This window comes from Oricola indica, assembly GCF_019966595.1.
GTDB lineage: Bacteria > Pseudomonadota > Alphaproteobacteria > Rhizobiales > Rhizobiaceae > Oricola > Oricola indica.
Map to the genome: position 1 here is coordinate 57,672 of NZ_JAINFJ010000012.1, position 46,046 is coordinate 103,717.

Annotated in this window: 39 protein-coding genes, 1 tRNA gene and 1 pseudogene (1 of these 41 only partly in view); 14 read left to right on the forward strand and 27 right to left on the reverse strand. The window is 63.4% G+C overall.

The window, feature by feature from the left end; genetic code table 11:
* The 6 genes from LC343_RS21365 to LC343_RS21390 all read right to left on the reverse strand — a co-directional run.
* A protein-coding gene (locus LC343_RS21365) for a polysaccharide pyruvyl transferase family protein (protein ID WP_223479210.1) crosses the window boundary here: on the reverse strand, positions 1-610 show its 5' portion. The gene continues 548 nt to the left of window position 1, outside the view; only the first 610 of its 1,158 coding nucleotides appear in the window; the start codon lies at positions 608-610; the stop codon falls past the left edge of the window.
* A gap of 184 nt (positions 611-794) precedes the next feature.
* A complete protein-coding gene (locus LC343_RS21370; RefSeq protein ID WP_223479211.1) occupies positions 795-2,258 on the reverse strand; it encodes a mannitol dehydrogenase family protein in 1,464 nt (487 codons plus the stop codon).
* Positions 2,255-3,661, reverse strand: coding sequence for a glucuronate isomerase (gene uxaC / locus LC343_RS21375; RefSeq protein ID WP_223479212.1), 1,407 nt, complete (start codon positions 3,659-3,661; stop codon positions 2,255-2,257). Before uxaC ends, LC343_RS21370 begins: the two co-directional genes overlap by 4 nt.
* A gap of 28 nt (positions 3,662-3,689) precedes the next feature.
* Positions 3,690-4,970, reverse strand: coding sequence for a TRAP transporter large permease (locus LC343_RS21380; RefSeq protein ID WP_223479213.1), 1,281 nt, complete (start codon positions 4,968-4,970; stop codon positions 3,690-3,692).
* 2 nt (positions 4,971-4,972) lie between these two features.
* Positions 4,973-5,488, reverse strand: a complete 516-nt coding sequence (locus tag LC343_RS21385; RefSeq protein ID WP_223479214.1) for a TRAP transporter small permease — start codon at positions 5,486-5,488, stop codon at positions 4,973-4,975.
* Between the two features lie 74 nt (positions 5,489-5,562).
* Positions 5,563-6,540 (reverse strand): C4-dicarboxylate TRAP transporter substrate-binding protein, encoded by a 978-nt coding sequence (locus tag LC343_RS21390; protein ID WP_223479215.1) that lies wholly within the window; start codon positions 6,538-6,540, stop codon positions 5,563-5,565.
* 83 nt (positions 6,541-6,623) lie between these two features.
* On the opposite strand from LC343_RS21390, the gene LC343_RS21395 reads away from it, so the two are divergent.
* Together LC343_RS21395 and uxuA are read left to right on the forward strand one after the other, a co-directional pair.
* A complete protein-coding gene (locus tag LC343_RS21395) occupies positions 6,624-7,334 on the forward strand; it encodes a GntR family transcriptional regulator (RefSeq protein WP_223479216.1) in 711 nt (236 codons plus the stop codon).
* Between the two features lie 61 nt (positions 7,335-7,395).
* Positions 7,396-8,625, forward strand: coding sequence for a mannonate dehydratase (gene uxuA, locus LC343_RS21400; RefSeq protein ID WP_223479217.1), 1,230 nt, complete (start codon positions 7,396-7,398; stop codon positions 8,623-8,625).
* 3 nt (positions 8,626-8,628) lie between these two features.
* Here the strand turns inward: uxuA and gghA are convergent, their stop codons facing one another.
* The 8 genes from gghA to LC343_RS21440 are packed head-to-tail and all read right to left on the reverse strand — an operon-like array spanning position 8,629 to position 24,031.
* Positions 8,629-10,998 (reverse strand): glucosylglycerol hydrolase, encoded by a 2,370-nt coding sequence (gene gghA / locus LC343_RS21405; protein ID WP_223479218.1) that lies wholly within the window; start codon positions 10,996-10,998, stop codon positions 8,629-8,631.
* A 43-nt stretch (positions 10,999-11,041) separates the two neighbouring features.
* Positions 11,042-12,673: an alpha-D-glucose phosphate-specific phosphoglucomutase gene (locus tag LC343_RS21410; protein ID WP_223479219.1), complete on the reverse strand. Its 1,632-nt coding sequence runs from the start codon at positions 12,671-12,673 to the stop codon at positions 11,042-11,044.
* 10 nt (positions 12,674-12,683) lie between these two features.
* Positions 12,684-14,600, reverse strand: a complete 1,917-nt coding sequence (malQ, locus tag LC343_RS21415; protein ID WP_223479220.1) for a 4-alpha-glucanotransferase — start codon at positions 14,598-14,600, stop codon at positions 12,684-12,686.
* Positions 14,597-16,687, reverse strand: coding sequence for a glycogen debranching protein GlgX (gene glgX, locus LC343_RS21420; protein WP_223479221.1), 2,091 nt, complete (start codon positions 16,685-16,687; stop codon positions 14,597-14,599). Before glgX ends, malQ begins: the two co-directional genes overlap by 4 nt.
* The gene (gene glgA, locus LC343_RS21425; protein WP_223479222.1) at positions 16,684-18,117 is read right to left on the reverse strand and encodes a glycogen synthase GlgA; all 1,434 of its coding nucleotides are present in this window, start codon (positions 18,115-18,117) and stop codon (positions 16,684-16,686) included. Before glgA ends, glgX begins: the two co-directional genes overlap by 4 nt.
* On the reverse strand, positions 18,114-19,370 hold the full coding sequence (gene glgC, locus LC343_RS21430) for a glucose-1-phosphate adenylyltransferase (protein WP_223479223.1): 1,257 nt from the start codon (positions 19,368-19,370) through the stop codon (positions 18,114-18,116). The genes glgA and glgC overlap by 4 nt, the downstream gene beginning before the upstream one ends.
* 20 nt (positions 19,371-19,390) lie before the next feature.
* Positions 19,391-21,595, reverse strand: a complete 2,205-nt coding sequence (glgB, locus tag LC343_RS21435; RefSeq protein ID WP_223479224.1) for a 1,4-alpha-glucan branching protein GlgB — start codon at positions 21,593-21,595, stop codon at positions 19,391-19,393.
* Positions 21,596-21,649: 54 nt separating this feature from the next.
* The gene (locus LC343_RS21440; RefSeq protein ID WP_223479225.1) at positions 21,650-24,031 is read right to left on the reverse strand and encodes a glycogen/starch/alpha-glucan phosphorylase; all 2,382 of its coding nucleotides are present in this window, start codon (positions 24,029-24,031) and stop codon (positions 21,650-21,652) included.
* A gap of 265 nt (positions 24,032-24,296) precedes the next feature.
* Between LC343_RS21440 and LC343_RS21445 the strand changes: the two genes are divergently transcribed.
* Both LC343_RS21445 and LC343_RS21450 read left to right on the forward strand, forming a co-directional pair.
* The gene (locus LC343_RS21445) at positions 24,297-24,926 is read left to right on the forward strand and encodes a ribonuclease D (protein WP_223479226.1); all 630 of its coding nucleotides are present in this window, start codon (positions 24,297-24,299) and stop codon (positions 24,924-24,926) included.
* 7 nt (positions 24,927-24,933) lie between these two features.
* Complete coding sequence (locus LC343_RS21450; RefSeq protein WP_223479227.1) at positions 24,934-25,617, forward strand: HAD family hydrolase; 684 nt, start codon at positions 24,934-24,936, stop codon at positions 25,615-25,617.
* Between the two features lie 2 nt (positions 25,618-25,619).
* Here LC343_RS21450 and LC343_RS21455 read toward each other — a convergent pair whose 3' ends face one another.
* The 5 genes from LC343_RS21455 to aroA form a co-directional block, all read right to left on the reverse strand.
* Positions 25,620-26,588, reverse strand: coding sequence for a ketopantoate reductase family protein (locus LC343_RS21455; RefSeq protein WP_223479228.1), 969 nt, complete (start codon positions 26,586-26,588; stop codon positions 25,620-25,622).
* A gap of 20 nt (positions 26,589-26,608) precedes the next feature.
* Entirely contained in the window at positions 26,609-26,950 is a 342-nt protein-coding gene (locus LC343_RS21460; RefSeq protein WP_223479229.1) for a DUF6665 family protein, read from the reverse strand.
* 130 nt (positions 26,951-27,080) lie between these two features.
* On the reverse strand, positions 27,081-28,781 hold the full coding sequence (gene rpsA / locus LC343_RS21465; RefSeq protein ID WP_223479230.1) for a 30S ribosomal protein S1: 1,701 nt from the start codon (positions 28,779-28,781) through the stop codon (positions 27,081-27,083).
* 135 nt (positions 28,782-28,916) lie between these two features.
* The gene (gene cmk, locus LC343_RS21470; protein ID WP_223479231.1) at positions 28,917-29,555 is read right to left on the reverse strand and encodes a (d)CMP kinase; all 639 of its coding nucleotides are present in this window, start codon (positions 29,553-29,555) and stop codon (positions 28,917-28,919) included.
* Positions 29,552-30,910 carry a 3-phosphoshikimate 1-carboxyvinyltransferase gene (gene aroA / locus LC343_RS21475; protein ID WP_223479232.1) on the reverse strand — a complete coding sequence of 453 codons (1,359 nt, stop codon included), beginning with the start codon at positions 30,908-30,910 and terminating at the stop codon, positions 29,552-29,554. Before aroA ends, cmk begins: the two co-directional genes overlap by 4 nt.
* Before the next feature lie 224 nt (positions 30,911-31,134).
* Between aroA and LC343_RS21480 the strand changes: the two genes are divergently transcribed.
* The 3 genes from LC343_RS21480 to LC343_RS21490 all read left to right on the forward strand — a co-directional run bounded on the left by LC343_RS21480 (position 31,135) and on the right by LC343_RS21490 (position 32,509).
* Positions 31,135-31,560: a TIGR02300 family protein gene (locus LC343_RS21480; RefSeq protein WP_223479233.1), complete on the forward strand. Its 426-nt coding sequence runs from the start codon at positions 31,135-31,137 to the stop codon at positions 31,558-31,560.
* 91 nt (positions 31,561-31,651) lie between these two features.
* A tRNA-Ala gene (locus tag LC343_RS21485) sits at positions 31,652-31,727 on the forward strand.
* 266 nt (positions 31,728-31,993) lie between these two features.
* On the forward strand, positions 31,994-32,509 hold the full coding sequence (locus LC343_RS21490) for a hypothetical protein (protein ID WP_223479234.1): 516 nt from the start codon (positions 31,994-31,996) through the stop codon (positions 32,507-32,509).
* 18 nt (positions 32,510-32,527) lie between these two features.
* On the opposite strand, the gene LC343_RS21495 is transcribed toward LC343_RS21490, so the two are convergent.
* Both LC343_RS21495 and LC343_RS21500 read right to left on the reverse strand, forming a co-directional pair.
* Positions 32,528-32,779, reverse strand: a complete 252-nt coding sequence (locus tag LC343_RS21495) for a hypothetical protein (RefSeq protein ID WP_223479235.1) — start codon at positions 32,777-32,779, stop codon at positions 32,528-32,530.
* 22 nt (positions 32,780-32,801) lie between these two features.
* A complete protein-coding gene (locus LC343_RS21500) occupies positions 32,802-33,125 on the reverse strand; it encodes a hypothetical protein (protein WP_223479236.1) in 324 nt (107 codons plus the stop codon).
* A 2-nt stretch (positions 33,126-33,127) separates the two neighbouring features.
* On the opposite strand from LC343_RS21500, the gene LC343_RS21505 reads away from it, so the two are divergent.
* On the forward strand, positions 33,128-33,904 hold the full coding sequence (locus tag LC343_RS21505) for a DeoR/GlpR family DNA-binding transcription regulator (RefSeq protein ID WP_223479237.1): 777 nt from the start codon (positions 33,128-33,130) through the stop codon (positions 33,902-33,904).
* Positions 33,897-35,411: a glycerol-3-phosphate dehydrogenase gene (gene glpD, locus LC343_RS21510; protein WP_223479238.1), complete on the forward strand. Its 1,515-nt coding sequence runs from the start codon at positions 33,897-33,899 to the stop codon at positions 35,409-35,411. Before LC343_RS21505 ends, glpD begins: the two co-directional genes overlap by 8 nt.
* Here glpD and LC343_RS21515 read toward each other — a convergent pair.
* From LC343_RS21515 to LC343_RS21530, 4 genes are read right to left on the reverse strand one after another with little or no spacing between them, the layout of a single operon-like run.
* Positions 35,408-36,175 carry an SDR family NAD(P)-dependent oxidoreductase gene (locus LC343_RS21515; RefSeq protein WP_223479239.1) on the reverse strand — a complete coding sequence of 256 codons (768 nt, stop codon included), beginning with the start codon at positions 36,173-36,175 and terminating at the stop codon, positions 35,408-35,410. The two genes, glpD and LC343_RS21515, sit on opposite strands and share 4 nt — an antisense overlap.
* Complete coding sequence (locus tag LC343_RS21520) at positions 36,172-37,107, reverse strand: SDR family oxidoreductase (RefSeq protein ID WP_223479240.1); 936 nt, start codon at positions 37,105-37,107, stop codon at positions 36,172-36,174. The genes LC343_RS21515 and LC343_RS21520 overlap by 4 nt, the downstream gene beginning before the upstream one ends.
* On the reverse strand, positions 37,104-38,009 hold the full coding sequence (locus tag LC343_RS21525; RefSeq protein ID WP_223479241.1) for a bile acid:sodium symporter family protein: 906 nt from the start codon (positions 38,007-38,009) through the stop codon (positions 37,104-37,106). The genes LC343_RS21520 and LC343_RS21525 overlap by 4 nt, the downstream gene beginning before the upstream one ends.
* Positions 38,009-39,358, reverse strand: coding sequence for a flavin-containing monooxygenase (locus LC343_RS21530; protein WP_223479242.1), 1,350 nt, complete (start codon positions 39,356-39,358; stop codon positions 38,009-38,011). Before LC343_RS21530 ends, LC343_RS21525 begins: the two co-directional genes overlap by 1 nt.
* A gap of 77 nt (positions 39,359-39,435) precedes the next feature.
* On the opposite strand from LC343_RS21530, the gene LC343_RS21535 reads away from it, so the two are divergent.
* Positions 39,436-40,110, forward strand: coding sequence for a TetR/AcrR family transcriptional regulator (locus tag LC343_RS21535; protein ID WP_223479243.1), 675 nt, complete (start codon positions 39,436-39,438; stop codon positions 40,108-40,110).
* A gap of 9 nt (positions 40,111-40,119) precedes the next feature.
* On the opposite strand, the gene LC343_RS21540 is transcribed toward LC343_RS21535, so the two are convergent.
* Positions 40,120-40,899: an IclR family transcriptional regulator gene (locus LC343_RS21540; protein WP_223479244.1), complete on the reverse strand. Its 780-nt coding sequence runs from the start codon at positions 40,897-40,899 to the stop codon at positions 40,120-40,122.
* Positions 40,900-41,001: 102 nt separating this feature from the next.
* Complete coding sequence (locus LC343_RS21545) at positions 41,002-42,045, reverse strand: LacI family DNA-binding transcriptional regulator (RefSeq protein WP_223479245.1); 1,044 nt, start codon at positions 42,043-42,045, stop codon at positions 41,002-41,004.
* A 179-nt stretch (positions 42,046-42,224) separates the two neighbouring features.
* Between LC343_RS21545 and LC343_RS21550 the strand changes: the two genes are divergently transcribed.
* The 4 genes and pseudogenes from LC343_RS21550 to LC343_RS21565 form a co-directional block, all read left to right on the forward strand.
* Positions 42,225-43,751: a sugar ABC transporter ATP-binding protein gene (locus LC343_RS21550; protein ID WP_223479246.1), complete on the forward strand. Its 1,527-nt coding sequence runs from the start codon at positions 42,225-42,227 to the stop codon at positions 43,749-43,751.
* A gap of 31 nt (positions 43,752-43,782) precedes the next feature.
* Positions 43,783-44,763, forward strand: coding sequence for an ABC transporter permease (locus LC343_RS21555; RefSeq protein ID WP_223479253.1), 981 nt, complete (start codon positions 43,783-43,785; stop codon positions 44,761-44,763).
* Positions 44,764-44,867: 104 nt separating this feature from the next.
* Positions 44,868-45,824 (forward strand): substrate-binding domain-containing protein, encoded by a 957-nt coding sequence (locus LC343_RS21560; RefSeq protein ID WP_223479247.1) that lies wholly within the window; start codon positions 44,868-44,870, stop codon positions 45,822-45,824.
* A 76-nt stretch (positions 45,825-45,900) separates the two neighbouring features.
* Positions 45,901-46,046: pseudogene (locus LC343_RS21565) on the forward strand (sugar phosphate isomerase/epimerase); the annotation flags it as partial.

The following is a 46,046-nucleotide window of genomic DNA, read 5'->3' on the forward strand; positions in this document are numbered from 1 at the left end:
TTTCCATGAGGAAGACCGGATCGAGTACGAGGGTGGTGTCCTCCCGTCCCGCCCTCCGGCAAACATCGACACCCGCGGCCTCTCGCACCGAAACCTGATCGAAGCGAGCGAGTTTTTCGCGTGCCGCCAACAGCCATTCATCTGTCAGTCCGTCCCACCTCGCGCTGGCTGCATAGGCAATGCGTCTCGACGACGTTGGAACGAAGTCCAGAAAGAAGTGCGGCACCATTTTCGTCCAGATCTGGTCGCTTCCCGCAATATAGATGTCTGCCGCCGGAGGATCGTTCAGGAGATCGTTGCGCGTATAAACTCGCGCCGTGTGATCGACGTGCCTCTCGAAGAAGGTTTCGTAGGGGCGAGCACTGTCTCCTGAGGGCTTGCGCGTCTTGTGGGCGCCCTTTGCAAGCGCGATGGTCGAGTCGAGCGCGTAGAGGTAGAGATTATAGATGCTCTTAATGTATCGAATGTCGCTCAGGCTTTTGGTTCTCACCCAAAAGGGTTCGTGACCAATGTTTTTCAGATAAGCCTGAAGTGCGTAATTCTGGAAAAGGGTGCCATAATTTCCCCCGCGGTAAAGCGCCGAATAAAGAGAAATGATGGCGATTTTCATTGTCAGAACCGGCTTGAAAAGGTGCTTTTCGCAAAGTTGACGACAGAATCAAGGTGTTTGGTACGTTTCCCTGTGATCAGCCGCACCTGACGTTACGTCAGACCGGCCTCTGCCAAATCGGCAAGCACTCCATCCACAGTCGATGGACGCGTGGCCCTATGAACGATGCGATTGTCGGAAGCGGTCACGGCGTTCCAGAGAACCGGCCGGCGGCCGTTTCGGCGCCGTTCTCCATCAGGTCGGCGAGGGCCTCGGCCAGGCCGCTTTGCATGGCAGGATCGCGCGCAAGCGACGGCAGGAAGACCTCTTCGATGTCGAGATAGCCGGAGACGGTGTCTTCAAGGCTTCCGCTACGGTCCCAGATAGAGCGCAGGCGGTCGGCCATTGGGTCGCGCACGTCGATCGGCTGGCCGTCCTCGCAGGTCCCCGAGGTGTAGCGCATCCAGGCGGCGACGACGAGGAGCAGCCCCTTCGGCACGCGCCCCGCGGCAAGGTTTTCGGCGATCGAGCCCAGCAGGCGCTGCGGCAGTTTCAGCGAGCCGTCCATGGCGATCTGCCAGGTCCGATGGCGAATGCCGGGATTGGCATAGCGCTCCATCAGCTTGTCTGTGTAGGCATGCAGATCGACGCCCGGCGGCGGCGTCAGGACGGGAATGATCTCGTTTGCCCAGAGATGGCGGATGAAGCCGGCCAGCGCCGGTCGCGCCACCGCATCGGAGACGGTTTCCGCGCCTGCGAGGTAGCCAAGATAGGCAAGCGCCGAGTGGGTGCCGTTGAGGCACCGCAGTTTCATGTGCTCGTAAGGCCGGACATCGTCCGTCAGTTCGACACCGACCGCGCCGAGATCGGGTCTCGCTCCATCGACGAAGCGATCCTCGATCACCCATTGGCGAAACGGTTCATGGAAAACGGGCGCGGCGTCGTAGACCCCGGTCTGTTGGGCAAGGCGAGCGATGTCGGCATCGGTGGTGGCGGGCACGATGCGGTCCACCATCGTGCACGGAAAGCTGCATTCGGCCTCGATCCAGCCGGCCAGATCTGCATCGATGCGCCCGGCGAGTTCCAGAACGAGGCCGCGCAGCATAGCCCCGTTTTCCGGAAGGTTGTCGCAGGTCATCACCGTGAAGGGGCGCAGCCCCGCCCTTCGCCGGCGGTCGAGCGCGCGGCACAGGAAACCGATGGCGGATACCGGCTTCGCCGGATCCGCGAGGTCCGCGACAATATCGGGATGAGCGAAATCGAGCCGGCCCGTCGATGGCGCGTGACAATAACCCTTCTCGGTCACCGTGAGCGATACGATGTGCGTTTGCGGCCGCGCCATGGCGTCGAGAACCGCTTCGGGATCCTCCGGCGCGACGAGGACCGATTGCACGGCGGTGCCGACGTGAAGCGTTTCGCCTTCGGGGCCCAGTTCGCACGCGGTGTAAGCGCAGTCCTGCGGTATGAGGCGGTCGCGCAGATCCGCATGGCGCAGGCTGACGCCGACAACGCCCCAATCGCCCCCGGACTTCGCCATCGCCTCTTCGAGGTAAATCGCGCCATGGGCGCGGAAGAATGCGCCGAGGCCAAGATGGACGATACCGATTCCCAGCTGCGGCGCGTCGCCCGGTCGGTTCAGGCGCGGCAGATCATCCGGTTTCCCGCTCACAGACGATACGCCTCCTTCGCGAGGGTTGAGGTCATCTCGTGTGCCATGATTTCCGCCTCGTCCATGTCGAGCCGGCCGTCTCCGACGAGATTGGCGAGCCAGGCGCAGTCGATACGCCGCGCGACATCGTGGCGGGCGGGGATGGAACAGAAGGCGCGCGTGTCGTCGTTGAAGCCGACCGTGTTGTAGATGCCGGCGGTCTCGGTGACGATCTGGCGGAACCGCATCATGCCTTCGGCGCTGTCGTAGAACCACCAGGGTGGGCCGAGTTTAAGCGCCGGGTACACGCCGGCAAGCGGCGCCAGTTCGCGCGCGAAGACCGTCTCGTCAAGCGTAAAGAGGATGATCGTCAGGTCAGGGCGCAGGCCAACGGCGTCGAGCAGCGGCTTGAGCGCGCCGACGAAATCGGTGCGTACCGGAATGTCGAACCCCTTGTCGCGGCCGAATTTCGCCAGCACGCCCGGCGAGTGATTGCGCCAGGAGCCGGCATGGATCTGCATGACGAGCCCGTCGTCCAAGCTCATACGCGCCATTTCGGTCAGCATGTGACCGCGGAACGCATCCGCCTCGTCCGCCGAGAGATCGCCCCCGAGCGCGCGGGCGAAGAGGGCCGCCGCCTCGGCCTTCGGCAAATCCTCGGTGCGTGCCGTAGGGTGGCCATGGTCGCTTGCCGTCGCGCCATGCTCCTTAAAGAAGGCGCGGCGGACCCGGTGAGCTTCCAGATAGCCGGCCCATGTCGTCGTATCGCATCCGGTCAATTCGCCGAACTTTTCGATATTGGCGGCGAAACCGTCTGCCTCGGGGTCGATCACCGTATCCGGCCGATAGGTGGTGATGACGCGGCCGGACCAGCCGGATTCGGCGATCTTTCGGTGCCATTCGAGGTCGTCGAGCGCGCCTTCGGTGGTCGACAGCGCCTCTATGCGGAACCGTTCGAACAGCGCGCGCGGGCGGAATTCGTCCGATGTCAGGCGCTCCGAAATCGCATCGTAATAGGCATCGGCGGTCTCCGCTGAAAGGCGCTCGGTCATGCCGAACAGGGTTTCGAAGGAGTGATCGAGCCACAGCCGCGTCGGCGTGCCCCTGAACAGGTGATAGTGGCCGGCAAAGAGGCGCCAGATCGTGCGACCGTCGGTCTCCACCGGTCCGCCGTCGGCACGGGCCACACCGAGATCGGCGAGGTCGATGCCCTGCGAGCACAGCATGCGAAACACGTAGTGGTCCGGCGTGACGAAAAGCTGGGCGGGATCGGGAAAGGGTTCGTTCTCCGCAAACCAGCGCGGATCGGTATGGCCGTGCGGGCTGACGATTGGCAGGTCGGCAATGCCTTCGTAAAGGCGCCGCGCGGTCGCGCGGGTCGCCGGATCGTTCGGGAACAGCCTGTCGGGATCAAGCAGTGGCATGTCGTCTCCAATAGTGAATGATCATGACCTAACCGAAAGCGAGGTTGGGAAGCCAGAGCACGATGGACGGGAAGAACAGAAGCGTCAGCACGAGCACAAGGATCGCGGCCAGGAACGGGACCGACTCGCGGACGTAATCCTCGATGCGGCAATCGAGCAGGCTGCACACCGTGTACATCGCCACGCCGACCGGCGGCGTCATCGAACCGAGCGTGACGATGGTCATCATCAGGATGCCGAAATGCACGGGATCGACCCCGACCTTCTGAACGATGGGGACGAAAATGGGCGTCAGGAGCAGGACAAGGATCGTGCTCTCGACAAAAAGTCCCGCGACGAACAGGCTGACCAGGATAACCGCGACGATTGCGACCGGATTGGTCAGGCCCTGCAGCATGGCGCCCGCGATGGACTGCGGGACCTGCAGAAAAATGATCGCGAAACCGATCATTCCGGACATCAGGATGATCAGCATGATCAGGCCGATATCGGATATGGCGTGCCCGAAGGCGCGACCCATCTTTTCGAGTGTCAGTTCACGGTGCGCGAGCGTGCCGACCAGAACGGCATAGACCACGGCAAAGGCGCCGACCTCGGAGGGCGTGAACAGGCCGCCGCGAATGGAGACGATCAACAGGACGGGAAACAGCAAGGCCCATTTCGCCTGCCAGGTCGCGGTCCCAAGCGCGGCGGCTGTCGGCTTGGCGCTGCCCTCGACGCGATAGGACCGCTTGCGGGCAACGAGCCATGCCGTCGTCATCAGGAAGAGCATCATCAGGATGCCCGGCACAATACCGGCGAGAAACAGCCGTCCGATCGAGACCTGCCCGACATAGCCGTAGAGGATCAGGCCGATGGAGGGCGGGATGGTCGCCGTGATCAACGAGGAGAGCGCGATGACCGCCGCCGAATAGCCTTTGGAATAGCCCTGCGAAATCATTTGCGGGCCTAGGACGCGGGCTTCCATCGCGGCGTCGGCAACGGCGGACCCCGAGACGCCACCCATCAGCGTCGACAGGATGATCGAGACCTGCGCCAGACCGCCGGCCATCCAGGCGACGGCGATATGGGAGAATCTGAACAGCCGGTCGGTGATGCCGCTTTCGTTCATCAGGTGACCCGCCAGCACGAAGAAGGGCACGGCCAGAAGCGGGAAGCTCTGAGAGACCGTCGCGATCTTCTGAACGCCGATCGACATCGGCATGATGTCGGAGGTGGCGAAGAACACGAAACCGGACAGACCGATGGCAAACGCCACCGGCGCGCCGACAACCAGCAGGACGATGAAGACGAGACCGATCGCCAGCATGGTCAAAGTTCTCCCGGTGCGGCGTCCTGCCCCTGCGGGCGGGAAAGGATCAGCATCTGGCCGCCGGCGCGGTTGCGCCACGCCTCGCGCGCATTAGCGAGGATCGCCAGCGTGAGGAAAATGCAGCCCACCGGGACGGCGATCGTGACATAGGCGTAGGACAGGCCGCTATCTCCGAACTGGCGTTCGCGATTGAGCATGGTCAGCTGGTAGCCCTCCCAGGCCAGCACGCCCATGAAGGCGATGAAGATCGCCGCCAGAACAGTCTCGACGATAAGCCGGTTGCGATGGCCAGCATAGCGGATGAGCAGATCGACGCCGAGATGGGCGCGTTCGCGCATGGCGCGGGTTGCGCCGACGAAACAGAGCCAGATGAACAGGAGTTGGGCGAGGTCGACGGACCAGATCAGCGGGTGGCCGAAGAACCGCATCACCGATGCGATGAAGACGAGCACCACGATCACCGCCAGAAGGCCCGCTCCGGCCGCGAATTCGATGCGCGCGAAGAGGCGCCCCATTGTCTGTCTCCTCCCGTAAAAAGACAGGGACGGCGTGCCGCCCCTGTCCATTCGCTTCCCTGCGGATGCGGGTTCTACTCGGCAGCCATCGCGCGCAGCGTATCACGCAAATCGCCATAGCCCAGCATGTCGTAAACCCCGGCCGTCGCTTCCCGATAGGGCGTGACATCGGGAGCAGATATCTTGATGCCCTTGGCGGTCAGGTCGGCCTCGATCTGCTCAAGCGAATCGCGCGTTCCGTAGGAGGCGATATCGCCGGCTTTCAGCGCCTCGTCGCGCAGGATCGTCTGCAGATCGTCCGGCAGGGAATCGAACCATTGCGCCGAGGTCACCATGCCGGTGATCAGGTTGATGTGCCCCGTCTTGGTGATGTGGGTGATCACCTCGTCCAGCTTGGCGCCGGTGATGGCGGGGAACTGGGCCTCTGCGGCGTCGATGACATTCTGCTGCAGGGCCGAATAGACCTCGCCCCAGGGCATCGGCGTCGGTGTCGCGCCCATCGCCTTGATCGTCTCCACCCAGACGGGCGCGCCCGGCGTGCGCATGCGGACGCCTGCGAGATCTTCGGGACCGTTGATTTCCTTGTTGGTCAGAAGGTGGCGCTCACCCTGCCACCAGTTGAAGCTCAGCACCTGGTGTCCGGACGCGTCATGCAGCTTGGAAACCCAGTCTTCGAACATGTCGGACGTGACGACCTTGCGGATACCGTCATAGCCGGATGCGAGAAAAGGCGCGCCGAGGACACCGAACTCCTCCTGGAAAACGGCGAGGCGTCCGCCATCGACAATGACCGCGACCGGCGCGCCAGCGCGCGCCTGTTCGAGGACGTCCTCATCCGGGCCGAGTTGCGAGTTGGGGAACAGCTTGACTTCCAGGCGGCCGCCCGAAGCCTCGGCGACGTTGGACTGGAAAGCCTCGAGGCCCTTGTAAAGCGGGTCCGACTGCGCGAGCGCCGTGTTGACGCTGAGCGTGTAGTCGGCGGCCAGCGCGCCGCCGGCCGCAAAGGCCATCGCCGCAGCGGCAATGACGGACTTGATCTTGAAGTGTTTCATCGGTCTTCTCCTCCCTGACAACGCCGGATGCGGCGCATCTTCGTTTGACGGGAGACTAGTATGGTAGTATATCTTGAGTCAAGATGACAGTTAAACCAGACCTAGAATACAGCCTCGAATTGGGGGCGCCTCCACGCCAGGCGACCATGGGAAGCCACGTCTTCGACGTGTTGCGCCAGGCGATCGTGCAATTGAAGCTGAAGCCGGGCAACGCCGTTTCGGAAACGGAAATCGCCCGCCAACTCGGCGTTTCGCGCCAACCCGTGCGCGAGGCGATCATCAAGCTCGCCGATGCCGGACTGGTGGAGGTTCGCCCGCAGCGCGGCACCTATGTGCTGCTGATTTCGAAACGCGAGGTCGAGACCGCACGCTTCCTGCGCGAGGCGATCGAGGTGGCGATCGCGCGCAAGGCATCGGAACGGATCGACGCCAAGGCCGCGTCCGACCTCAGAGCCTGTCTCGAACACCAGAAAATCGCCGAGCAGAGCGGCGTCTACACCGAATTCCTGCGCCTCGACGAGCAGTTTCACCAGACCATCGCGCGCGCCGCGGATTGCGAAAGCGCCTGGAAAGTGCTTGAGGGACTGAAAGCCCAGATGGACCGGGTCCGGTTCCTGTCTATTCCGATGGCGACTCCGGTCGCCACGCTGATCGCCCAGCACGGCGCCATCGCCGAGGCCATCATCGCCGGCGATCCGGACAAGGCGGAAGCCGCGATGCGCGTTCATCTGCGCGAGATCTTGAAGTCGCTGCCGAAGCTTTCGGCGGAACATCCCGACCTGTTCGTGGAGTAACTGCCGGGCCACCGGCCAAGAAAGACCGCGGGGGACAAGCCGCGAGGGGAGAGGTACGGGAATGCGACGCACTTGGCGCTGGTTCGGGCCGCAGGACAGAGTGTCGGTGGACGACATGCTTCAGGCGAGCGTCGAGGGAGTCGTATCCGCCCTCCACCACGTGCCGACCGGAACGGTCTGGTCCGCCGAAGAGATTTCCAAACGCCAGGCCGAGATCGGCCGGAAGACCGATGGCAGTCCGTCCGGGCTCGCCTGGGAGGTGGTGGAAAGCCTTCCCGTATCCGAAGACATCAAGAAGCAGAGCGGCGACTGGCGCGCCCATATCGAGACCTACAAGGAAAGCCTCGCAAACCTGGCGGCGGCCGGCATCTCGACCGTCTGCTACAATTTCATGCCGGTTCTCGACTGGACCCGCACCGATCTCGCATGGCGATTGCCGACAGGCGGGACATGCATGCGGTTCGACTACGCGGATTTCGCGGCCTTCGACATCCACATCCTCAAGCGCGACGGTGCGCGCGACGACTTCCCTTCCGAGATCGCCTGTGAGGCCGACGAGCGCTTCGCCGCGATGAGCGAAGAGCGCAAGACGCAACTGGCGACGAATGTGGTTTTCGGCCTGCCCGGCGCGGCGGAACACATGACGCTGGACCAGGTGAAGACGCATCTCGGCGAATATAGCGACGTCACGCCGGAGCGGCTGCGCGCACATTTGATCGACTTCCTGTCGGAGGTCGTGCCGGTCGCGGAAAAGCTCGATATCCGTATGTGCTGCCATCCGGACGATCCGCCCTTCGGCCTCCTCGGCCTGCCGCGCGTGATGTCGACCGAGGCCGATTACCGAACGGTCCTCGAAGCCGTGCCGAGCCTGTCCAACGGCATCACGCTCTGTTCCGGTTCGCTTGGCGCACGCCCGGACAACGACCTGCCGGGGATGATGGAACGGCTCGGCGACCGGGTGCACTTCCTGCATCTGCGCAACGTGAAACGCGAGACCGAAGCGATGCGCGGCTCGTTCCACGAAGCCGAGCATCTCGGTGGAGACACGGACATGGTTGCGCTGATCGCGGCGGTGCTCGCCGAGGAATCAAAACGCCGCGCGGCGGGGCGCGCCGACCAGTCGATCCCGTTTCGCCCCGACCATGGCCAGGACATCATGGACGATCTCGGCCGCCGCGCGCAGCCCGGCTATCCGGCGATCGGCCGCATGAAGGGGCTCGCCGAATTGCGAGGCATCGTCACAGCGCTGTCGCATGACCGTTTCGGCGCCGCGCGAACGGACCGAAGCTGACGGTCAGGCCACGCGTTCGTAGACAAGCCCGGCGCTGTCGTGGAGGACGATGGGCCCACCGACATAGGCGTCGTCGATGGAGGGCGTCTTGAGAACGAGACGCCATCCCATGCCCTGAATGCCTGGAACCGGCAGCGTGAGCGGATCGAACTCGCCGGTTTCGCCACCTTCCATATGCGTTACGGTGAAGACCTGTTTGCCTTGGGGACCATGCCGAAGGCAGGAGAAAACGGTGCGCCCGTCCACCGGTCGCAGATAGTCGAACGTGTCGTTTGTTCCCAGATTGTCACGCAGCCATGAATTGGATCGCCGAAATTTGCGCAGCGCCAGCATGAAGCCTGTCTGGCTCGGATCGAGCAGCGGCAGCGAGTGGGCGACATTGCAGTATTCGTGCATGTCGTCCATCCACGCCCGCGCGATCGCCTTCAACTCGTCGGGCGTAAAGGTTTCCGGTCCCGCGAGTTTCGGTTCGACCGCATTCAGGAGACTCGAAATCTTGTCGAGGTCGTATTCGGTGACCTCCACCAGCGCCGGCAATATCTCGAAGAAGCGCACGAGTTCCTCGCGCGTCGTGAAGCCGATCTCCTTCAGGCGGCGAAAGTTGGACGGCACCGAATAGGAATACTCGTCCACCTGCCATTTCAGCGAGATCGCCTCTTCGGCGACGACCTTGACGCCATAGCGGTCATCCTGGTTGCGGATGAAACCCCAACTGGCCCGCGCCGCCGCGTTCAGGAAATCCATCGGCACGCCGGGCAAGGCCGCATAGGTGAGCATCGAGACGGCCGGATTGTCATAGGCCGTGTCGAGGATTTCCATGCGTGTCCGTCCGAGGCGGGTGTTGATGTTGAGCTTCGGATTGACCTGCGTTCCGCGGCGCAGCGTGTCATGGTTGGCAGTTCCCGAAATCCAGTTCGCCCCATATTGCGCGATCTCGCGGATTCGCCAGTATTTCGACAGCCAGAAGCCGTAGATGAACGGCGTGTTGTGGGCGAAAGTGAGCGGGCCCCACTGGAAGATGTCGTCGTCACCGAGATTCTCGATCACGGCGCGATAGGTGGAGGACAGTTCCCAGTCCTCCTGCGGCCAGGGCCGGCCATCCTCGAAAATGAACCAGGGCCGGAACCACGTGCCAGCGACTTCCTGCTCCACCTCCGTCATCTGGCGAAGATAGTCGTCGTCATGCTTGAGGGACTGGGTGTGCGGATCCCACCATTTGAAGTCCTGCGCCCCGTCGATACGCACGCCGTCTGCGCCGAAATCGACCTTGCGGCGCTGCATCTCCAGCAGGATCGCGCGAACCGCCGGATTCTTGTATTCGAGATTCTGGCCGTACATGTTCGGGCCGGCGAAGAAATGCGGATTGAGCGCGTCGAGGCCCTGATTGTCGGCATGGCCGAAGACCACGTCGAGAACCAGCATCTTCGGCTTTCCCGGGAAATTGTGCAGCACGGCGGCAAGATCGGCCAGTTCATCCGGCCGGCCGCTTTCCAGCAGCACCGGATTGACCGCGCCCATCCCCGAAATGACGACGTCATATCCCCAATTGGTCGTGTCCGGCCGTGTCAGGCCAACGGTTACGGACTGGTCCGTTCCGTCGGCCTCCTGCCAGAAATCGGGTCCGGTCTCGTAGACCGTCGTCGGCTCGACCGGCAGAAGCTGGACCGCGTCATAGCCGAGATAGAGCGCATCGCCCTGTTCCAGCGGCAGTTCCGCACGCAGGCGGTCGGACAGGCGTTCGAAATGCCGCGCGAGGCTGGCCAGCGTTCCACCCGCCGTAGCGGTGGGAACATGGATCTGCAGGATGTTGGTCGGTGGGCCGAAACGATGCGGTTCGTCGCCGGCGAGCGCCTCGTAATAGGCCCGGTCCGCGCGCGCCGCCTGCATGGTCCCCAGGTCGTAAAGCTCGGCGGGCGCCATCGTCCCGAATGGCAGCGACGCGGCCAGCGGATCGAGGATACGGTGCCAGTCGCCCGCGGCATCACGCCATGCGAGCGCATAGAAATCCCCGATTTCGTCACGCGTGCCCGCCTTGAGACCGGCGACGCTGGCGAAGGTATGGGCCTCGTAGCGCATTACCGGGAGATAGATGCGCTCGAAGGTGACGGTCTGGTGTGCGCGCGTGAGATCGATATCGCCGACCGGCGACAGGATTTCGAGAAACACGTCTCCATCGGGAACCCGATGATCGAGCAGTTCCGGTGTCCAGAATCCGAACTCGACGCGGTCACCGACCTTCTGCGCTCCGAGCCGGCGCGCGATGAGCGCTTCGGCGTCGAAGGCGGTCGGCTGCGTCGTCAGTTGCTCCCGGCACCATGCGACAAGTCGTTCTGTAGCCTCCGTATCGAGGCTGGCGCGGTCCTTCAGGGACATGGTTGTCTCCCGTGCTTTTCGGGCCGTGGAGACCCCTTTTTCCTCAGGTCTTCACATCCGGCGCGGTACGGCCGGTGTGACGTGTGATGCCGGCGATCGTATCGGCGGCGGCGATGACGTCTGCCAGGGCCTCCTGCGCGTCACGATGCATGCGCGAAGGGTCGGATTCGACGTCCTCGAGATACACACGCAACGTCGCACCAACGGTTCCCGTTCCCGACAGGCGCAAAACGATGCGCGCGCCGCCCTTAAAACCGATGCGTATGCCCTGTTTATCAGCGCGCGAGCCGTCGACGGGATCATCATAGGCGAATTCGTCCGCCGTCTCGACCGTGAGCCTCGCAAAATCCTGGCCGGGCAGATCGGCGAGTTTGCCGCGCAGTTCATCGACCAGCGCATTCGCCTTGTCGGCGTCGACGCCCTCGTAATCGTGACGCGAGTAATAGTTGCGTCCGAATTCGCGCCAGTGTTCGTCCATGATCTCGGCGACGGACTGGCGTTTGACGGCGAGGATGTTGAGCCAGAGCAGCACCGCCCATAGCCCGTCCTTCTCGCGCACATGGTCGGAGCCCGTTCCGGCGCTTTCCTCGCCGCAGATCGACACGCGACCGGCGTCGAGCAGATTGCCGAAGAACTTCCAGCCGGTCGGCGTCTCGTAGCAGTCGAGACCCTTCGCCTCGGCCACCCGATCGAGCGCGCGGCTTGTCGGCATCGAACGGGCCACGCCTTTCAATCCCTCGGAATAGCCGGGCGCAAGATGGGCATTGGCAGCCAGAACCGCGACGCTGTCGGACGGAGTCACATAGATGCCGCGCCCGACGATCATGTTGCGGTCGCCGTCGCCATCCGAGGCCGCACCGAAATCCGGCGCATCGTCGGCGAACATCACGTCCATCAGCTCCTTCGCCCAGATCGGGTTCGGATCCGGATGTCCGCCGCCGAAATCCGGCAGTGGTTCGGCATTGACGACACTGCCGGCCGGCGCGCCGAGCTTTTCCTGAAGAATCGCTGTCGCGTAGGGACCGGTCACGGCGTGCATCGAGTCGAAACGCAGGCGGAATCCCGACGCCAGCAAGGCGCGGATCGCATCGAAGTCGAACAGCGTCTCCATCAGAGCCGCATAATCGGCCACCGGATCTACGATCTCGATTTCCATACCGGCGAGGTTCGTCGTGCCAATGCGCGACAGGTCGATATCCTGCGTCTCGACGATATCGTAGGCGGTGAGCGTGCCGGTCGCGGCGAAGATGCGGTCGGTGACCTCCTCGGGCGCCGGACCGCCATTCGACATGTTGAACTTGACGCCGAAATCCTCATCCGGGCCGCCGGGATTGTGGCTGGCCGACATGATGATGCCGCCATCGGTGCCGCGCAGCCGGATCAGGTTGGAGGCGGCGGGTGTCGACAGGAGCGCGTTGCGCCCGACTATCATTTTCCTGGCGCCGGAAGCGGCCGCCATGCGCAGGATCACCTGGGCGGCGCGGTCGTTGAAGTATCGGCCGTCGCCGCCGAGGACAAGCGTCTTGCCCTCGACGCCACCGATGCCGATCCAGATCGACTGGATGAAATTCTCGAGAAAATGCGGCCCCATGAAGACATGCGTCTTCTTGCGCAAGCCGGAGGTGCCGGGTTTCTGGCCCTCGATGGGCGTCGTCTGAACAGTGATGCGTTGCATGGCTTGCCTCCTATCGGCCGGATTGTCGCATGATGTCGGCCGCGCGCGCAAAGCGCTCGTCCGACGAGAATGCCGAGGCGGGAACTGGCAGGCGCCGTCGCCAGTTCGGATGCTCGAAAACGGTGCCCGGAAGATTGGCCTGTTCCTCCAGCCCCAGAATATCCTCGGCCTGCAGCGCGACAAGCCGGGAAGCCGAACGTCCGAGGAAAGCGTGAAGCGCGTCCACGCAGCCCTCGTGATTTTCGATCGTCCGGCCAAATGCCTCAACATCGTCGTGGCGGGCGTGCCGTTCCCGCTCCGCAGCCTCACCATCCATGTGCCCGATCCTCGCGCGCCAATCGATATCGAGCCCCTTGCGCCAACCACGCCAGGTTGGAAGGTCGTGCGAGGCGAAGGATGCCAGCGTCTGGGGATCGTAGGTCGAGGAGTTCCGGAAACCACGGTCGCCCTGCCATTCGCGCTCGAAGACGGCGACGCGGCATCCGAGAATGCCGGAAGCGTCCAGATCGGCGCGCAGCCCGTCGGGAATATTGCCGAGATCCTCGCCGACGATCGATGCGCCGGCGCGCGCCGCCTCGATACGCGCGACGGCGAGCATCGCCCGTTTCGGCATCATTACATAGAGACCAGGCAGGCCTTCCGGACACCAGAAGGCGCGGTCGAATCCCAATATATGATCGATCCGCAAGAGGCCTGAAAAGCGGAATTGCTCGCGCAGCGTGTCGGCAAGAACCGCGAAGCCGCTTTGGGCGAGCGCCAGCGGCGAGAGAGGCGCGACGCCCCAGACCTGACCATCGGCGGAAAACGCGTCGGGCGGCGCACCGAGCGACACGCCGCGCGCGAAATGCTCCGGATCGGCCCAGGTTTCGGCACCCGAGGGATGAGCGCCGACCGCCAGGTCGAGATAGAGCCCGTAATGCATGCCCGCGCCATGCGCGGCGCGCTGCGCGTCGGCAAGCTGGGTTTCGGCACGCCATTGCAGCCAGGCATGAAAGCGCACGCGCTCGTCATTGGCGGCGGCGAATTCGCGAACGGCGGCCGCGTCGCGATCGCGGTACTCCTGCGGCCAGTCCGTCCAGTATGCCCCATGCACATCAGACAGCGCCTGGTGGATCGCGAAGCGTTCGAGTTCCTCGCCGCGCGCCGAGCGCCAGGCGTCGAAGGCCGGATCAGCCGGGCTGGCGAGATAGAGCGCATACGCGTCATTCAGCGCCTTGCCGCGCCGCGCGAAAGCCTCGGGATATTCGATCAGTTCGCTTTCGTCGGAAGCGCCTTCCTGACCCGTCTCGATATGCATGACGTTCAGATGGCGGCGGCTCGACGGCGCGTAGGGGCTGTAATTCAGCGGATCGTTCGGAAATCCGGCATGGACCGGATTGATGCCGAGAAAGCCCGCGCCAAGCCCGCCCAATGCGCCAGCCGCGCGCCCAAGGTCGCGATAGGTGCCGAGCCCGCCTCCGGCCTCAGGGCGCAAGCCGTAAAGCGGCAGCGTGACGCCCCAACCGCGCGGCGGCTCCGGCAGGCGGTCCGGCGCGGCCAACAAGGTAGTGACATTGTCGCCGACAAAAAGCCGGTGTCGCCCCAGGGGAAGATACCCCGGTTCAAGCCGGCCTTCCGCCCTGCCCTCGCGCAATGAACCGTCAGCGCATTCAAGCCGCCATTCGACCGCGCCATGCGTGGCAATTTCGAGGGCGGGCGCTTCGTCAGCGCGGACAACCATCCATTCGGGCAGGATGCGGCGTTGCCGCGCCTCGGAGAGTGACCGGAGTGTATCGGCGGCATCGCTATCGGTTTCGGCGGCGAGACCGAGCGCCGCAAGCACGGCGCGAATGCTGTCATCCGGCGCTTCCCGCCACTGCCCCGCGCCGTCGTGAAAACGCCAGACAAGGCCCGCGGTCTCCGCCAACGCCTCCAGCGCATCACTCATCCGGTCTTCTCCAAAACGAGAACCACGACCGACGCCGCCGACACGGAGACCTTGCCGCCATGCACCGTTTTCGGTTCAGTTTCGGGATGGGCCGTGTCGATCTGGAGGCTCCAGGTTTGTCCGGCGGGATCATCGGGAACCGTGACCTCGACATCCGGCCCTGCATTGAACACGGCAAAAACCGCCGCCTCGAGCGCCGCATAGGGCGGCGTGCCGGACGCAGTGCGCAACTCGGCGCAGACGAGGCGCAGATCCGGATCATCCCAGTCCTCGCTCGTCATCGGCGTACCGTCGGCGCGGCTCCAGAAAAGGTCTTCCTTGCCGTCCATGGCGCGTTCGCGGGCGTGCAGGAAACGCTTCTGGCGCAGAATCGGGTGCGCCTTGCGGAAGGCGATCATGCGCTTCGTGAAATCGAGAAAGGCGTCGTCGCCGTTCTCCCAGTCAATCCAGCTGATCTCGCTGTCCTGGCAATAGGCGTTGTTGTTGCCGCCCTGGCTGTGGCCGATCTCGTCGCCGGCGAGGATCATCGGCGTGCCCTGGGCGAGCAGCAGCGTCGCCATCATGTTGCGGCGGCGGCGCTCCCGCGCCGCGAGGATGCCGATGTCGTCGGTCTCCCCCTCGGCGCCGAGATTGAAGGAATAATTCTCGGAATGGCCGTCGCGATTGTCCTCGCCATTCGCCTCGTTGTGCTTGGAATTGTAGGCGACCACATCGGCGAGCGTGAAGCCGTCATGGGCCGAGACGAAATTGACCGAAGATGTCGCCGGACGTCCGGAGTGATCGAATTGCAGCGCCGACCCGGTCAGGCGATCGGCAAGGTCGGGCGCACGGCCGGGATCGCCGCGCCAGAACCGGCGAACGCCGTCCCGGAAACGGTCGTTCCATTCCATGAAGGGTGGCGGAAAAGCCCCGAGCTGATAACCGCCGGGGCCGATATCCCACGGTTCGGCGATCAGCTTGACCTTTGTCAGGACCGGGTCCTGCCGCACCGCGTCGAAGAAGGCCGCGCCGCGATCGAACCCGGAGGGCGTACGCCCGAGCGTGGAGCAGAGATCGAAGCGGAAGCCGTCGACATGCATCACCTCGACCCAGTAGCGCAGCGAATCCATGACCATGCGCAGCACCATGGGATGGTCGAGATTGAGCGTGTTTCCCGTGCCGGTGTCGTTCACGTAGTAACGCGGGTTCTGTTCCAGCCGGTAATAAGACCGGTTGTCGAGACCACGGAAGCTGAGCGTCGGTCCGAGCTCGTTGCCCTCGCCGGTGTGGTTGTAGACCACATCCATCAGCACCTCGATGCCCGCCGCGTGGAAGCGGGCGACCATGGTCTGGAACTCGGCGATGTCGCCCTCGTGCAGATAGCGCGGCTCCGGCGCGAAGAAGCCGATCGTCTGGTAGCCCCAGTAGTTGGTGAGGTTGCGCTCGACGAGGAAGCGGTCGTTGAGGAAGGCTTGCGAGGGCAGAAGCTCGATCGTCGTGATGCCGAGATCGACGAGGTAATCGAGCATCGGTTCCGAGGCGAGACCCAGGAACTTGCCGCGCGGCTGCGCATGGGGATGCAGCTGCGTCATGCCCTTCACATGCGCCTCATAGACGATCGTCTCGGCGACCGGCGTGTCCGGCGGCGCGTCGTCACCCCAGGAAAAGGCCGGATCGACGACGACGCATCGGGGCATGAATGGCGCGCTGTCGGTCTTGTCGTAGCTCAGATCGTCACGCTTGCGGCTGCTCTCGTATCCCATCAGCGCGTCCGACCATTCCGGATGGCCGGTCAGGCGCTTGGCGTAGGGATCGATCAGCAGCTTGTTGGGATTGAAACGATGCCCCTCGTCGGGGCGATACGGACCGTATGCGCGGTAGCCGTAGAGCTGTCCCGGGCGCAGGCCCGGAATGTAGCCATGCCAGACATCGCCGTCGCGTTCGGGCAGATCGAGGCGCGCAATTTCCTTCTTGCCGTCTTCCGAGAAGAGGCACAGCGTCATGCGGCTGGCGTGTTCGGAAAACACCGCGAAATTGACACCGTCGCCGTCAAAGGTCGCGCCAACGGGCGCCGGCCGGCCGGCGCAGATCGAGAAGTCTTGCGTCATGGATGCTGTCCGAGGCTTTCATAGAGCGCCGCATAGCGCGGCGCGGAGGCGGACCAGCCGACGGGGTGGCGCATCGCGCGGCGCTGCATGCGCTCCCAGGCGGGCTTGTCCGCAAAGAGGTCACATAGCCGCCCGAGCGCGTCGGCAAGCGAATCCGCTGTTACGGGGAAGAACTGGAATCCGGTCGCGACATCGGCAACCAGCGCCGCGTCATTGGCGCGGATAACCGTGTCGGCCAGCCCGCCTGTCATCGCGACGACCGGGATCGCGCCGTAGCGAAGCCCGTAAAGCTGGGTCAGGCCGCAGGGCTCGAAGCGGGACGGCACGATGACAGCGTCGCCGCCCGCCATCATGCGGTGCGACAGCGCCTCGTCATATCCGATGCGGACCGAAACCTGCGGCATGCCGTCGGCCGCGTTTCGCCACGCGGCCTCGAGCGCAGCGTCGCCCGATCCGAGCAGTGCGACCTGGCCGCCGCGCGCGACAAACGCCGGCAGCGCGTCTAGCAGCAGGTCGAGGCCCTTCTGTTCGGTCAACCGCGAGATCACGACCGCAAGCGGACCGTCGGTATGGGCGAGGCCGAACTCCTCGATGAGCATGGCGCGGTTGACCGCCTTCTTTTTCGGCGATTTGAAGGGGGAGATTTCGGGATCGGTCTGCGGGTCCCAGAAGGACTCGTCGATGCCGTTGAGAATGCCGACCAGATCGGCGCGACGACTGCGCAGGACGCCGTCGAGCCCCATGCCGAATTCCGGCAGCATCAACTCGCGCGCATAGGTCGGGCTCACCGTCGAGAGCTTGTCGGCATAGACCAGCCCCGCCTTGAGCGCATTGATCGCGCCGTAATATTCAAACCCGTCCGGCTGGAACCCCGACGGCGGCAGGCGCAGCCCTTCCAGCCGGGACGCGGGCGCCATGCCATGAAACGCGATGTTGTGAATGGTCAGCAGACTGGGAACGTGGGCCGGCGCATCCATTTCGCGCAGATAGACCGGCGCGAGCGATGCCTGCCAGTCATGCAGGTGCATGACGTCCGGCCGCCAGTCGCCGACACCCTCGGCCGCGATGGCGGCGGCGATCCAGCTCAGCGCGGCGAAGCGTTCGGGATTGTCCGGCCAGTCTTTCCCGTCGGGTCCGAGATAGATCGCGCCCTTTCGGTCATAGAGATGGGGCGCATCGAGGACCAGCAGGTCCAGCCCGGCGACCGTCGCTTCGAGCAGACGCGCCGGACCGCCCATGAGGTCGGCATCCTCGCGAACCACACGTTTTCGTTTCAGAGCGGCTATGACGGAAGGATATCCCGGCAAAAGCGTCCGAAGCTTCCACCCGGTCTCCAGCATGGCAGCGGGTAGCGCGCCCGCGACGTCGGCCAGTCCGCCAGTCTTGATCAGCGGCGCGCATTCCGACGCCACGGACAGCGCTTGCCTCATCCGGCGGCTCTCCGATCGAGCATCTGCTGGGTGATCAGGGTGATGCCGTTTTCGCTGACGCGGAACCACTTGGCGTCTTCCTCCGGATCCTCGCCGACGACGAGGCCGGTCGGGACCACGACGCCGCGGTCGATGACCACATTGCGCAACCGCGCATTTCGCTCGATGACCGCGTATGGCAGCACAACCGCATGTTCGAGGACCGAGAAGGAATTCGAATGAACTCCGGTGAACAGCAACGAGTTGCGCACTTCCGTCCCGGAGATGATACAGCCGCCGGAAACGAGGCTCGAGACGGCCGTACCGCGCCGCGCCTCCTCATCATGGACGAATTTCGCGGGGGGGACGCTCTCCGAATAGGTCCAAATCGGCCAGTTGCGGTCCCACAGGTCGAGATCGGGCGTGAAATCGGTCAGGTCGATATTCGCTTTCCAGAACGCATCGACCGTGCCGACATCGCGCCAATAGGCCGGCGCCTCGGGCGTGTGCTTGACGCAGCTTTCGGAGAAGCGGTGCGCCATGGCCTTGCCGTTCTTGACGATGTCGGGGATCAGGTCGCCACCGAAATCATGCCGCGAATTCGGATCGGCGGCATCGGCGAGCAGCAGTTCGCGCAGAAAGGGCCAGGAAAAGACATAGATGCCCATGGAGGCGAGCGCGACATCGGGATCCTCCGGCGTGCCCGGCGGGTCGGCCGGCTTTTCCAGGAAATCCGTGATGCGATCATTCGTGTCGATGGCCATCACGCCGAAGGCCGTCGCCTCCTCGCGCGGCACCGTCAGGCAGCCGACCGTGACGTCGGCGCCCGTTTCGACATGCTGGCGGATCATCACCTCGTAATCCATCTTGTAGACGTGATCGCCGGCCAGGATCAGCACATAATCCACATCGTAGCTGTCAACGATGTCGATGTTCTGCGTCACCGCGTCGGCGGTTCCCATGTACCACATGTTCTCATCGACGCGTTGTGAAGCCGGCAAAATATCGAGGTACTCATTGCGTTCCGGTCGGAAGAAGTTCCAGCCCCTCTGGCAATGCCGGATGAGCGAATGCGCCTTGTACTGGGTGGCGATCGCCATCTTGCGAATCCCGGAATTCAAGGCGTTCGAGAGGGCGAAGTCGATAATTCGGGTCTTGCCGCCAAAGTAAACGGCGGGCTTGGCGCGGCGGTCGGTCAATTCCTTTAGCCGACTACCTCTTCCGCCCGCGAGCACAAAAGCCATGCTCCTGTTCGTTAACCGGGAAATTGCCATGGTTGCGTCTCCTCCCTTGGTCACGCCTCGAATGCCAGAATAACGGTCGACAGCGGAGGCAGTGTGACACGCGCCGAGGCCGGCTGGCCGTGGTGCCCCTCGCCTGTCGCGGTCACGCCGCCCATATTGCCGCGATTTCCGCCGCCATAGATATCCGCATCGGTGTTGAGCGCCTCGCGCCACCGCCCGGCGGCGGGCAAGCCGCACAGCCAGTCCCGGCGCTCGACCGGCGTGAAATTGCAGATCGCGACAACCGGCGGATCATCGGGTCCGCCGAGGCGGATCCACGCATATATGGAATCCTCGCTCGCATTGGCTTCGATCCACTGGAAGCCGTCGCTTTCGCAATCCTTGACGTGCAGTGCGGGCGTTGCCCGGTAGAGCGTATTGAGATCGCGCACAAGGCGCTGCACACCCTGATGATTGGGATACTGCGTCAGCTCCCAGGCGACCTCGCCTTCGTGGTTCCACTCCGTCGGCTGTGCGATCTCGCAGCCCATGAAAAGAAGCTTCTTTCCCGGATGGGCCCACATGAAGCCGTAATAGGCCCGCAGATTGGCGAAGCGCTCCCACTCATCGCCCGGCATGCGCCCGAGCATCGAGCCCTTGCCGTGCACGACCTCGTCATGGCTGATCGGCAGGATGAAGTTCTCCGAAAAGGCGTAATGCAGACCGAAGGTCATCTGATGGTGATGAAACTTCCGGTGAATCGGCTCGCGCCCGATATAATCGAGCGTGTCGTTCATCCAGCCCATGTTCCACTTGTAGCCGAAACCGAGGCCGCCACTATCGACCGGGCGCGACACGCCGGGAAAGCTGGTGCTTTCCTCGGCCACGGTCATGATGCCTCCGACTTCGCCATAGACGGTGGTGTTCATGCGCTGAAGCATGGCGATGGCCTCGAGATTCTCGCGTCCGCCGTGCTTGTTGGGAACCCATTCGCCTTCCTTGCGCGAATAGTCGCGGTAGAGCATAGAGGCGACCGCATCCACGCGCAGCCCATCGACGTGATATTCCTCCAGCCAATAGAGCGCGTTGGACACCAGATAGTTGGCCACTTCGACGCGGCCGTAGTTGAAGATCAATGTGTTCCAGTCTTGATGGAACCCCTCGCGCGGGTCGGCGTGCTCGTAAAGCGCTGTGCCGTCGAAACGGCCGAGACCGTGCGGATCGGTCGGGAAATGCCCCGGCACCCAGTCGAGGATAATTCCAATATCCTTTTCATGCGCCGCCTCGACGAGGTCGCGAAATTCGTGCGGCGGACCATGGCGGATGGTCGGTGCATAGAGCCCGACGGGCTGATAGCCCCATGAACCGTCGAAAGGATACTCGCTGAGCGGCAGGAACTCGATATGGGTGAACCCCATATCATGCACATAGTCGACCAGTTCGACCGCCGCTTCCTTGTAGGAAATCATCCGGTTGTCTTCGTCGTGACGGCGTTTCCACGACCCAAGATGCACTTCGTAGACGGATATCGGCGCGGTCCGGGCGTCGCGGCCGGCGCGGTCCTCCATCCAGTTATCGTCTTTCCAGCCATAGCCCCCGATGTCGCGGACGATGGAGGCATTTTCCGGCGGGTGCTGGGACCCGAAGCCGACCGGGTCGGCCTTGAGCGGCTGTACCGTGCCGTCGGGTCCGACGATGCGATATTTGTAATGGGTCCCTTCGCCGACGCCCGGAATGAAAATCTCCCAGACACCGGTGGAGCCGCGTCGCCGCATGATATGGCGGCGGCCATCCCACCAGTTGAACTCACCCACCACGGAAACGCGTTGAGCGCTTGGCGCCCAGACCGCGAAATGCGTGCCGTTCGTGCCCTCATGCGTGATCACATGCGCGCCGAGCACCTTCCAGAGACGGCGATGGGTTCCCTCGCCGATCAGGTATTCGTCCATCTCGCCGATTACCGGTCCGAAGCGGTAGGGATCGCCGAACTCCCAGCTTTTTCCATCGGCCGAGCCGCGCAGGCGATAGGGCTCGCCGGACGGGATCTCGCCGTAGAAGACCGTCGGCGCGCCGGGAAGGGGCGAAAGTTCGACGGTGGCGGATGGTGTTTCGGCAGCCAGGGACTGCGCGCCGGGATCGTGCGCGATCAGCCAGGTCTTGCCGTCTGTTTCATGTGGCCCAAGCACGGAGAACGGATCATCATGCGTGCCGTCGGCAATGCGACGCGCCGTCTCCTCTGTGATCAGGCTTGCGATCGGTTCGGGTCTGGATTTCATGGCCTAAGGCTATCTGGCTCGCACCGAATAGCAATAGCCAAGAACGCTTAGCCGCTATGATCCGATCGGGACGGAGTGCGCCGACCAGACGTCTTGCATGTAGCCGCGGATGGTTCGGTCGGAGGAAAACCAACCGGTACGCGCCGTGTTGAGCGCCGCCATCCGCATCCAGCGTTCCTGGTCCAGATACACGCCATCGACCTCGCGCTGCTTGTCGTAATAGGACGCGAAATCGGAGCAGACGAGGAAGTAATCCGACCAGCGCAGGTTCTCCACCACGTCCGCGTAGCGGTCGGGTTCGCCGGGCGAGAAGACGCCGCTCTCGATATCGGCGATGGCGCCTGCGAGTTCCGGGCTCGCCTCGATGGCCTTGCGCGCGTGTTCATCGACCGCACGACGCTCGATGACTTCCGGTGCGGTCATGCCGAACAGGAAGAAATTGTCTGCGCCGACATGGTCGCGGATTTCGACATTGGCGCCGTCCAGCGTGCCGATGGTCAGAGCGCCGTTGAGCGCGAATTTCATGTTGCCGGTGCCCGACGCTTCCTTGCCGGCGGTCGAAATCTGTTCCGACAGGTCCGCGGCCGGAATCAGCCGCTCGGCAAGCGTGACGTTGTAGTTCGGAAGATAGGCGACCTTGAGGAGATCGGATGTCGCCGGATCGGCGTTGACGGTGCGGGCGACGTCGTTGATCAGGTGAATGATCTTCTTGGCGAAGATGTAGCCCGGCGCGGCCTTGCCGGCGAAAATCTTGACGCGCGGCGTCCAGCCGGCGTTCGGATTCTCGCGCATCGCGCGCCACAGCGCGATGGTCTCGAGGATGTTGAGATGCTGGCGCTTGTATTCGTGGATGCGCTTGATCTGGATGTCGAACATGGCATCCGGATCGAGCATGATGCCCTCGGTCTCGCGTACGAAATGCGCCAGCGCAACCTTGTTCTTCTTCTTGGCCTCGGCGTATTCGTGGCGGAAACCGGCATCCTCGACATGCGGCTCCAGCTCCGACAGCCGGTCGAGATGGCCGACCCAGTCATTGCCGATCGACTTGTCGATCAGGCCGGAAAGCGCCGGGTTGCACGACAGCAGCCAGCGCCGCGGCGTCACGCCATTGGTCTCGTTGACGATGCGGTCCGGATGCAGACGGTTCAGTTCGGAGAAGACCGTCTGCTTCATCAGGTCGGTATGCAGCGCCGACACGCCGTTGATACGGTGCGCCATGATGAAGGACAGTTCGCCCATCTTGACGTGACCATGCTCGATGGCGGTGACCTTGCGGGTCGGATTGCGGCGCGCATGCAGATCGTCGATCCGCTCGATCAGGCGAAGATGGCGCGGCAGGAGCGATCCCATCAGCCCTTCCGACCAGCGTTCCAGCGCCTCGGGCAACAGCGTGTGGTTCGTGTAGGACAGGCAGCCGCGCGCGATATCGACCGATTCCTCGAAATCGAGCCCCTTGTCGTCATGCAGCAGCCGAACGAGTTCCGGGCCGGCGATCGCCGGATGAGTGTCGTTGAGCTGGATGGCGACCTTGTGCGGCAGTTTGCGCAGGTCATCATACTCGGTCAGGAAGCGGCGAAGGATGTCGCGCAGCGAAGCGGCGGTGAAGAAGTATTCCTGCTTGAGCCGAAGCGCCTTGCCCTGCTCGGTGGTGTCGTCTGGATAAAGAACGCGCGAGATGGTGCGCGCCAAAGCCTCGGGTTCTGCCGCGGCTGCATATTCGCCGCGATTGAAGCGCTCCAGGTCGAAGATGCGCGTCGGCTTGGCGTTCCAGAGGCGCAGCGTGTTCGCCCATTTGCCCCGCCAGCCGATGATCGGCGTGTCGTGGGCGGCGGCGATGACACGCTCTTCGGGCTGCCAGACGGCCTGATCGCCGGATTCGACAACCGAACCGCCGAAGCCGATCTCGAAGGTCGCCTCGGGACGCTCGAACTCCCATGCATGCTTGCCCGACAACCAGGTCTCCGGCTCTTCGACCTGGCGTCCATCGACGAAGCGCTGGCGGAAGAGGCCGTGTTCGTAGCGGATGCCATAGCCATGGGCGGGGCAGGCGACTGTCGACAGGGAATCCAGGAAACAGGCTGCGAGGCGGCCGAGGCCACCGTTGCCGAGGGCGGCGTCCGGCTCGTTTTCCAGCACTGCCTCGAAGGAGATGCCGAGTTCCTCGAAGACTTCCTTCGACCGGTCGAGCAGGCCGAGATTGACGATCGCATCCTCCAGCAGGCGGCCGATCAGGAATTCCATCGACAGGTAGTAGACCCGTTTGTGCTGACCGGCATAGGTGGCGCGCGTGGCGTTGAACCAGGGATCGACGATCCGGTCGCGCACGGCCAGCGACAGGGCCACCCGCCAGTCATAGATATGGGCGTGGGCGGGATCCTTGCCGAGGGAATATTTGAGATGGTGCAACAGGCTGTCGCGCAAGTCGGCTTCTGTCATGGTCTGTCCCCTGCCGATAAAAGCAATGATCGGCGAAATCGGATGGAAATGGTCTTGGGAGGCCAAAGCGGTTTAAACGATTGTATCGTCAATCGTGGTTTCGACTGCAACCCGAATGATCGGCGACGGAGGCTCCATCGCGCAAAAAACTGTTTGTGAAAGCCCGGTGTTGCGCGCCCGCAACTTTTCCGCCGCCGCAACGGTTTCCATTTGCACGGAAAACGCACTAGAAGGCGGCAAAGAGACATATTCACAGAGGCGCCGCATGGCCGACAAAACGATACGATTGCACCAGGGAGACCTGTCGGACGAGGCGGCCTCGCGCTACAGCGACAGTATCGCCATCGATACCGAAACGCTCGGTCTCAACCCGCATCGCGACCGGCTGTGCGTCGTCCAGCTTTCGCCCGGCGACGGAACGGCCGATGTGGTCCAGATCGCCAAGGGCCAGAAGAAGGCGCCCAATCTCGTCAAGCTCCTGCGCGATACGAAGAAGACCAAGATCTTCCATTTCGGCCGGTTCGACATCGCCGTCCTGAAACATGCCTTCGGCGTGTCGACGTCGCCCGTCTTCTGCACCAAGATCGCCTCGCGGCTGACGCGCACCTATACCGACCGGCACGGGCTGAAGGATATCTGCCGCGAACTGCTCGGGGTCGACCTGTCCAAGCAGCAGCAATCGTCGGACTGGGCGGCGGAGCAACTGAGCGACGCGCAACTGGAATACGCGGCCTCGGACGTGCTTCACCTGCATGCGCTCATGGCCGTGCTCGAGGAACGCCTCGAGCGCGAGAACCGGACGAAGATGGCGCAGGCCTGTTTCCGCTTCCTGCCGACCCGGTCCGAGCTCGACCTTGCCGGCTGGGACGAACAGGACATCTTCTCGCACAGCTGACGCGACAATGGCCGAACCCCTTCTGATTTTCGACTGCGACGGTGTCCTGATCGACAGCGAGGTGATCTACCTCGATGTCGAATTGACCTTCCTGCGCGATCTCGGCATCTCGGTCGACTGGGCCACCTATGTGCGCGAGTTCATGGCGCTTGGACCGGCGGAATGGCGGATCAAATATGCCGGGCTCATCCTTCGGGAGACAGGCGAACCGCTGCTCGACGCCGGCTTCGAGAAGCTCAAGGCGGAATCACGCCGCCGCGTCGCCGAAGGCATGAAACCTGTCGAGGGCGCGCAGGCGATGCTGGAACGACTGACGCAGAAACGCTGCGTCGCCTCGTCGACGCAACTGGCTTTCCTGCACCGAAAGCTCGACCTCGTGGATTTCTCGCGGTTTTTCAGTAACGGCGTGTTTTCCGGCGACATGGTCGAACACGGCAAGCCCGCGCCGGACCTCTTCCTGCACGCGGCGCAGGCGATGGGTCACGAAAACAGCGACTGCATCGTCATCGAGGACAGCGCCAATGGCGTGCGCGGCGGCAAGGCGGCCGGGCATTTCGTGATCGGGTTCACCGGCGGAAGCCATTGCCGCAAGGGCCATGGCGACATGCTGGAGGAGGCTGGCGCGGATCTCGTGATCGAAAGCCACGACGCGCTTTCGGGCTGGATATCAGCCGAATTGCGGGCCGCCTGACCTCAGGCCCTGCCGGACCGGGCGAAATCTGCTTCGAGCTCGTCAGGCGAAAGGCTTCCCGGTTCGATGCCCTCGACGACGAGACGGCGGCCGAGGTCGCACAGGAACCGGTTGACCGGCACGGGCACGCCGTTCAGGCGGCCGAGCAGGACGATTTCGCCATTGAGGTAATCGGTCTCGATGGACCCGGTCCCGCGCAGGAGACTTTGTGCCGAAGACGAACCGGTTCGCTTGACGCCCTCAACCTCGACGATGCGCATCAGCTCGTCCTGGCGATAGTCATCCGAGACTGCGATGCCGGCTGCGGCCAGCACCGCCTCGGCCTCGGTGCGGGCAGCCTTTCCCAGAGCGGATTGCCGACCTTCACGCCCGCATGCGGCGTCGAGTACGTTTGTGAGATTCATCAGCAGCTTGCCGTATTTCCCGGGCATCACGTCGTCATCGGGGACGCCGGCGAAACCCGCGCCGTCGAGCGCCCGGCAGACATCCGTGACGACCTGGTCCACGCCGGACGGATAGCGCCCGATATTGAAGACACCCCGTTTCGGCGCTCCGTTGATCACGACCTCGCCCGGCCGGACATAATCCGCCGGCATCATCACCACGGCTCCGTAGACATTCTCGAACAGGCGAAGGGCGAGACGCTCGTTTTCGATGCCGTTCTGCATGCAAATGACGGGCTGACCCCGGACACCGCAAATCTGCAGCGCCTCGAGCGCGGCTTTCGTGTCTTGCGTCTTCATCGTCAGGAAGATCACGTCATTGGACCGGAATTCGATCTCCTCGGGCGACGCGACGCAGGCGAAGCGAACCACCTCGTCGCTGTCCGGCGTGCGCAACCGCAGGCCGGTGCTGCGGATTGCTTCCAGTTGGGCCCCGCGCGCGATACCGACGACCTCGCGGCCGGATTGCGCAAGGCTTGCCGCCAGTCCGCCGCCGATCGCGCCGACGCCGTAAAACACGAACCGCATTCAGATACTCCCGATTTCAATCATTTTTCCGACCCGGGCTTGGCGAAGACGCCGACCCGCGCCATCACCTCCTGCGGGATGTCGTAGGTCGACCTGAGATGGTGGTCGGTTTTCAGGCCAAGATAGTCGCGCTGGATGAACAGGACCCATGCCCGGTCGGCGGCCTCCTGGACGAGTTCGTCGCGGTCCCGGTTCGACCCGGGCGTCGCGTCATGCCGGCGCAGCGCCTCCAGCGCTTCCTCCAGCCGCCTGCCGATGCGGCCGAGAGCGGAGGCCGTTTCCTGCATGATTTCGTAGCCGAAGGCGTCGAATCCCTTGTCGGTATTGACGTTTCGGCGGGCGAGAGATCTCGGCGGGCGCATGTTCGAACTGGATCGCGATTGCTTCTGCGTCGGAAAATCGGTCCATGCGCCGCGCCCGTCAACCGCAAGGCACGAAAAAACCCGCCGGACGCTGCCGTCCGGCGGGTTCGTGTCAGCTATCGCGCGAGGCTTAGTTGCCTTCGCGGTTCTTCAGCGCAGCGCCGAGAATGTCGCCGAGCGATGCGCCGGCGTCGGTCGAACCGAACTGTGCCACGGCTTCCTTCTCCTCGGCGATTTCCAGCGCCTTGATGGAGACGGAGATGCGACGCGTCTTCTTGTCGAACTGCGTGACGCGAGCATCGACCTTCTGGCCGACGGCGAAGCGTTCCGGACGCTGTTCGTCGCGGTCACGCGACAGATCCGAGCGGCGGATGAAGCTGTCGACGTCGTGATCGACCAGTTTCACCTCGAGGCCACCATCGGTCACCGCAGTGACCTCGGCGGTCACGACCGCACCCTTGCGCAGTTCACCCGACGCGGCGGCTTCGCCGATCGCATCGCGGCCGAGCTGCTTGATGCCAAGCGAGATGCGCTCCTTCTCGACGTCGACGTCGAGAACCTGCGCCTGGACCACGTCACCCTTGTTGTAGGTTTCGATGGCCTGTTCGCCCGGCATGTTCCAGTCGAGATCGGACAGGTGAACCATGCCGTCGACATCGCCGTCCAGGCCGATGAACAGACCGAACTCGGTCTTGTTCTTGACCTCGCCCTCGACGACAGCGCCCGACGGGTGGCTGTGCGCAAAGGCTTCCCACGGATTTTCGAGCGTCTGCTTGAGGCCAAGCGAGATGCGGCGCTTCTGCGGGTCGACCTCGAGCACGACAACCTCGACTTCCTGGGAGGTCGAGAGGATCTTGCCGGGGTGCACGTTCTTCTTTGTCCAGGACATTTCGGAAACGTGGATCAGGCCCTCGATGCCCGGCTCGATCTCGACGAATGCACCGTAATCGGTGATGTTCGTGACTGTGCCGTTGATCTTCTTGCCGACCGGGTAGTTGGCGCCGATGCCGTCCCACGGATCGGCCTGAAGCTGCTTCATGCCGAGCGAGATACGGTGGGTTTCCTGGTTGATGCGGATGATCTGGACCTTGACGGTCTGGCCGATCGACAGGATTTCCGACGGGTGGTTGACGCGACGCCATGCCATGTCGGTGACATGCAGCAGGCCGTCGATGCCGCCGAGATCGACGAACGCACCGTAATCGGTGATGTTCTTGACGACGCCCTCGACCGTCTGACCCTCTTCGAGGTTCTGGACGATTTCCGAACGCTGCTCGGCGCGGCTCTCTTCGAGAACGGTCCGGCGCGAGACGACGATGTTGCCGCGGCGCTTGTCCATCTTGAGGATTTCGAAGGGCTGCGGGTTGTGCATCAGCGGGGTGACGTCACGGACAGGGCGGATATCGACCTGGGAGCGCGGCAGGAAGGCCACGGCGCCGTCGAGATCGACGGTGAAGCCGCCCTTGACCTGGTTGAAGATGACGCCTTCGACGCGCTCGCCGGCCTCGAACTTGGCTTCGAGCTTGACCCAGCTCTCTTCGCGGCGTGCTTTCTCGCGCGAGAGAACCGCTTCGCCGAGGGCGTTCTCGACGCGCTCGACATAAACTTCCACGGTGTCGCCGACATTCAGCGTACCGTCCTTGGCCCTGGCGCCGAATTCCTTCAGCGCGATACGGCCTTCGACCTTCAGGCCGACATCGACAATCGCCATGTCTTTTTCGATTGCCGTGATGACGCCCTTGACGACGGAACCTTCCGAGGTGTCGCGATCTTCAAAGGACTGTTCGAGGAGGGACGCGAAGTCCTCCTGACTGGGATTCATATCCGACATTAATACTCCTGGGAGCCCGGTATTATGCTTCGGGCAAAGCGCCGGCGGGTTGGTGTTTCGGTTCTCCAAACTGCGATCCGGCCCTGAAACGTCTCGTGGGCCAAATCCGGCGCGGTGATCGCTGTTCGGAATTTGCTAGCTGTTTTCGTTCAAAGCCGCGTCGACAAAGCGTCTCGCGGCCCGGAACGCGGCTTCTATAGTCATTTCCGACGTATCAAGCAAGTGCGCGTCCTCCGCCGGTTTCAGAGGCGAGTCGGCGCGGTTCATGTCGCGTTCGTCGCGCTTGCGGATATCGGCGAGAATGACGTCTTCCTGCGCCTGGCCGCCATTGCCAAGAATTTCGTGATAGCGACGGCGCGCGCGCACCTCCGGCGAGGCGGTCACGAAGAGCTTCACCGGCGCATCCGGACACACGACCGTGCCGATATCGCGGCCGTCGAGCACCGCGCCGTCGCCAGTGGCGGCAAAATCGCGCTGGCGATCGACGAGGATGCGCCGCACGCCGGGCATGACGGCGACTTTCGAGGCCGCCTCGCCGATCTCGTGGGCGGCGAGCACGTCGCGGTGCATGTTGGCGATATCGAATGTGCGGGCCGCCTGCATCGCCGCCGCCTCGTCATCAAGCGGCAAGCCGGTGTCGAGCATCGCTTTGGCGACGGCGCGATAGGTCAGGCCGGTATCGAGATGGCGAAAGCCGTAATAGGCCGCGAGGCGGCGCGACAGCGTGCCCTTGCCGGATGCGGCCGGCCCGTCGATGGCGATTGCAAATGTCATGGCGAGACCTCCATCCCTGCGCCCAGTCCAGTCATCAGATCGATGAATCCGGGAAAGCTGGTCGCGATCATGGAGGCGTCGTCTATGCGCGAACCGTGTTCGGCCGCAAGGCCGAAGACCAGGAAGCTCATGGCGATGCGATGGTCGAGATGCGTTTCGACGACGGCTTCCTCCGTCATTGCACCGAGGCCCTTGCCGCCGGGATGGCCGCGGACCTTCAGCCAGTCGTGTCCGGCGGAGCAGTCGACACCATTGACCTCGAGGCCGTCGGCCATGGCGGCCAGCCTGTCGCTTTCCTTGACGCGCAACTCCTCGATGCCTTCCATCACCGTCTCGCCCTCGGCGAAACTCGCGGCGACGGCGAGCACCGGATATTCGTCGATCATCGAGGGCGCGCGGTCGGACGGCACCACAACGCCCTTCAGATCCGACGACCGGACGCGCAGATCGGCGACATCCTCGCCGCCCTCGTTGCGCTCGTTCGTCACATCGATCACCGCCCCCATCTCCAGAAGGGTCGTGATGAGGCCAGTGCGAGCCGGATTCATCATCACGTTTTCGATGGTCACGTCGGAGCCATGCGTGATCAACGCCGCCACGATCGGGAAGGCGGCGGAGGACGGATCGCCGGGCACCGTGACGGTTTGGCCCGCGAGATCACGCTGCCCCTCGATCGCGATACGGCGCGCGACGGAGGAGTCCGTCTCGATTTCGATCTGCGCGCCGAAAGCCCGCAGCATGTTTTCCGTATGGTCGCGCGTCGCGACTGGTTCGACCACGGTCGTCACGCCGGGCGTGTTCAGACCTGCAAGCAGCACCGCCGACTTGACCTGGGCCGATGCGACCGGAAGCGTGTATGTCACGGGATTGGCGGCGCGCGGACCGTGAAGGGAAAGCGGCAGACGATCGCCTTCCGCCGCCTCGACCTGAACACCCATCAGACGCAGCGGTTCAAGCACGCGGCCCATCGGACGGCGCAGAAGCGAGGCGTCGCCGGTAAACCGGGTGCGCATGTCGTAGACGCCGGCCAGGCCCATGACGAGGCGAACGCCCGTGCCCGCATTGCCGAAATCGAGGGTATCCTCGGGCTCCAGAAGGCATCCGTTGCCGACCCCGTAGACGACCCATTCCTCGCCGGACTTACGAATGCCGGCGCCCATGGCGCGCATGGCGGCAGCAGTGGCCATGATGTCGTCGCCTTCGAGCAGGCCCGATATCCGGGTCTCGCCGGAGGCAAGCCCCCCAAGCATCAGCGCGCGATGGGAAACGGATTTGTCGCCGGGTATTCTCACCGCGCCGGACAGGGCGGAGGAGGTACGCGCGGAGGCGGGTTTGGCAGGGCCGGATTGTGACACGTTTGAGATTCCGGTGGCTTCGTGCGGTCGGTTTCCGCGCCTAGCACAGGATCAGACCAAAATCACCTCGCGCGGACGCTTCGGCGAAGCAAGCGCCGTATCGTCAATTGGCCTTTGACAGGCAAATTCTTTGCCGCTATGGACCGGCGACATTTTTCAGGACGAAAAGCCCCTGTTATCGCCGCCGATCCGTGCGGAACACGAGAATTCACAAGGACGCGACCGTGGCAAAACCGGAACTTGGAACCAAGCGCATCTGCCCCGAAACGGGCCGCAAATTCTATGACCTGAACAAGGACCCGATCGTCTCGCCCTATACCGGCAAGACCTATCCGCTGTCCTATTTCGAAGATACGAAATCCGAGATCATCGAGGAAAAGGCCGAGGAAGCCGAAGAGACCAAGGCAGAACCGGCCGACGAGGAAGAAGACACCGGGACCGCGGAAGTCATTTCTCTGGAGGATGCCGAGGAAGACGAGTCCGGCAAGGACGATAACCTGCCCGACCTCGGCGACAACACCGATGACGACGACCTCGATATCGACGACGACGACGATGACGACACCTTCCTCGCCGAAGACGAGGACGACGATGATGACGACGTCAGCGACATTATCGATGTCGCCGGCGGAGACGACGACGAAAGTTGACGAAAAGCGCGTCGCGGGGACTTGATCTTGCCGCGGCGCGATTGTATCTGACCGCGATCCGCAGGCTCCCCAAGCCTGCCGCGATATTGACGGGGCCATAGCTCAGCTGGGAGAGCGCCTGCATGGCATGCAGGAGGTCAGCGGTTCGATCCCGCTTGGCTCCACCAAATCCCTCCGCGGACGACTGTTTTCCCGACATTGCAATAATCAGACATCGTGGCGTCGCCGCGTGTTCGAGCGCATGCATTCCCGAAATACAATTCGGCTCACACGCTCCGGCGGTATGTACCGAGGCGTGCGCATGGCCGATCGACGGCTCAGCGGTGAGCCCGGATTATCGCGCGCGCAGAAAAAATCCGGGACATCTTCAATTTTTCGTTTCCATACTGTAACATTTCGCGAGTAAGAGTTTGCCAGCGTACGGATTTGGCCCATGCAAGACGACATGCGAGTACTTCTTCATCCCGCCCGCGCCGAGCAACTCATGATGCTGGCGGAGAAATGGCGGTGCAACTCCAGCGAAGCCGTCGAGCGGCTGATTCGCGATAGCATCGCCCAGGGCAACCTGCCGGACACGACCCCAGGGCTCGAGGTCGCGGCGTTCGGAAATCTCGTCGCCTTCAAGATCGATTTCGACCGGACTCCGCCAATGTCCTGGCAACAGGCCATGAAGATCAGCCATGCGCTCGGCCAACTCGTCAACGGCAAGAACGACGGCTTTCGGGCCGCCTACAGCGCCGAGACGAGCCTTATCTTCACGCGCACCGATGACGGTTTCGCCATCAGCTTCACCTCACCGGACAACAGGAAGACTGTGACGGTGACGACGAGCATTCTCGACGACCTCTCGCGCCAGTTCAACGCCGCGGCGATGAAGGCGCAGGCGAACAAGACCGGCCGCCCGGGAAAGCTGCCCTCGGCGGATCAATCGGCCGAAATGCGTGCCTGAGAGGTCGGATCGCGACCTCTAGCGACCCGAACCGCCGTCACGCGCGCGCAACCTCGCATAAAACACTTCCGACAGTGTCAGGAAGGCCCGGTCGACCTCGCCCGGCTCCCATCCGGCATGGATAGCCCAGTCCCGAACTGTTTCCATGTCATCGGCAAGCGCGCTGTCCGCGCGTGATGCGTCCAACGCGTTTTCGAGCATCGCGACGACCTCAGCCTCATCATGGCCGGACTTCAGCAGGTTCGAAATCAAATCCTCGAACGCGGCCATGATCGCCGCTTCGCAGTCGCGGTCACGTCCCCTGTAGGGCGCTACTTGTTTCGGCGGTGAAATCGTCATTCTTCGCGGCCGCGCAAATCCAGTTCCCTGTCGTGACTGCGAAACCGCGCGCGACAAAGCCAGATGATGCTCGCAAGATTTTGCCATTACGTAAAGTCCACCCGCCTGTCCTGGAGCGGTTTTCAAAAGGAATGACAGGGCCATTTCCGCCCTTTGCCGAGCCGCACCCTTGCCCGTTGCGATCGGCGGAGATCACACGAAACGAAAATACCCGAAAAGAAATCGTGACAAAACGATGATTTTCGCGGATAAGCGCGCTGAACACTTTCGGATCCACCGATGACGCCGCTACCGCCACGACATTTGGACATTCTGGAGATCGCCCGGCGTGACGGTCGGGTCGATGTTGAAACGCTCGCGGAACGTTTCAACGTTACGGCGCAGACAATCCGCAAGGATCTGAACGAGCTCTGCGAGGCAGACAGGCTGCAGCGCGTGCATGGCGGTGCGGTATTTCCGTCAAGCACGGTCAATCTCGCCTATCTCGCCCGGCGCGAGATCGCGGCGCCCGGCAAGACGCACATCGCCGACCGCGTCGCCAGCCTCGTGCCGGACGGGTCCTCGCTGATCCTGAATATCGGCACCACAACCGAACAGGTCGCTCATGCCCTGCGCCGGCACCGCGACCTGATGGTGGTGACCAACAACCTGAACGTCGCGATGATCCTGCACGATGCCGAGGGTGTCGACGTGGTCGTGTCCGGCGGCATGGTGCGGAAGGCCGATGGCGGCATCATCGGCGAGGCCGCGGTCGATTTGATCCGGCAGTTCAAGGTCGATTTCGCGGTCATTGGCGCCTCCGCCATTGACGAAGAGGGCACGCTGCTCGATTTCGACTACCGGGAAGTCCGGATCGCCCAGGCGATCCTGTATCAGGCGCGCAAGACGATCCTCGTCGCCGACACGACCAAGTTCGAGCGGCGCGCGCCGGTGCGGATCGGCCAGCTGACGGACATAGACATATTCATCACCGACGCGCCGCCGCCGCCTTCGATCGCGGAAATCTGCGCGGCCGCGGAGGTGGAACTCATCATAGCGGGAGATACCCATGACTGACGCCACACCGCATTACGACATCCTCGTCATAGGCGGCGGCATCAACGGCGCGGGCATCGCGCGCGACGCCGCCGGACGGGGCTTCAGCGTCTGCCTTTGCGACAAGGGAGACTTCGGCGGCGGCACGTCATCGGCATCGACCAAGCTGATCCATGGCGGTTTGCGTTATCTGGAGCATTACGAGTTCCGCCTCGTGCGCGAGGCGCTGACCGAGCGCGAAATCCTGTGGTCGATGGCACCGCATATCATCCGGCCGCTGCGCTTCATCCTGCCCTATCACTCCGGCCTGCGGCCGGCATGGCTGCTGCGCCTCGGCCTGTTTCTCTACGACAATCTCGGTGGACGAAAGCTCCTGCCGGCAACGCGGACGCTGAACCTCGAAACGGACGTAGCCGGCAAGCCCCTGAAGGACAACTTCCGGAAAGCGTTCGAATATTCCGACTGCTGGGTCGAGGATTCGCGTCTCGTGATCCTCAATCTGCGCGATGCGCAGGAGAAGGGCGCGACCATTCATGCGCGCACCGCTGCCGAGAATGCGCGGTTCGATGACGGCACATGGCATGTCACGCTGCGCGACACGGAAACGAACGCGGCGCGCGAGATCAGCGCATCGCTCGTCGTCAATGCGGCCGGTCCGTGGGTGGACGAGGTGCTCAAGCAGGTCTTCGGCCTCAACGACGCGCATAATGTGCGCCTCGTGCGCGGCAGCCATATCGTCGTGAACCGGATCTTCGACGACGATCGCCCCTATATCTTCCAGAACGCGGACGGGCGGATCGTCTTTGCGATCCCCTACGAGGAGGACTACACGCTGATCGGGACCACCGACTCGGAACAGGATGCGATTGACGGTCCGCCACGGATCACGCCCGAGGAGACATCCTATCTGTGCGCGGCGGCAAGCGAGTATTTTTCCAGCCCGGTGACGACCGACGATGTGGTGTGGACATATTCGGGCGTGCGCCCGCTTTACGACGACGGCGCATCCAAGGCGCAGGAAGCGACGCGGGACTACGTGATCCGGCGCGAGGAAACACTCGGCGGCGGCACGCTGATCAACATCTTCGGCGGCAAGATCACCACCTATCGCAGGCTCGCGGAATCGATGATGGACGAGATCGAGGAGACGATGGGTGCACGCCGCGCGGCGTGGACGAAAGGCGCTACGCTGCCCGGCGGCGACTTTCCCGTCAAAGGGTTCGGCGATCTCGTCGCCCGGCTCGGCAAAGGACGCGACGGCCTGGATGCCGCGCTCATCCGCCGGCTTGCCCGGCTCTATGGCACCGATGCGGCGGACATTATCGGCGATGCCCAAACGCCGGACGGCCTCGGGCTCGACTTCGGCCATGGCCTCCATGAAGCCGAAGTGCGGCACCTGATGGAAAAGGAGTGGGCCCGCACGGCTGACGACGTCCTGTTCCGGCGCACGCGCCTTGGTATCCGCATGAGCGAGGCGGAGCGAGAGGCGCTGGCGGACTGGATGGCAAAGGCCCGCGCGGGCGCCTAGTCTGCGATATTCCGCTCCATCAACCTGACGTAAAGGCCGGGGGCGAGGCGGTTGATCCACCAGGCGATGCGGGCCACGCGCCCGACCGGGATCATGGCGCGGCCGCGACGGACGCCATCGAGTATGACACGGGCGGCCTGATCCGAATTCATGTAGTCGATCCCGTCGGCAGCTGAGCCTGGGCGCGCGATACCGCCCGGGCGGTTTTCCGGGTTGCCGAGATTGGTGGCGACGAAGGACGGCGCTGCGATATGGACGGAAACGCCATGCGGCTTTTCCTCCGAGGCGAGCGTGCGGAAAAAGCCCTCCAGCGCGTGTTTCGACGCCGAATAGGCGGAGCGGCGATGCAATGGCGCGAAGCCGGCTACCGAGGAGATCGCCAGATGCGCGCCTCCAGCTTCGCGAACCGCGCGCAACAGCCCGGCCGCGACCTCGACCGCCCCGAAATAGTTCACGTCGAAGACCTTGCGGTGAACTTCGGCCGGCATGTCGGCGAAGAGGCCGATTTGTGTGATGCCGGCATTGTAGATCACAAGATCGATCGAGGGGCGCGAGGCGACGATCGCCGCGCAGGTCTCGCTGACCTGATCATGCTCTGTCAGGTCGCAAGGCCAGACGCCGACAGCATCGCCGAGATCCTTCGCTTTACCGAGTTCCGCACCCGGAAGGTCGAGGATCGCGACATGCCATCCTTCGCCGAGCAGACGTTGCGCCAAGGCGCGCCCGAGCCCGCCCGCGCCGCCGGTGATGACAGCCGTCTTCAAAGCCCCACCGCCTTGCGCCAGAGATCGAAGACCTCCGCACTGGTCCGTTCGGGCACGTAGCCGAATTCTGTTTTCAGTTTCGTGTTGTCGAGTACCGGACGGAACTGCAGAAAGCGCACCTGTTCCGGCCCGTAGCGCGACAGGCCGAGCGGCCGGGCGATGCCAAGAGCGAGCTTCAGCAGGCCCGGCGGCAGCCAGCGCACCCTCTTGCCAAGGGCGCGCGCCAGATCTCGGGTCCCGAGCGCTCCATCGCCCGCGACATTGAAGATACCGGGCGGCCCGTCGGTCGCGGCGCGTTTCAGGATGCGAGCGAGATCCCGTGTCCAGATGAAGACGAAGGGACTGTCGGAGCCGCGAATGCCGAGCAAGGGATCGCGCCGGAAGAGCGCCGTGATCTGGTTCTCGATGCCCTCGCCCAGTACCGTGCCGACGCGCAACACGACCTGCTCCAGCGCGGGATGGTCACACCGCGCCTCGGCCAGCATTTCCTCCACCAGCCGCTTGTGATGGGCATAGGCGAATTCCTCGTTGCCACGCAGGGTGTCTTCCTCACGCAACGGCACCGGATTATCGGCATGGTATCCGTAAGCTGCTCCTGACGAAGTTACCACGATGCGGCGCACGCCATGCGCGATGCAGGCATCGATCACCTTGCGGCTGCCTTCGACATCCACGGAATATTGGAGTTCCCGCGTCGAGCCGGTTGGCGGCGTGACGATCGAGGCGAGATGGACGACGACCTCGGGCTTCCAGTCGCCGATGACCGCGAGCGCATCATCGCCGCGCACGTCCAGCGGCCGGTATTCGACGCTTTCGGGCAGTGTCTTCGGCGGGCGAATATCCGTCGCCAGGACGTCGTCGCCATCCTGCATTTCGGCGAGCAGCGCCTGGCCGATGCCTCCGGCGGCTCCCGTGATCAGGATACGTGTCATCGCGCCGCCTCGGTACGGGCCATCAACCATGCGAGGCCGAGACCGGACACGGCGTGCCAGATGCCCCAGAAGGCCGCGACGACCGCCATGCCGCCCAATCCGTGGAAAAAGGCGAAGATCAGGATCAGGCCGAGCCCGGAATTCTGGATACCGGTCTCTATGGTGATGGCGCGGCGATCATAAGGGCTGACGCGCGCCAGCGTAGCGGTCGCAAAGCCACCGCCAAGCGCCAGCGCATTGTGCGCGATGACCAGCGCCGCGACCGCCCCGATATAGGCTAGGAAGAAGCCCCAGTTCGCGGCAAGAGCGATGACGATGAAGGCGATGAATATCACCATGGAAAGCATCTGCATCGGCCTGCGGATGCGCGCCGCGATGTCCGGATTGCGGGCGTTGAGCAGGATGCCGAGACAAAGCGGCAGGACCAGCATCAGAAAAACCGTGACGGCCACGGTCACCGGGTCAATCGCGGTTTCCTGCAGGATCTTGCGCGTCGGCGCGTAGAGGCTGCCCCACAGGCCGATATTGAAAGGTGTCATCACGATGGCGGCGACAGTGGCGATCGCTGTTATGGAAACCGACAGGGCCGTGTTGCCGCCGGCGCGGTGTGTGATGAAGTTGGAGATATTGCCACCGGGACAGGCCGCAACAAGAATCAGGCCGAGTGCGATGGACGGGCGCGGCCCGACTGCGAGAATGAACAGGAAGGTTACGACCGGCAGGACGACGAATTGCGACAGCAGGCCCGCCACAAGCGGTTTCGGCGCCCTCAGGAGCGCGTGGAAATCCGCCGGCCTCAGGTCGAGCGCGATGGAAAACATCACGATCGCCAGTATCGCATTCAGCAGCGTCAGCGAGCCGGGGCTGAAATTCAGGAGAACGGTATCGATATCGCCCGACATCACGCGGCACCCTTCAGCCTTGCGATGCGCGACGTGACGGCGTTCCTGAACGTCGCCTTGTCGACGTAATAGGCCATGCGCGGCAGATCGATATAATTCATCCCGCCGGTCGCCCGATCGAAGCCGCCTGCTTTTTCCGCATGCATCGCCTTCGCCGCCGCGGTTCCGTCGCGCAGGCCGCGTATGTAGCGCGCGACCATTTCGGCCTGCTCGTGACGGCCTTGCCAGCCGAGGCCGGATGCCTCGACCATGCCCATCAGGAACAGGTCGTCACGGTTCGGATGCATGCAGTTGAGGAAGAGATGCGGCGCATCGCCCTTCCAGTTGAGCAGGGCGTCGTCGATGAAGGGGTAATGGAGCTTGTAGCCGGTGGCGGCGAGGACCATGTCGTACTCGCCGCTCGTCCCGTCCCGGAAATGCACGGTCCGGCCATCGAAGCGCTCGATATCGGCGCGGATCCTGATGTCGCCGTGACCGGCGTGGAACAGGATCAGCGAATTGACCACCGGGTGGGATTCATAAAGCTGGTAGTCCGGTTTCGGGAAGCCGTATTTCTGCGGGTCGCCGACGAACCATTTCAGGATCATCGCGTCGACCTTGCGCTTGAGCCACATGGGGAGCTTTATCGCGCCGCCCATCGTGTCGGCCGGCTTGCCGAAGACGTATTTCGGCACGAAATAATAGCCCCGCCGCATCGACAGCTCGCATGAGACGCCGTGATGGATCGCATCGACGGCGATGTCGCAACCGGAATTGCCCGCCCCGATGACGAGAACCCGCTTGCCGTCGAACTGGCGCGGCGAGCGATACCGGCTCGAATGGATCAGTTCGCCGGTAAACTCGCCCGGAAAGTCCGGCATGTTCGGTTCGGAAAGCGTGCCGTTGGCAATCAGGACGCCCGCGAATACATCGTCATGCGTTTCGCCGGTGTTGTCGCGCCATGTCACGCGCCACCCCTCGCCATCACCGCCCAAGGGCTCGACGCGAAGGACCTCGGTCTCGAACAGGAAATGCCGCCGCAGATCGAAACGGTCGGCGAAGTTGCGGAAATAGGATTTCAGTTCGCGGTGCGACGGGTATTCGGCGACCGCGTCGTCCATCGGGAAATCGGCAAATTCCGTCATCGTCTTCGACGAGATCAGGTGCGCCGTCTCGTACATGGTCGAGCGCGGACCATCGATATCCCAGAGACCGCCAACATCCGAATGCAGTTCGAATCCCCGGAACGGGATGCCCTGCTCGACGAGCATCTTCGCCATGGCGAGGCCCATCGGGCCGGCACCGATCAGCGCGTAGCTGTCACGGTTGCGAACGCCCTCCTCCGGCGTCCGGCTTTCAGCTTGCGTCATGTTTCCTCCCCGGGCTTTCGCGTCCCGATCCAAGTCTAGTATTGAACGATCGTTCAATTTAATGCAAGCTGGATTTCATGACCGACGCCAAGGCCCCGCCGCGCAAGCGCGCTCCCTCCAAGCGCTCCCTCGAAACGCGCGCCCGCATTCTCGATGCAGCGGAAGTGCTGTTTGCCCGAGGCGGCTTCGACGGCGCATCGATGCGCGATATCGCGACGGCTGCCGATGTGCCGGTGGCGCTGGTCAATTTCCACGGCGGCGCGAAGGAGGACCTTTTCGCGACCATCGTGGCGCGGCGTGCGGACGCGTTGTCGCAACGGAGACTTGCCGCGCTTGCAACTGCAAAGGAAAAGCAATCCGCCCCTGACCTGCGCGACGTGCTCGATTGCTTCATCCGGCCCTATATCGATCTCGCCAGGACCGGCGGACCGCAATGGACCGCTTACGCAAGGCTGATCGCCCATGTTTCGGCGGATGAACGCTGGCGGCCGATCAGCGAACGCTGCTTCGACCCGACAGCGGCCCTCTTTACGGCTGAGCTCGCGAGGCTTTTCCCGGCCACCCCGCCGTGCCGGATCGCAGGGGCTTTCGTGTTCTCGATCTCGGCGATGCTTTCGCTCGCCACCTCGCGCTGGCGTATCGAAGCCATGGCCGGCGTGCCGCAGGGCGGAAATGGCGGTATCGACGACTGGGCGGATGTCCTGATCGACTTCAGCGAAGGCGGCTTCCGGTCCGTGATGGCCGGCGCCTAAACCGCCGTCTCAGGCGTCGTCGCCTTCGGCGGCGCGACGGTCGGCGGCCAATTGCGCGCTGATTTCGGCCGATACTTCGCGCACACGATTTCCGATGCGATCGACAACATCCCGCGCAGCCGACTCGTCGGCGATCGTGACGCAAAAGGTGCCGATCGGGCTGGTGCCGCCGTCGAAGATCGGCGCGGCGATGCCGGTAACGCCTGGCGTCACTTCGCCGGACGCGACGGCATAACCCCGGCGGCGGATCCGACGCAGTTCCGCCTGCACCTCGTCCAGTGTCGCGCCGAGGCCGACAGCCTCCATTTCGGACCGGTTGGCCTCGACGATGGGTGCGAGCTTGCGCCTGTTCAGGGCCGACATGACGGCGCGCGAGATCGCGCCGCGCGCCAGCGGCAGCGGACGGCCGCGCGGATAGTCGTTTTCAAGGTCCGGCGTGGCGGATTCCGATGCAACGACGAGGAGCTTGTTGCCGTACCAGCGCACGAGAAGCGCCGCGCAGGGCCAGGCCGCAGCGCAGGACTCCATGTGGGGGCGGGCATACCGTTCCAGCGTATCGGACTTGCGCACCAGGAAATCGAGTTCGACGACGCGCGGGCCGAGCGCGAAACCGCCGGTGGGCATCGATGTCACGAAGCCCGCTTCCCTCAGGATCTTGAGATAGCGATAGAGCGTCGGCCGGCTGTAGCCGAGTTCCTCCATCATTTCGTCGGGCGTCCATTCAAGACGGTCCTCGCCGAACACATCGAGCAACGCAAGGATGCGCTCGAGACTGTTCTTTCTTTCCAAGAATCGCCCCCCTTGTCGCTGCGCGCCGCATTCATCTCCGGCTTCGCGCGCATCGGAATTCCCGCGTCTTAGCGGGGAACGTCAGGCGATGAAAGGGAATGTTCAGCCAGTCCTTGGCGTCGAACAGGAGTCCCGGACGATGAGGTCGCCGTGCAAAAGTGTCGTTTCGGCGGGCACGGTGCGCCTCGGCAGATAATCGAGCAGGTGCGCCATCGCCAATTCGCCGATCTGCCCTCGCGGCTGACGGATCGTCGTCAGAGACGGGGAGATGTTGTGCGCGAAAGGTATGTCATCGAATCCGATCACCGAGAAATCGCGCGGCACGTCGTATCCGCGCGACTGCAGCGATCCGATGACGCCGATGGCCGTGCTGTCGTTGTAACAAACGAAGGCGGTCGGCAGGCTGTCGCGGATGAACAGACGCTCGATCGCTGAGCGCCCGCCCTCGCTGGTGCCATCGCCCTGGATCTTCCAGAAGGAACTCTGGTCGGAGGACTCCGACAGCGCCATGCAATATCCCCTGTAGCGGTGATCGGACGCGATTTCGCCGGAGGGTCCGGAGATGAAGGCGATCCGGCTGTGCCCGAGCGAGATGAGATATTCCGTTGCGACCTTTGCGGCGGCGACATCGTCGACGCCGACATAGGCGATGGCTTCCGGACTGACCGGGCGCAGCACCGCAACCATCGGCGGCAACGCCGCCTCGGGGTTCTTCGGCCATCCGGCAACGGGTACGTGGCCTGTAAGGAGGACGAGACCGTCGGCCATGCCCGTCGACAGGAAGCTGAGATACTTCTCCTCAAGGCCGACATCGCCCTCGGTGTTGCCGATCAGCACGCCGTAGCCGCGGCCATTGGCGACCTTCTCGAGCCCGGTTAGGATGCCCGGGAAGTTCGGATCGGAAATCGATTGCGCCAGCACCATGACCATGCGCGAGCGCTGCATGCGAAGGTTCTGCGCCATGGCGTTCGCGGTGTAGCCCGTGCGCGCGATTGCGGCCGTGACCTTCTTGCGCGTGCTTTCGGCCACTTTCTCCGGCGAACGGATGGTTCGACTGACCGTGGCGATCGAAACGCCGGCAATCTTGGCGACGTCCTCGATCGTTGCGGGCCTGAGTGGCTGGGTCTTCAAGTCTTGTGATGTCATGTGCTCGCGAACCGCGCACAAGAGGCGCCGGGAATCGGTGCCGGGAATGCGCACAATAACCAACCTTCATGGCTATGATAAGGTTCACAGGCACCAATGAAAAGGTTTACATAATTCGTGAAAAGGTTTACAGAAGATGCGCCGATTGAGGAGTCGGACTGCTTTGGGAGGAGCGCGCCGTGCTGACGACAGCCAGCGGGAACACATCTGTGCTAGCCGCCGAGCGCGTCAGCAAATCGTTCGGGAGCGTCCCCGTCCTTTTCAGCGTCTCGTTCGACATCAGAGCCGGCGAGGTCCACGCGCTGATCGGCGAAAACGGCGCCGGCAAATCCACCCTCATGAAAATTCTGTCGGGTTTCCACGACACGACGTCGGGCACGATCCGCCTCGATGGCGAAGCCCTGACCCTGCCGCCGAACGGACAGGCGGAAGCGCTGGGCATCGTGCTGATCCACCAGGAGCTCAATCTCGCCGAACAGATGACGGTCGCCGAGAATATCTATCTCGGACGCGAACTGACGAAGAACGGTTTTCTGAACCGGGCCGAGATGGCGCGACGGGTGAGCGACATGCTCGCCGAAGTCGGCCTCGACATCTCTCCCGGATCGCGCATCTCGGAGCTTTCGATCGCGCAGAAGCAGATGGTCGAAATCGTCAAGGCAATGAGCCGCAACGCCCGCGTCCTGATCATGGACGAGCCGACCGCGGTGCTTACCGAGGCGGAGACCGAACTATTCTTCAAGCAGGTCCGCAAACTCAAGGCGGGCGGAACCGCCATCGTCTTCGTCTCGCACAAGCTCCACGAGGTCAGCGAAATCGCCGACCGGGTCACAATCCTGCGCGACGGTCAGTGGATCACGACCAAACCGGCCGGCGAATTCACACTGGATAGCATGGCGCAGCTGATGGTCGGCCGCGAATTGTCGGATTTTTATCCGCCGCTCAACGAGGCCGATGTCGATGCCGACGTGGTGCTGGCGGTTCGCAATCTCTCCACGCGCAATCTGCGCGATATCTCTTTCGAGCTGCGCAAGGGCGAGGTGCTCGGTTTTTCAGGCCTGATCGGATCCGGCCGCTCCGAACTGTTCGAGGCAATCTGCTGCCTGCGGGACCGGGACAGCGGTACGGTGCTGGTCGACGGCCGGGAGACGAATTTCTCGTCCGTCGCCGAAGCCCGCGATGCGGGAATCGTCTACCTGACCAAGGATCGCAAGGAAAAGGGCCTCCTGATGGAACAGGGCATGCGGCCCAACATGACGCTGCTCGCCCTGCCAAAATTCACGCGGCATTTCATGCTCGACCGGGCCGCCGAACAGGCCGCCCTTGAGCGCGGCATCCGCCGCTTCGACATTCGTACCCGCAATCCGGACATCAAGGCGCGCGAGCTCTCCGGCGGAAACCAGCAGAAACTGCTGCTCGCCAAGATCATGGAGGCCGATCCGCGCGTCGTCATCATCGACGAACCGACACGCGGCATCGATGTCGGCACCAAGCAGCAGATCTACCACTTCATCGCTGCGCTCGCCGCCGAAGGGATGTCGGTCGTGGTGATCTCGTCGGAAATGCCGGAAATCATCGGTGTCTGCCACCGCGTCCTCGTGATGCGCTCGGGACGGATCACCGGCGAGTTGACCGGTGACGCCATCAACGAAAACGAAATCGTGCGTTACGCCGCCGGATTGAAAGAGGAAAGAACCCGTGTCTGACACCGCAGCGCCCCGGTCCGCCAGGCCCCGCATGACCGCCATCGATTTCAAGACGCTCGGCCCGGCGATGGCGCTGATCCTGCTTTGCGTCATTGGCTTCATGCTGAACCCGGCCTTCCTGAGCGAGGGCAACATCACCAACCTGCTGACCCGCTCGGCCTTTATCGGCATCATCGCCGTCGGCGCGACCTTCGTCATCACCGCAGGCGGCATCGACCTGTCCGTGGGCTCCATGGCCGCGGTGATCGCCGGCGTCATGATCATCGTGATGAACAATTCGATCGACACGTTCGGCGCCGGCGTGACGACCGTGCTGATCGGCTGCGGCTGCTCGGTCCTGCTCGGGCTCGGCGCCGGCTGGATCAATGGAACGCTGACCACCAAGGGCAAGATCGAAGCCTTCATCGTCACGCTCGGAACGATGGGCATCTTCCGGTCGCTGGTCACCTATTTTGCCGATGGCGGAACGCTGTCGCTCAATTTCGAAATCCGCACGACCTACAGGCCGGTTTACTACGACAGCTTCTTCGGCCTGCCCTTCCCGGTCTGGGTGTTCATCGCGGTCTCGATCGCCGGTTGGGTGCTGCTCAACCGCACAGCATTCGGCCGTTACTGCACCGCGATCGGCTCGAACGAGGCCGTCGCGAAATACTCCGCGATCAAGGTCGATCGCATCAAGACCTGGACCTATGTGCTGCAGGGCCTCTGCGTCGCCCTGGCAACGATCATCTATGTGCCGCGGCTCGGGTCCGCCTCCTCGTCGACGGGCGTCTTGTGGGAACTGGAAGCCATTGCAGCGGTGATCATCGGCGGAACCGTGCTGAAGGGCGGTTACGGGCGCATCGGAGGGACCATACTCGGGGCGCTGATCCTGACCACGATCGGCAATATCCTGAATTTCACCGACATGATCTCGAACTACCTGAACGGCACCATGCAGGGCCTGATCATCATCGTCGCCGTGTGGCTGCAGCGCGGCGACTGGACAAGGCGAAGTCCGCCGAAAACCTGACCAAGAATTCGCGCGTCGAACCAGGAAGCGAACCGACGTCGTGAAGAGCCGGGCGTTCCCGGAACGGGGAAGCTCACCAAAGAAAAGTCAATGGAGGAGTTAACATGAAATTGAAATCGGCCTTGATGGCCCTGGCCTTGGGCGGCGCCCTCGGTCTGGCCGGCGCGGCGAACGCGCAAGAGAAGATCAAGATCGGCGTGTCCTACCCGACGCCGACCCATGCATGGGCGGCCGGCATGAACTGGCACGCGGAGAAAGCCGAGGAACGGCTCGAGGCGCTCTATCCCGATATCGACCTGATCCTGGTCAACTCGCCCGATCCGGGCGCCCAGGCCAGCGCACTCGAAGACCTCGTTTCGGTTCACCAGATCGACGCGCTCGTCGTCCTGCCGTTCGAATCCGAGCCGCTCACCGATCCGGTTCTCAACGTCAAGAAGACCGGCGCGCTGATCACGGTCGTCGATCGCGGATTGAGCCAGCCGGGCATCGAGGACATCTACGTCGCCGGCAACAACCCGGAGATGGGCCGCGTCTCGGCGGAATACATGAAGGGCCGGCTCAAGGACGGCGACAACATCGTCATCCTGCGCGGCATCCCGACCGTGATCGACAATGAGCGCTTCGACGCGTTCATGGCCGGCATCGAAGGCTCCGGCATCAATGTCCTCGACCACAAGCACGCCAACTGGAACCGCGACGACGGTTTCGAGGTCATGCAGGACTTCCTCAGCCGCTTCCCCGATATCGACGCGGTCTGGGCGCAGGACGACGACATCGCCATTGGCGTGGTTGCCGCCCTCAAGCAGGCCGGACGTGACGGCGACGGCATGTTCGTCGTCGGCGGCGCCGGCATGAAGGAGACCATCAAGGGTATCATGGACGGCAACGAACTCGTGCCGGTCGATGTGCTTTATCCGCCGGCAATGATCGCGACGGCGATGGACGTGACGGTTGCCGCGTTCAAGTCGAACGGCCCGGTCGCCGGCCGCTACATTCTCGGTGCGACGCTGGTCACGCAGGAAAACGCCGAATCCTTCTATTTCCCGGATTCGCCCTTCTGATCCGGACCTGAAAACTGCTACTAATGTGCGGGGGAAGAGCGATCCTCCCCCGCGCACCAAACAGAGGAAAAGTTCCATGAAGACCATCAAGGGCCCGGCCCTGTTCCTTGCACAGTTCGCCGGAGACGAGGCACCGTTCAACTCCTGGGCGTCGATCACGAAATGGGCCGCCGATTGCGGCTACAAGGGCGTGCAGGTTCCGAGTTGGGACGGACGCCTGAT

Bases quoted from the DNA above. Each gene is read 5' to 3' on its own strand.
- uxaC (WP_223479212.1), bottom strand. From the start codon at position 3,661: ATGCCACTGCTTGATCCCGACAGGCTGTTCCCGAACGATCCGGCGACC.
- LC343_RS21380 (WP_223479213.1), bottom strand. From the start codon at position 4,970: ATGCTGGCGATCGGTCTCGTCTTCATCGTCCTGCTGGTTGTCGGCGCG.
- LC343_RS21385 (WP_223479214.1), bottom strand. From the start codon at position 5,488: ATGGGGCGCCTCTTCGCGCGCATCGAATTCGCGGCCGGAGCGGGCCTT.
- LC343_RS21390 (WP_223479215.1), bottom strand. From the start codon at position 6,540: ATGAAACACTTCAAGATCAAGTCCGTCATTGCCGCTGCGGCGATGGCC.
- LC343_RS21395 (WP_223479216.1), top strand. From the start codon at position 6,624: ATGACAGTTAAACCAGACCTAGAATACAGCCTCGAATTGGGGGCGCCT.
- uxuA (WP_223479217.1), top strand. From the start codon at position 7,396: ATGCGACGCACTTGGCGCTGGTTCGGGCCGCAGGACAGAGTGTCGGTG.
- gghA (WP_223479218.1), bottom strand. From the start codon at position 10,998: ATGTCCCTGAAGGACCGCGCCAGCCTCGATACGGAGGCTACAGAACGA.
- LC343_RS21410 (WP_223479219.1), bottom strand. From the start codon at position 12,673: ATGCAACGCATCACTGTTCAGACGACGCCCATCGAGGGCCAGAAACCC.
- malQ (WP_223479220.1), bottom strand. From the start codon at position 14,600: ATGAGTGATGCGCTGGAGGCGTTGGCGGAGACCGCGGGCCTTGTCTGG.
- glgX (WP_223479221.1), bottom strand. From the start codon at position 16,687: ATGACGCAAGACTTCTCGATCTGCGCCGGCCGGCCGGCGCCCGTTGGC.
- glgA (WP_223479222.1), bottom strand. From the start codon at position 18,117: ATGAGGCAAGCGCTGTCCGTGGCGTCGGAATGCGCGCCGCTGATCAAG.
- glgC (WP_223479223.1), bottom strand. From the start codon at position 19,370: ATGGCAATTTCCCGGTTAACGAACAGGAGCATGGCTTTTGTGCTCGCG.
- glgB (WP_223479224.1), bottom strand. From the start codon at position 21,595: ATGAAATCCAGACCCGAACCGATCGCAAGCCTGATCACAGAGGAGACG.
- LC343_RS21440 (WP_223479225.1), bottom strand. From the start codon at position 24,031: ATGACAGAAGCCGACTTGCGCGACAGCCTGTTGCACCATCTCAAATAT.
- LC343_RS21445 (WP_223479226.1), top strand. From the start codon at position 24,297: ATGGCCGACAAAACGATACGATTGCACCAGGGAGACCTGTCGGACGAG.
- LC343_RS21450 (WP_223479227.1), top strand. From the start codon at position 24,934: ATGGCCGAACCCCTTCTGATTTTCGACTGCGACGGTGTCCTGATCGAC.
- LC343_RS21455 (WP_223479228.1), bottom strand. From the start codon at position 26,588: ATGCGGTTCGTGTTTTACGGCGTCGGCGCGATCGGCGGCGGACTGGCG.
- LC343_RS21460 (WP_223479229.1), bottom strand. From the start codon at position 26,950: ATGCGCCCGCCGAGATCTCTCGCCCGCCGAAACGTCAATACCGACAAG.
- rpsA (WP_223479230.1), bottom strand. From the start codon at position 28,781: ATGTCGGATATGAATCCCAGTCAGGAGGACTTCGCGTCCCTCCTCGAA.
- cmk (WP_223479231.1), bottom strand. From the start codon at position 29,555: ATGACATTTGCAATCGCCATCGACGGGCCGGCCGCATCCGGCAAGGGC.
- LC343_RS21490 (WP_223479234.1), top strand. From the start codon at position 31,994: ATGCAAGACGACATGCGAGTACTTCTTCATCCCGCCCGCGCCGAGCAA.
- LC343_RS21495 (WP_223479235.1), bottom strand. From the start codon at position 32,779: ATGGCCGCGTTCGAGGATTTGATTTCGAACCTGCTGAAGTCCGGCCAT.
- LC343_RS21505 (WP_223479237.1), top strand. From the start codon at position 33,128: ATGACGCCGCTACCGCCACGACATTTGGACATTCTGGAGATCGCCCGG.
- glpD (WP_223479238.1), top strand. From the start codon at position 33,897: ATGACTGACGCCACACCGCATTACGACATCCTCGTCATAGGCGGCGGC.
- LC343_RS21520 (WP_223479240.1), bottom strand. From the start codon at position 37,107: ATGACACGTATCCTGATCACGGGAGCCGCCGGAGGCATCGGCCAGGCG.
- LC343_RS21525 (WP_223479241.1), bottom strand. From the start codon at position 38,009: ATGTCGGGCGATATCGATACCGTTCTCCTGAATTTCAGCCCCGGCTCG.
- LC343_RS21530 (WP_223479242.1), bottom strand. From the start codon at position 39,358: ATGACGCAAGCTGAAAGCCGGACGCCGGAGGAGGGCGTTCGCAACCGT.
- LC343_RS21535 (WP_223479243.1), top strand. From the start codon at position 39,436: ATGACCGACGCCAAGGCCCCGCCGCGCAAGCGCGCTCCCTCCAAGCGC.
- LC343_RS21545 (WP_223479245.1), bottom strand. From the start codon at position 42,045: ATGACATCACAAGACTTGAAGACCCAGCCACTCAGGCCCGCAACGATC.
- LC343_RS21555 (WP_223479253.1), top strand. From the start codon at position 43,783: ATGACCGCCATCGATTTCAAGACGCTCGGCCCGGCGATGGCGCTGATC.
- LC343_RS21560 (WP_223479247.1), top strand. From the start codon at position 44,868: ATGAAATTGAAATCGGCCTTGATGGCCCTGGCCTTGGGCGGCGCCCTC.